At 65.9% G+C, this 55,679-nt stretch carries 52 protein-coding genes and 1 riboswitch (1 of these 53 only partly in view); of the genes, 24 read left to right on the plus strand and 28 right to left on the minus strand.

What is annotated here, in order from left to right:
* Positions 1-694 carry the end of an ATP-dependent DNA helicase gene (locus ACSQ3Q_RS14715; RefSeq protein WP_436135102.1) on the plus strand. The gene continues 1,733 nt to the left of window position 1, outside the view, so only the last 694 of its 2,427 coding nucleotides appear in the window; the start codon falls outside the window, past its left edge; its stop codon occupies positions 692-694.
* 187 nt (positions 695-881) lie between these two features.
* Here ACSQ3Q_RS14715 and mnmH read toward each other — a convergent pair whose 3' ends face one another.
* Positions 882-1,988: a tRNA 2-selenouridine(34) synthase MnmH gene (mnmH, locus tag ACSQ3Q_RS14720; RefSeq protein WP_436135103.1), complete on the minus strand. Its 1,107-nt coding sequence runs from the start codon at positions 1,986-1,988 to the stop codon at positions 882-884.
* A 27-nt stretch (positions 1,989-2,015) separates the two neighbouring features.
* Entirely contained in the window at positions 2,016-3,053 is a 1,038-nt protein-coding gene (gene selD, locus ACSQ3Q_RS14725; RefSeq protein WP_436135104.1) for a selenide, water dikinase SelD, read from the minus strand.
* 425 nt (positions 3,054-3,478) lie between these two features.
* Here selD and ACSQ3Q_RS14730 point away from each other — a divergent pair, with 425 nt between their 5' ends.
* Positions 3,479-4,000, plus strand: a complete 522-nt coding sequence (locus ACSQ3Q_RS14730) for a hypothetical protein (protein WP_436135105.1) — start codon at positions 3,479-3,481, stop codon at positions 3,998-4,000.
* A 179-nt stretch (positions 4,001-4,179) separates the two neighbouring features.
* Here ACSQ3Q_RS14730 and ACSQ3Q_RS14735 read toward each other — a convergent pair whose 3' ends face one another.
* The 8 genes from ACSQ3Q_RS14735 to ACSQ3Q_RS14770 all read right to left on the minus strand — a co-directional run bounded on the left by ACSQ3Q_RS14735 (position 4,180) and on the right by ACSQ3Q_RS14770 (position 11,997).
* Positions 4,180-5,376 (minus strand): amylo-alpha-1,6-glucosidase, encoded by a 1,197-nt coding sequence (locus ACSQ3Q_RS14735; RefSeq protein ID WP_436135106.1) that lies wholly within the window; start codon positions 5,374-5,376, stop codon positions 4,180-4,182.
* Positions 5,377-5,584: 208 nt separating this feature from the next.
* Positions 5,585-6,505, minus strand: coding sequence for a CysB family HTH-type transcriptional regulator (locus ACSQ3Q_RS14740; RefSeq protein ID WP_436135107.1), 921 nt, complete (start codon positions 6,503-6,505; stop codon positions 5,585-5,587).
* Between the two features lie 89 nt (positions 6,506-6,594).
* A complete protein-coding gene (locus tag ACSQ3Q_RS14745) occupies positions 6,595-6,810 on the minus strand; it encodes a TOBE domain-containing protein (RefSeq protein ID WP_436135108.1) in 216 nt (71 codons plus the stop codon).
* Between the two features lie 87 nt (positions 6,811-6,897).
* A complete protein-coding gene (locus tag ACSQ3Q_RS14750) occupies positions 6,898-8,274 on the minus strand; it encodes a sulfatase family protein (RefSeq protein WP_436135109.1) in 1,377 nt (458 codons plus the stop codon).
* Positions 8,271-9,374 carry an ABC transporter substrate-binding protein gene (locus tag ACSQ3Q_RS14755; RefSeq protein ID WP_436135110.1) on the minus strand — a complete coding sequence of 368 codons (1,104 nt, stop codon included), beginning with the start codon at positions 9,372-9,374 and terminating at the stop codon, positions 8,271-8,273. Before ACSQ3Q_RS14755 ends, ACSQ3Q_RS14750 begins: the two co-directional genes overlap by 4 nt.
* A 45-nt stretch (positions 9,375-9,419) precedes the next feature.
* Positions 9,420-10,253 (minus strand): ABC transporter ATP-binding protein, encoded by an 834-nt coding sequence (locus tag ACSQ3Q_RS14760; RefSeq protein ID WP_436135111.1) that lies wholly within the window; start codon positions 10,251-10,253, stop codon positions 9,420-9,422.
* A gap of 24 nt (positions 10,254-10,277) precedes the next feature.
* On the minus strand, positions 10,278-11,099 hold the full coding sequence (locus tag ACSQ3Q_RS14765; protein ID WP_436135112.1) for an ABC transporter permease: 822 nt from the start codon (positions 11,097-11,099) through the stop codon (positions 10,278-10,280).
* A gap of 19 nt (positions 11,100-11,118) precedes the next feature.
* A complete protein-coding gene (locus ACSQ3Q_RS14770) occupies positions 11,119-11,997 on the minus strand; it encodes an ABC transporter permease (RefSeq protein WP_436135113.1) in 879 nt (292 codons plus the stop codon).
* Positions 11,998-12,247: 250 nt separating this feature from the next.
* Between ACSQ3Q_RS14770 and ACSQ3Q_RS14775 the strand changes: the two genes are divergently transcribed.
* Together ACSQ3Q_RS14775 and ACSQ3Q_RS14780 are read left to right on the plus strand one after the other, a co-directional pair.
* A complete protein-coding gene (locus tag ACSQ3Q_RS14775) occupies positions 12,248-13,009 on the plus strand; it encodes a nitroreductase (RefSeq protein ID WP_436135114.1) in 762 nt (253 codons plus the stop codon).
* Positions 13,010-13,032: 23 nt separating this feature from the next.
* Positions 13,033-14,721, plus strand: a complete 1,689-nt coding sequence (locus ACSQ3Q_RS14780; protein WP_436135115.1) for an AMP-binding protein — start codon at positions 13,033-13,035, stop codon at positions 14,719-14,721.
* Between the two features lie 4 nt (positions 14,722-14,725).
* Here the strand turns inward: ACSQ3Q_RS14780 and ACSQ3Q_RS14785 are convergent, their stop codons facing one another.
* From ACSQ3Q_RS14785 to ACSQ3Q_RS14795, 3 genes are all read right to left on the minus strand, one after another.
* Positions 14,726-15,412 carry a Crp/Fnr family transcriptional regulator gene (locus tag ACSQ3Q_RS14785; protein ID WP_436135116.1) on the minus strand — a complete coding sequence of 229 codons (687 nt, stop codon included), beginning with the start codon at positions 15,410-15,412 and terminating at the stop codon, positions 14,726-14,728.
* A 322-nt stretch (positions 15,413-15,734) separates the two neighbouring features.
* Positions 15,735-18,158, minus strand: coding sequence for a PAS domain S-box protein (locus ACSQ3Q_RS14790; protein ID WP_436135117.1), 2,424 nt, complete (start codon positions 18,156-18,158; stop codon positions 15,735-15,737).
* A 315-nt stretch (positions 18,159-18,473) separates the two neighbouring features.
* A complete protein-coding gene (locus tag ACSQ3Q_RS14795; protein ID WP_436135118.1) occupies positions 18,474-19,574 on the minus strand; it encodes an ABC transporter substrate-binding protein in 1,101 nt (366 codons plus the stop codon).
* A gap of 277 nt (positions 19,575-19,851) precedes the next feature.
* Between ACSQ3Q_RS14795 and ACSQ3Q_RS14800 the strand changes: the two genes are divergently transcribed.
* The 3 genes from ACSQ3Q_RS14800 (at position 19,852) to ACSQ3Q_RS14810 (ending at position 24,153) form a co-directional block, all read left to right on the plus strand.
* A complete protein-coding gene (locus ACSQ3Q_RS14800) occupies positions 19,852-20,709 on the plus strand; it encodes a TauD/TfdA dioxygenase family protein (protein WP_436135119.1) in 858 nt (285 codons plus the stop codon).
* A gap of 153 nt (positions 20,710-20,862) precedes the next feature.
* Entirely contained in the window at positions 20,863-22,227 is a 1,365-nt protein-coding gene (locus tag ACSQ3Q_RS14805; protein WP_436135120.1) for an LLM class flavin-dependent oxidoreductase, read from the plus strand.
* A gap of 315 nt (positions 22,228-22,542) precedes the next feature.
* Positions 22,543-24,153, plus strand: a complete 1,611-nt coding sequence (locus tag ACSQ3Q_RS14810) for a methyl-accepting chemotaxis protein (protein WP_436135121.1) — start codon at positions 22,543-22,545, stop codon at positions 24,151-24,153.
* Between the two features lie 79 nt (positions 24,154-24,232).
* On the opposite strand, the gene ACSQ3Q_RS14815 is transcribed toward ACSQ3Q_RS14810, so the two are convergent.
* The 13 genes from ACSQ3Q_RS14815 to ACSQ3Q_RS14875 form a co-directional block, all read right to left on the minus strand.
* A complete protein-coding gene (locus ACSQ3Q_RS14815) occupies positions 24,233-25,207 on the minus strand; it encodes a universal stress protein (protein ID WP_436135122.1) in 975 nt (324 codons plus the stop codon).
* Positions 25,208-25,331: 124 nt separating this feature from the next.
* Complete coding sequence (locus ACSQ3Q_RS14820; RefSeq protein ID WP_436135123.1) at positions 25,332-25,742, minus strand: GreA/GreB family elongation factor; 411 nt, start codon at positions 25,740-25,742, stop codon at positions 25,332-25,334.
* Between the two features lie 405 nt (positions 25,743-26,147).
* Positions 26,148-26,792 (minus strand): YkgJ family cysteine cluster protein, encoded by a 645-nt coding sequence (locus ACSQ3Q_RS14825; RefSeq protein WP_436135124.1) that lies wholly within the window; start codon positions 26,790-26,792, stop codon positions 26,148-26,150.
* Between the two features lie 161 nt (positions 26,793-26,953).
* On the minus strand, positions 26,954-27,169 hold the full coding sequence (locus ACSQ3Q_RS14830) for a TOBE domain-containing protein (protein ID WP_010461298.1): 216 nt from the start codon (positions 27,167-27,169) through the stop codon (positions 26,954-26,956).
* Between the two features lie 146 nt (positions 27,170-27,315).
* Positions 27,316-28,125 (minus strand): ATP-binding cassette domain-containing protein, encoded by an 810-nt coding sequence (locus ACSQ3Q_RS14835; protein WP_436135125.1) that lies wholly within the window; start codon positions 28,123-28,125, stop codon positions 27,316-27,318.
* A gap of 270 nt (positions 28,126-28,395) precedes the next feature.
* Positions 28,396-29,271 carry an aliphatic sulfonate ABC transporter permease SsuC gene (gene ssuC / locus ACSQ3Q_RS14840; RefSeq protein ID WP_436135126.1) on the minus strand — a complete coding sequence of 292 codons (876 nt, stop codon included), beginning with the start codon at positions 29,269-29,271 and terminating at the stop codon, positions 28,396-28,398.
* Positions 29,268-29,660, minus strand: a complete 393-nt coding sequence (locus ACSQ3Q_RS14845) for a VOC family protein (protein WP_436135127.1) — start codon at positions 29,658-29,660, stop codon at positions 29,268-29,270. Before ACSQ3Q_RS14845 ends, ssuC begins: the two co-directional genes overlap by 4 nt.
* A 23-nt stretch (positions 29,661-29,683) precedes the next feature.
* On the minus strand, positions 29,684-30,847 hold the full coding sequence (gene ssuD / locus ACSQ3Q_RS14850; protein WP_436135128.1) for an FMNH2-dependent alkanesulfonate monooxygenase: 1,164 nt from the start codon (positions 30,845-30,847) through the stop codon (positions 29,684-29,686).
* A gap of 25 nt (positions 30,848-30,872) precedes the next feature.
* Positions 30,873-31,097 (minus strand): hypothetical protein, encoded by a 225-nt coding sequence (locus tag ACSQ3Q_RS14855; RefSeq protein WP_436135129.1) that lies wholly within the window; start codon positions 31,095-31,097, stop codon positions 30,873-30,875.
* A gap of 167 nt (positions 31,098-31,264) precedes the next feature.
* Entirely contained in the window at positions 31,265-32,227 is a 963-nt protein-coding gene (locus tag ACSQ3Q_RS14860; RefSeq protein WP_436135130.1) for a sulfonate ABC transporter substrate-binding protein, read from the minus strand.
* 49 nt (positions 32,228-32,276) lie between these two features.
* On the minus strand, positions 32,277-33,227 hold the full coding sequence (locus ACSQ3Q_RS14865) for a sulfonate ABC transporter substrate-binding protein (RefSeq protein ID WP_436137005.1): 951 nt from the start codon (positions 33,225-33,227) through the stop codon (positions 32,277-32,279).
* A gap of 239 nt (positions 33,228-33,466) precedes the next feature.
* Positions 33,467-34,057, minus strand: coding sequence for an NADPH-dependent FMN reductase (ssuE, locus tag ACSQ3Q_RS14870; RefSeq protein WP_436135131.1), 591 nt, complete (start codon positions 34,055-34,057; stop codon positions 33,467-33,469).
* A 275-nt stretch (positions 34,058-34,332) separates the two neighbouring features.
* Positions 34,333-35,355: a sulfate ABC transporter substrate-binding protein gene (locus ACSQ3Q_RS14875; RefSeq protein ID WP_436135132.1), complete on the minus strand. Its 1,023-nt coding sequence runs from the start codon at positions 35,353-35,355 to the stop codon at positions 34,333-34,335.
* A 159-nt stretch (positions 35,356-35,514) separates the two neighbouring features.
* Between ACSQ3Q_RS14875 and ACSQ3Q_RS14880 the strand changes: the two genes are divergently transcribed.
* The 13 genes from ACSQ3Q_RS14880 to ACSQ3Q_RS14940 all read left to right on the plus strand — a co-directional run bounded on the left by ACSQ3Q_RS14880 (position 35,515) and on the right by ACSQ3Q_RS14940 (position 48,935).
* The gene (locus ACSQ3Q_RS14880) at positions 35,515-35,787 is read left to right on the plus strand and encodes an oxidative damage protection protein (protein WP_436135133.1); all 273 of its coding nucleotides are present in this window, start codon (positions 35,515-35,517) and stop codon (positions 35,785-35,787) included.
* 42 nt (positions 35,788-35,829) lie between these two features.
* Positions 35,830-37,764, plus strand: a complete 1,935-nt coding sequence (mnmC, locus tag ACSQ3Q_RS14885; protein WP_436135134.1) for an FAD-dependent 5-carboxymethylaminomethyl-2-thiouridine(34) oxidoreductase MnmC — start codon at positions 35,830-35,832, stop codon at positions 37,762-37,764.
* Positions 37,765-37,907: 143 nt separating this feature from the next.
* The gene (locus ACSQ3Q_RS14890) at positions 37,908-38,711 is read left to right on the plus strand and encodes a sulfite exporter TauE/SafE family protein (protein WP_436135135.1); all 804 of its coding nucleotides are present in this window, start codon (positions 37,908-37,910) and stop codon (positions 38,709-38,711) included.
* Between the two features lie 10 nt (positions 38,712-38,721).
* Positions 38,722-40,509: a nitrite/sulfite reductase gene (locus tag ACSQ3Q_RS14895; RefSeq protein ID WP_436135136.1), complete on the plus strand. Its 1,788-nt coding sequence runs from the start codon at positions 38,722-38,724 to the stop codon at positions 40,507-40,509.
* Positions 40,510-40,537: 28 nt separating this feature from the next.
* Entirely contained in the window at positions 40,538-40,927 is a 390-nt protein-coding gene (locus tag ACSQ3Q_RS14900; protein WP_436135137.1) for a DUF934 domain-containing protein, read from the plus strand.
* A 44-nt stretch (positions 40,928-40,971) separates the two neighbouring features.
* A complete protein-coding gene (locus tag ACSQ3Q_RS14905) occupies positions 40,972-41,595 on the plus strand; it encodes a phosphoadenosine phosphosulfate reductase domain-containing protein (protein WP_436135138.1) in 624 nt (207 codons plus the stop codon).
* A gap of 30 nt (positions 41,596-41,625) precedes the next feature.
* Entirely contained in the window at positions 41,626-42,591 is a 966-nt protein-coding gene (cysD, locus tag ACSQ3Q_RS14910; RefSeq protein ID WP_436135139.1) for a sulfate adenylyltransferase subunit CysD, read from the plus strand.
* Positions 42,591-44,045: a GTP-binding protein gene (locus ACSQ3Q_RS14915; protein ID WP_436135140.1), complete on the plus strand. Its 1,455-nt coding sequence runs from the start codon at positions 42,591-42,593 to the stop codon at positions 44,043-44,045. The genes cysD and ACSQ3Q_RS14915 overlap by 1 nt, the downstream gene beginning before the upstream one ends.
* 173 nt (positions 44,046-44,218) lie before the next feature.
* Positions 44,219-44,548 carry a ferredoxin FdxA gene (gene fdxA / locus ACSQ3Q_RS14920; protein ID WP_056744243.1) on the plus strand — a complete coding sequence of 110 codons (330 nt, stop codon included), beginning with the start codon at positions 44,219-44,221 and terminating at the stop codon, positions 44,546-44,548.
* Between the two features lie 124 nt (positions 44,549-44,672).
* A complete protein-coding gene (locus ACSQ3Q_RS14925) occupies positions 44,673-45,728 on the plus strand; it encodes an NAD(P)/FAD-dependent oxidoreductase (protein WP_436135141.1) in 1,056 nt (351 codons plus the stop codon).
* Positions 45,729-46,092: 364 nt separating this feature from the next.
* A complete protein-coding gene (locus ACSQ3Q_RS14930; protein ID WP_436135142.1) occupies positions 46,093-46,452 on the plus strand; it encodes a nuclear transport factor 2 family protein in 360 nt (119 codons plus the stop codon).
* Positions 46,453-46,467: 15 nt separating this feature from the next.
* Positions 46,468-47,352 (plus strand): helix-turn-helix domain-containing protein, encoded by an 885-nt coding sequence (locus tag ACSQ3Q_RS14935; RefSeq protein ID WP_436135143.1) that lies wholly within the window; start codon positions 46,468-46,470, stop codon positions 47,350-47,352.
* 41 nt (positions 47,353-47,393) lie between these two features.
* A riboswitch (TPP riboswitch) is annotated at positions 47,394-47,498 on the plus strand.
* A gap of 156 nt (positions 47,499-47,654) precedes the next feature.
* Positions 47,655-48,935 (plus strand): purine-cytosine permease family protein, encoded by a 1,281-nt coding sequence (locus tag ACSQ3Q_RS14940; RefSeq protein ID WP_436135144.1) that lies wholly within the window; start codon positions 47,655-47,657, stop codon positions 48,933-48,935.
* 121 nt (positions 48,936-49,056) lie between these two features.
* On the opposite strand, the gene thiD is transcribed toward ACSQ3Q_RS14940, so the two are convergent.
* A complete protein-coding gene (thiD, locus tag ACSQ3Q_RS14945; RefSeq protein WP_436135145.1) occupies positions 49,057-49,911 on the minus strand; it encodes a bifunctional hydroxymethylpyrimidine kinase/phosphomethylpyrimidine kinase in 855 nt (284 codons plus the stop codon).
* A 305-nt stretch (positions 49,912-50,216) separates the two neighbouring features.
* Between thiD and ACSQ3Q_RS14950 the strand changes: the two genes are divergently transcribed.
* From ACSQ3Q_RS14950 to thiE, 4 genes are all read left to right on the plus strand, one after another.
* Positions 50,217-51,359: an FAD-dependent oxidoreductase gene (locus ACSQ3Q_RS14950; RefSeq protein ID WP_436135146.1), complete on the plus strand. Its 1,143-nt coding sequence runs from the start codon at positions 50,217-50,219 to the stop codon at positions 51,357-51,359.
* 2 nt (positions 51,360-51,361) lie between these two features.
* Positions 51,362-51,559: a sulfur carrier protein ThiS gene (gene thiS, locus ACSQ3Q_RS14955; protein WP_436137006.1), complete on the plus strand. Its 198-nt coding sequence runs from the start codon at positions 51,362-51,364 to the stop codon at positions 51,557-51,559.
* Between the two features lie 82 nt (positions 51,560-51,641).
* Positions 51,642-52,454, plus strand: coding sequence for a thiazole synthase (locus tag ACSQ3Q_RS14960; protein WP_436135147.1), 813 nt, complete (start codon positions 51,642-51,644; stop codon positions 52,452-52,454).
* Positions 52,447-53,346 (plus strand): thiamine phosphate synthase, encoded by a 900-nt coding sequence (gene thiE, locus ACSQ3Q_RS14965; RefSeq protein WP_436137007.1) that lies wholly within the window; start codon positions 52,447-52,449, stop codon positions 53,344-53,346. Before ACSQ3Q_RS14960 ends, thiE begins: the two co-directional genes overlap by 8 nt.
* 216 nt (positions 53,347-53,562) lie before the next feature.
* On the opposite strand, the gene ACSQ3Q_RS14970 is transcribed toward thiE, so the two are convergent.
* On the minus strand, positions 53,563-55,560 hold the full coding sequence (locus ACSQ3Q_RS14970; protein ID WP_436135148.1) for a hypothetical protein: 1,998 nt from the start codon (positions 55,558-55,560) through the stop codon (positions 53,563-53,565).
* Positions 55,561-55,679 lie beyond the last annotated feature (119 nt).

The following is a 55,679-nucleotide window of genomic DNA, read 5'->3' on the forward strand; positions in this document are numbered from 1 at the left end:
CTACTACGCCGACCTGCTGGGCCTGCCCGATCAGCATGTGTGGGTGGATGTGGAGTCGCCGTTCGAGAGTGCGCAGCTCCACGTGCAGGTGGCGCGCCACATCTCCACCCGGTATGCAGACCGCCACGCATCGCTGGTGCCGATTGCCGAGCTGATGGCGCAGCAGTTCAACGCGCGGCCGGGCAACTACCTGGCGTTTTTCAGCAGCTACGAATATCTGCAGCAAGTGGCCGATGTGTTTGCAAAGCGGCACCCGCACCTGCCGCACTGGCGCCAGTCGCGCCGCATGCTCGAGGCAGAGCAGCGGCAGTTTCTGGAGCGCTTTACCGACACCAGTGAAGGCATTGGTTTTGCCGTGCTGGGCGGCGCGTTTGCCGAGGGCATCGACCTGCCGGGCCGCCGGCTGATTGGGGCATTCTTGGCCACGCTGGGCCTGCCGCAGGTCAATCCCGTCAACGAGCAAATCCGCCAGCGCATGCAGGCACTGTTTGGCGAAGGCTACGACTACACGTACCTCTACCCCGGGCTGCAAAAGGTGGTGCAGGCCGCAGGCCGCGTGATCCGCACGCCCAGCGATGAGGGCGTGGTGCATTTGATGGACGACCGGTTTGCGCGGGACGAGGTGCGCAGGCTGCTGCCGCGCTGGTGGGCGGATGAGCGGGGCGGGCTTGCTGCGCGCACCAAGAACGGTTGAGGGCTGCGGTCGCGCTGCAAACCGCTGCTGGTGGGAACTCCACGGCCCTACCGGCCGCTGCCCTGGTCAAGCGTCTTTCCCACGCTTTTCCGCTTTACGGGCGAACGGTTCAACGCATGCGGACCCAGGCTCAATGCCGCGACCCAAAGCACCGTGAATCATCCACCAACCAGCCACTCAACACCCATCAACCACCGCTTGCGTGCTCGCGCAGATACGCCATGACGTCGGACCGGTCGCCTTCGAAGACGATGCGATCTGACCGGTTGTTGCGCTGAAAAGCGTACATGGGATCGTAGTAATGCCGCAGCAGCGCAGCGATCCAGTCCCGGTGCAGTGCGACATCACCCGTGCTGCTCTGCTGCGCCAGCGCGCGCAGCATCACCGCGCGCAATGCCTGGTGCAGGCTGCCACCCAGGCGTTTGGCCAATTTGTCCAGGCTCTCCAGCAAGCGCGCAGCAAACGGCTCCATGCCCGCATCCCGCCCCTGCGCAGCCACCCAGGCGGCGCATTGCTGCACCACATAGTCGCCCAGTATTCGCTCGACACGGCGCTCAAAGTCGTCCGTCAGGCAGACGATGGGGGCCTGCTCCAGCCGCAGACGAAGCGGTAGCGGAACAGCACATTTGCCCACGTGGCGGCCTTCGTCCTCTACCACCAGGGTGTCGCACCCGGCGGCGCGTTTCTTGAGGAGGTCGACGGCCAAGCGGTTCTCAAAATCGATCTGCGCGGGCTGACCCGTCACGCGGCTGCCAAAGCTGGAGCCGCGGTGGTTGGCGTGGCCCTCCAGGTCCAGCCCATGGGCCAGTTGCGCAATCACTTCGGTTTTGCCAGTGCCGGTCAGGCCGCTGAGCACATAGAAACCGCACTGCGTGGCCACGGCCTGCGTGGTGTCGAGCAGAAAGCTGCGCAGGGCCTTGTAACCACCGATGACGCGGGGGTAGGCAATGCCGGCCTCGGCCTGCAGCCACTGCTGAACGATCTGCGAGCGCAGGCCGCCGCGAAAGCAGTACAGCACGCCGTGCTGCGGGTGCTGCTTGGCAAAGGCGGCCCAGGCCGCGATGCGCTCTTGCTTGACGCGCCCCGACACCAGTTGGTGCCCCAGCGCGATGGCCGCCTGCTGGCCCTGCTGCTTGTAGCAGGTGCCCACCTTTTGCCGCTCGTTGTCGTCCATGAGCGGCAGGTTGACCGTGCCCGGAAAGGCGCCCTGCGCAAACTCCACCGGCGCGCGCACGTCCATCATGGGCACATCGTTCAAGAAGATGTGCGCGAAGTCGACGACGTTGTCACGCATGGCGTCCTTGCAGTGGGTCAAAGGGGGTCAAAGCACTTCGACGGCAAACCGCTGCCGTGCCGTCATGTGCCCGATGGGCTCAAGCGCCAGCCCCAGCCCGGCCGCCAGCGCCAGAAACTCTGCGTCGCCCCCGGGCGCTACCGCCACCAGCAGGCCGCCGCTGGTTTGCGGGTCGCACAGCAACAGCTTGTGTTCCTCATGCGCCAGCGGGGCGATCTTGTCGCCGTAGCTGTCAAAGTTGCGCAACGTGCCGCCCGGCGCGCAGCCCTCAGCCAGGTAGTGGGCCACGCTGGCCAGGCGCGGCACGGCGGCGTAGTCGATCTGTGCGGTCAGGCCGCTGCCGTCGGCCATCTCCACCAGGTGCCCCAGCAGCCCAAACCCGGTCACGTCGGTCATGGCGGCCACGCCCGGCAGCTTGCCAAAGCGGCTGCCCGGCGTGTTCAGAGTGCACATCCAGTCGCGGGCCACGCCCACGTCCTCGGGCCGCAGCTTGGATTTCTTCTCGGCCGTGGTGTAGATGCCGATACCCAGGGGTTTGGTGAGGTACAGGCGGCAACCTGCGGTGGCCGTGTCGTTGCGCTTCAAGTGGCGCTTGTCCACCACGCCCGTCACCGCCAAGCCAAAGATGGGCTCGGGCGCGTCGATCGAATGCCCGCCCGCCAGCGGTATGCCCGCCGCGTCGCAGGCCGCGCGCCCGCCGCGCACCACGTCGCGCGCTACCTCGGGCGGCAGCACGTTGACGGGCCAGCCCAGAATGGCAATCGCCATCAGCGGGTCGGCGCCCATGGCGTAGATGTCACTGATGGCGTTGGTCGCAGCGATGCGCCCAAAGTCATAAGGGTCGTCGACGATGGGCATGAAGAAGTCGGTGGTGGAGACCACGCCGCGCTCGCCATCCAGCGCATACACGGCCGCGTCGTCGCGGGAGGTGTTGCCCACCCACAAGCGCGGGTCCAGCGTTTGCGAGCCGCTGCCCGCAAGGATCACATCCAGCACCTTGGGGCTGATCTTGCAGCCGCAGCCGGCGCCGTGGCTGTACTGGGTAAGGCGGATGGGGTCGCTCATGAAAACTCTCGGGGAATGGCCAAGCGGGCCAATATAGCAAGGCAGCACCCGGTGGCCGGTACCCGGAGCCCCCGGCCTTGCCCGGGCAACAACGGCATCGCGCGCGACCCGCGCTGCCCACCGTCCGGGTGGCGGATTGGCGGCCCGCCAGGTGAATTGGCGGCGCAATGGCAGCCACACGGTGGTGCACAAAGTTGACCGCGATCAAGGCCCCAGAGTGGGATCGGCACACAATGGCCTGCCACCCCAGAACTCCTGCAACGAGCCAGTGCCATCGCGCCGTGCAAGGCCTAGGGCGTTTGCAGCCCCTTCTCTGAGCACTCGATAGCCCCATGAATGCGGAGCTTGCCCATGTAACGACTTCGACCACACTCTCTGCACCTGCCCGCTGCCGTGCCGCCTGCACCAACCCGCTCTGCTCGCCAATGACTCTGCCCTTCTCCCTGCGCCCTCTGACGGCCACCCTGCTCCTGCTGCCCTTGATGGGCTGTGGAAAATCCGACACCAGTGGTCCGGCGCAGGCGAGCTTCGATGCCATGGTGGCGACCTGCACCCAGTTTCTGGCGGCGCGCGAACCCCACGTGCGCCCTGGCGGCGCCGGCGAATGGGTGGTGACCGGCTACGGACCGGCGCAGGTGCAGCACGAGGTCCAACACACCGACTCGAGCGTGACGCCCTACGTGGGCAAGCTCGTCATCAAGGACAACGAGGCCCAGGCCCACGCTGGTACCGAGGCGGGCGCGCAAGCCATCACCCTCACCCCCGCGCACCTGCTGTCCAACCGCACGCACACCTTTGTCTACAGCCACGACGGCACCCAGTGGCGCTGGCAGAACGGCCAGCGGCTGACCAAGATGCCAGGGCACAACGACAGCACCGTGGCGCTGACGCTGGCGGATGTGTCGGCCACGGGTCCGAAGGGATTTGCGGGTTGTCTCCCGCAGTGAGGCTGTTCTTAGCCTTTGCCTGATCGCGGTAAATTGCTATTCAATTGATAGCTACAAGCGCTTATCAATCAAGCGCTAGCAGCCTATTTGACTCATATTCTGGTGCATCGCAGCGTGTCAAAGCGCTTGCGCAGCGCCCGGCGTTGGCCCGTGAGCGCGCGCCGGGCTGCGCCCTGCCCTCACCACGCCGTCCACTGCCCCTGCAGCGCGCGGCGCGCCAGCAAGAAGGTGGCGGCGTTCCAGCTTTGGCCGGCCATGCCATTGGGCTCCAGCGTGCGGCCGTGGAACCACTCGGTGAAGCGCCAGTCGTCGAGCGCGTTGGCCTGGGCCAGCTTCACCAGTTCGGCCCAGCCTTTTTCGCGCTGCCCCAGCTTGGCCAGCGCCATCACCCAGAAGCCGCCGACAAACGGCCACACGCCGCCGTTGTGGTACTGGTACATCAGGTTCTGCCGGTGCCGGCCCATGTACAAGCGCCACTGGTCGTGCTCCTCCGACAGCGGGTGCAGCACCACGCGCAGCGGGTACGGGTCGCTCACGTGCGCGGCCGAGATCACGTTGACGATGTTGTGCGCCATGCCTTCATCGGCCAGGCCGCACTGGATGGCGAGCAGGTTGCCGAACACATCGCCTTCGTGCCCCGCCACCGCCAGGTTCACAAAGCTCAGGTACAGGTTCGATTCGCTGTGGCCGCGGCGCGCGTAGTGCTGCAGCAGGCGCGCGCGGTGGTATTCGTGCAGGTCGCTCTGAAAGGGGTTGAACAGGTGGTTGAAGTGGTGGTGTGTCTCTTGCACATGGGTGAGCGCAAAGCGGCGCTTCACGTCAAACCACAGCGCGTTGGTGTACAGCACATAGCCCGAGCGCGGCATGATGTCGGCCCAGTCGCTGGCCTCGTTTTGCTGCAGCAGCCGAAAGTGCTGATGCTCTTGCGCCAGCAGCCAGGTCAGCCCGCGCTGCACACCATCGGCCCAGCGGTCAGGGCCCACCTTGCCGTGCCGGCGCACATGGTCCACGGCAATCAGCCACCACAGCGTGGCGTCGATGCAGCCCAGGTACCAGAAGTCGGCGTCCTGCCCTTCGGGGTCCACGTATTTGGGGATCTGCCCGTTGGGCGCCTGCTGCGCGGCCAGCGCATCGAGGCTCGCCACGGCCCCTTCTTCGAGCGCGGGCACGCCGCTGCCGCACATGGCCATCACGCAAATGGCCGCATCGCGCCCAAAGATGCGGGTGTAGCGCCGCGCCACCGCCGCCGGTGTGCGGCTGGCGGCCAGGATGCCGTGGGGGGTGAGGTTGCTTTCCAGCAGCGCCAGCGAGGCTTCGCAACAGGTATCGACCAAGGTGAGCGCAGAGGCATCCAGGGCATGTTTTTTCTTCGGCATGCGGCTAGCCTAGCCTCTGATGCGGGCAATGGCTATAGGACCGGTGCCACAAAAAGCGCACAAAATGAAACGGCCCTGCCGGATTGCAGGGCTCTGCAAGGGGCTGCGCGGTTTGCGCGGGCCACGGGGTCGCGTGCTCACGGCCCACGCACACAACGTCGCGCAGAAAGCACCTCCGTGGCCCCCTGCGCCCCGCCGCGACACCCAGCTACCGCATTGCCTTTTCCACGGCATCCCGCGTCAGCGTCGGCACAAAACTTTCGATGAAGTGGTAGGCATAGCCCCGCAGCCATGCGCCGCGGCGCAGGCCCAGGCGTGTGAGGTTGACCTCGAACAGGTGCCCCGCGTCGATCAGACGCAGGTGCCGGTCGCGCTCTTCATCCACCGCGATCGAAGCGACGATGCCCACGCCCATGCCCAGCTCCACATAGGTCTTGATCACGTCGGCGTCCATGGCGGTCAGCACGATGTCGGGCGCAATGCCTTCGCGCGCAAAGGCCTCGTCGATGTGGGCGCGGCCGGTGTAGCCCAGCTCGTACGTGATGATGGGGTGCTGCGCCAGCTGCTCCAGCGTCACCGGTCCTTTCACATCGAGCAGCGGATGGCCCGGCGGCACGACGATGCTGTGCGTCCAGCGGTAGCACGGCAGCGTGACCAGCGTGTCGTACCCCGCCAGCGCCTCGGTGGCCACGCCGATATCGGCCTCGCCCGACAGCAGCATCTCTGCCACCTGGCGCGGTGAGCCCTGGTGCAGGTGCAGCGACACCTGCGGAAACAGCGCGCGAAAGTCGCGCACCACCTGGGGCAGCGCGTAGCGCGCCTGCGAATGGGTGGCAGCCACCGACAGGCGGCCGTGGGAGCTGTCGCTGAAATCCTGCCCCGCGCGCTTGAGGTTGTCGGCCTCGAGCAGCAGGCGCTCGACCGTGGGCAGCAGCGCCTCGCCGGGCGGTGTGAGGCCCGTCAGGCGCTTGCCGGCGCGCACGAAAATCTCCACCCCCAGTTCTTCCTCCAGCTCGCGGATCTGGCGGCTCACGCCGGGCTGCGAGGTGTGCAGCATGTTCGCCACCTCGGTCAGATTGAAGCCGCGCCGCACGGCTTCGCGCACGGAGCGCAGTTGCTGGAAATTCATGGTGTCCTGACAGCAATTGCTACTATTTTTATAGCCACCAGCGCTTTATGAATAAGCGCTGGAGCCCTGTTTTATTCAAAAAATGCGGTTCAGAGCTTGGCAATCGACACTTCGGTCGACTTGACCAGCGCCACCACGTCGGAGCCGACGACCAGGCCCAGGTCGTCCACCGAGCGGGTGGTGATGACCGAGGTGACGATGCCCCACGGGGTTTCGACATCGACCTCCGAGACGACGGAGCCGCGAATGATCTCGCGCACTTTGCCCTTGAACTGGTTGCGTACGTTGATGGCTTGGATGGACATGGTGAAGTTCTCCTGAGTAAAAAAAGCGGTGGATAAAGGGACGAAAAAGGAGCGAATGAAAGGTCAACGCAAGGACCAACCGCCGGCCTACATGCCGCGCTGGCGCAGGTCCGGCGCATAGCGGTCGGCCTGGATGTCGGGCGACAGGCCGTGCGTGACCACGTCGTCGGTGATGGGCAGGAACTGCGCATCCCACTCGGCCCAGGCCTGGCGCAGGCGCTCGAACAGCTCGGGGTGCTTGTCGCGCAGGTTGGCGCGCTCCAGCGTGTCGTCCTCCACGTCAAAGAGGAACTCGTTGCCATTGATCTGGAGGTACTTGAAGCGCCCCTCGCGCACCGCGCGCTGGCGCTGCGACTTGTACCGCCAGAACAGGCTGCGCGAATGCACGGGCGCACGGCCTTCCAGCACGGGCAGGATGTCTTCGCCATCGGGCGGGTAGTCGGCATGGGGCGCCACGCCCGCGGCTGCGAGCAGCGTGGGCAGCCAGTCCATGGTGGCGGTGACCTGGTCGCTGACCTGCGGAGCAATCCGCGCGGGCCAGCGCAGCAGCGTGGGCACGCGGATGCCGCCTTCGAGCAGCTCGGTCTTCTGGCCGGTGAACGGCCAGGTCTTGGAAAAACGCTCGCCGCCGTTGTCGCTGGTGAACACCACGATGGTGTTGTCCGCCAGGCCCTGCTCCTGCAGCGCGTGCAGCACCTGGCCCACGGCGCCATCGAGCGACCGGACCATCTTGCCGTAGGTGTGCAGGTTGCCGCCGTCGTAGTGAAAGAGGTCCTTGAGGCCCAGCGAGACCTCTTCGTCCTCGGGCCCCACCCAGGGCCAGTGTGGCGCGGTGAAGTGCAGCGACAAAAAGAATGGCTTGCTGCCGGCGCTGCGCCCGCGCAGCCAGCCCGATGCCTCGTCGGCCAGCAGTTGCGTGTAGTAGCCCACACGCTCCACCGGCACCTCGCCTTCGTACAGATCGCGCGGGACGGCTTCGCCCACGCCGGGCTTGTGCGTGAAGTAGTCGATGGCGCCGCCGTAGTTGCCAAAGAAGCGGTCGTAGCCGCTCTTGAGCGGGCCGAACGTGGGCAGGCTGCCCAGATGCCACTTGCCAATGAGGGCCGTGTCATAGCCCGCATCGCGCAGCAGCGACGGCAGTGTGGGGTGCTCGGGCGGCAGGCCGTACACATGGGCCTTGCGCACCAGGGGCTCCTCCAGCCCGCCGCGCAGGCGGTACTGGTAACGCCCGGTGATGAGCGCAAAACGCGTGGCGGAGCACACCGCCGAATTGGCATAGGCCTGCGTGAAGCGCACGCCCTCGCCCGCCAGCGCATCGAGGTGCGGTGTTGCAAAGTCGGTCTGGCCGTACACGCCCAGGTCGGCCCAGCCCAGGTCGTCGGCCAGGATGAAGACGACGTTGGGCGGTGCGGCGGCGGCGCCAGGGTTGCTGGCGCCCGCCGTGGTGGTCGCGGCCGTGCTCATGCTGCGCCCCTGGCTTTGCCGGTGGCATCGGTCTCGCGCCACTGCTTTTCCAGCTTCAGGTCCTTGACCGCCTGCTGCACAAAGCCGGGCTCGAACCAGGCCTTCACATCAAAACCCTGGCGCAGCAGGCCGAGCTTGAGGCCGTCGCTCAGCACGCCTTCGTAGCCGGCTACAAAGCCGTCGTCGATCAGCGGCGAGTAGCGGGTGCCCAGCACATCGCCCGCCAGCTCTTCACGGAAAGCCAGCTCGGGGTTGCCGCTGTTTTCGGCATACAGCTTGACGATGGCCTCTCGGTGCGTCTCTTGCGAAGCCCAGTGCGCGGCGCGCACCACCTGGCGCACAAAGCGCTGCACGAGCTGCGGCTGCTGGGTGGTGAACTCCTCGGTGGCCAGGATGCCCGAGTTGATGGTGTAGGCCGGGCCCCGGCCCTTGGTGCTGAGCGCAATGCTGACGCCCTGCTCCTTGAGCAAGAACAGATCCGAGCCCCCAAACGTGGCGTCGATCTGCCCCGACACCACGGCCGACTTGGATGTAGGCCAGTCCATGTTGATGAGCTTCACGTCCTTTTCGGTCAGGCCGGCGCTGGCCAACAGGTTGTCAAACGTGCGCTGGTAGGCCGTGCCCTTGAGCACGGTGACCTTCTTGCCCTTGAGGTCGGCCACGGTCTTGATGCTGGCACCCGGCGCGGTGGCCAGGTAGCTGTTGCTGCCCCGGCCCGTGGCGGCGACAAAACGCGTGGGCAAACCGCGTGCGCGGCCGATGACCGCAGCCAGGTCACCGAGGGAAACGATATCCAGCTGCTTGGCCGACAGTGCCTCGTGCACCGCCGGGCCCGCGCCGCGGAAGAAGTTCCACTCGACCTTGATGCCGTCCTTGGCGAACTCTTCCTCCAGCCACTTGTTGGCCTGCACGATGGCAAACACGCTGCCACCGGGTGACGGCTTGCCCGCGGTGCCCAGGTCGGGCGAGCCGATGCGGATGACCTTTGCAGGGCTTTGTGCGCGCAGCAGCATGGGGGCGGCCAGCGTGGCGGCGCCGGTGGCGAGCACGGCGCGGCGTGACAGGTGAAGCGCGGGATGGGAGGTCGGTGCGGAAGTCATGGAGAAAGGCTCGTCAAAAAATCGAATGGAGAAATCGGGGAAACGTCAGATCGCAAACTGCCACTGCGCCGCCGGTGCCAGCTGCTCGCCACGCTTGAGTGGGGGCTCTGCCAGGTCAGCCGCGGCGTGGCCCGCAAACTCGCGCAGCACGCTGTCCTTGACGGCAGTGAACGCAAAGGCCGTGCGCTCGCGCGGGTGCGGCACATCGACCGGCACGATGCGGCGGATGCGCCCCGGGCGCGGCTCCATCACCACCACACGGTCGCCCAGATACACGGCCTCTTCCACGTCGTGCGTGACCAAAATCATGGTGATGCCCTCTTGCTGCCAGATGCGGTGCAGCTCCTGCTGCAGGTGGGCGCGGGTCATCGCATCGAGCGCACCAAAGGGTTCGTCCAGCAGCAGGATATCGGGGCGGTTGACCAGCGCACGCGCAATCGCCACGCGCTGCGACATGCCACCCGAGAGCTGGTGCGGGTAGGCCTTTTCAAACCCCTGCAGGCCCACCAGCTCGATGTGTTCGCGCACGGTGGCGCGCTGCTGGCCTTCGGTCAGGTCCGAATTGAGCAGGCCCAGCGCCACGTTCTTTTCGACCGTGAGCCAGGGGAACAGGCGGTGCTCTTGAAACACGATGCCGCGGCTCAGGCTGGTGCCCACGATGCGCTGACCATTGAGCAGAATCTCGCCTTGGTAGTCGGCCTCCAGGCCAATCACCAGTCGCAGCAGAGTGGACTTGCCGCAGCCGCTCGAGCCCACAATGCTCACGAACTCGCCGGGCTCGATGGTGAGGTCGATGTTCTGCAGCACGGGCAAGGGTTCGCCCTTGACCTCGTACTGCTTGTTCAGGCCGCGAATGGCCAGGGTGCCGGCGTGTGCCATGGTGAGTCTCTTTCAATCAGGGGTTCAGTACTGGGCGACGGTACGATCGCGCCACGACAGCAGGCGCTTCTCCAGCGCGGCCAGCAGCCAGTTCAGCGCAAAGCCCACCAGCCCGATGACCACCACGCCAAACAGCACAAGGTCCATCCAGAAGTGCTCGCGCCCGTCGATGAGCGTGTTGCCGATTCCCTTGCCCGAGGCCAGCAAATATTCGGCCCCCAGCGTGGCCAGCCAGGTGTAGATGAGCGACAGCTGGATGCCCGTGAACAGCGAGGGCGCTGCGGCGGGCGCAATCACGCGGGCCAGGGTCTGGCCCACGCTGAACTCGTACACCCTGGCAACCTCCAGATATTCGCGCGGCACGCTGCGCAGGCCTTCAAAGGTGTTGAGCACCACGGGGAAGAAAGCGGCCATGGCAACAAAGGCGATCTTGGCGGCGTCGCCGAGGCCGAACCACATCGACAGCATCGGGATCCACGCAAACAGCGAAATCTGCTTGAGCGTGTGAAACGTGGGCCCCACCAGCCGCTCTGCCCAACGCGACCAGCCCAGCAGCGCGCCCACCACCAGCCCGATGCTGGAGCCGATCACAAACCCCCAGGCCATGCGCCACAGGCTGGCCGACAGCGCCACCCACAGATCCCCACTGGCCACTTGCGCCACGCCGCGCTGCCACACCGCCAGCGGCGACACCAGCAGCGGCGAGGTGGACCAGCCCGACTGCACGGCCCACCACCACACGGCCACGATGGCTGCGGGCAGCACCCAGCCGCGCAGGCGCTGGGGCACGCGTTGAAAAACGTTGATGAATGACGATGACGATGACGATGACGACGAAGAAGACATGAGTGCGACCCTCTCGTGTTTACAGGCCCGGCTTGCGCCAGCGCAGCAGCCATGCCTCGGTAGAAGCAAGCAGCTTGTCGAGCACAAAACCCACAATGCCCACGGCCAGCACGGCCGCCAGCACCACATCGAGCTGGAACAGCTGGCGCCCGTACACGATCAGAAAACCGATGCCTTCAGAGGACGCCAGCAGCTCGACCACCACCAGCGCCAGCCAGGCGTGCGTGAGGCCGTAGCGCACGCCGTTCCAGATGGGCGCGGTGGCGGCAGGGAACACCACCTTGCGCAGCATTTGCCAGCGGGTGAAGCCGTACACGCGCGCCACTTCGACATAGCGGTTGGGCACGCTTTGGATGCCCTGGCAGGTATTGATGGCCACGGGCACCAGCGCCGCCTTGGCAATCAGCAAGAACTTGAGGCCTTCGTCGATGCCCACCAGCAGGATGAGCAGCGGCAGCCAGCCGATCACCGGCACCTGGCTGAAGGCCTTGAACAAGGGGAAGACGTAGTCGCGAAAGGTGGGGAACAGGCCCATGGCGCCACCCAGCAGCAGGCCCAGCGCCAGCCCGATGCCAAAGCCCGCGAAGACGCGGACCATGCTGATGCGCAGGTTGTCCCACAGCTCGCCGCTGACCAGCATTTCGGAGAACACTTTGAAAACCGCAGCGGGCGGCGGCAGCACCTGTTCTGGTACCCAGCCCTGGGTGGCGGACAACTGCCACAGCGCCAGGACCGCGAGTGGAAAAGGCCAGGCCCACAGCCAACGCCAGCTCCAATGCGCACCACCGGTGGCCGCCGCGGTACGGGGGCGGGCTGCAGGCACAGCACCGTGGGCGTTGGCACCACGGCGCTCATCCACCGCGGCTGCGGTAGCGGAATTCAACGCGGGGACGGACATCTTCTATTCCTTTCTGGCCAGCGGACATCGGTGAACCCAACCATCGCTAACAACGAAAAGGAATGTAGAAGAAGTTTCTTATAAACATAAATGGTTAATACTCATATGCAATGACACAGATGTTTGCGGCATGAGCACGGGCCTGGACGTTATGAGGTGGTGAGAAAGGTGACTGTGCGGATGCCTTCTGCCATGCGCAAATGTCTTTGCATCGACAGTCAAAACCGGCCTCTCTGCATAGCATGGGCCCATGACCAGCTCGCCCACTCACGCATCGCCCCACTCGCATCCTTTTCGGCGTGACGGCACCGTAGACCTTCCCGCCAACGCTCTGCAGCAGGCTGTGGACTGGGCCATCGTCTCCAGGCGCAGCATCCGCGCGTTTCTGCCCACACCGGTGGCGCTTGAGGAGGTGCATGCCATCCTGGACGTGGCCCGCCACGCAGCATCCGGCATGAACACCCAGCCCTGGCGCGTGCATGTGCTCCGCAATGCGGCCAAGCAGCGGCTCAGCGATGCCATCGCCGCCGTCGCCAACGACCCGGAAGCATCGGCGGGGCTGTCAGAGCCCTACCACTACTACCCCACAGACTGGGTGCCACCGTATGTGGACCGACGCCGCAAGGTGGGCTGGGACCTGTATGGACTGCTGGGGATCGGCAAGGGCGACAAGTCGCGCATGCATGCACAGCACGGCCGCAACTACCACTTCTTTGATGCACCGGTGGGGCTGATCTTTACGGTGAGCCGGGTCATGCAGGCTGGCAGCCTGATGGACTACGGCATGTTTTTGCAAAGCGTGATGGTGGCCGCCCGCGCGCGCGGGCTTGATACCTGCCCGCAGGTGGCATTCACCAAATTCCACGAGGTCATCCATGCCGAGCTGGGCATCCGCGACACCGAGATGGTGGTCTGCGGCATGAGCCTGGGACATGCCGACCCCGCCTGTATCGAGAACACGCTGGTGACGGAGCGCGAGAGCGTCGAGTACTTCACCACTTTCCACCCCTGACCGCGCCGCGACACAGACCCCCCATGGACCACGACCTCCACCACAACCCCTACGAGCAGGGCCTTGCGCGCACACCTGCCAACCACCTGCCGCTCACGCCGCTGGGTTTTTTGGACCGCAGTGCGCAGGTGCACCCTGAAGGTATCGCCGTGGTGCATGCCGGCAGCACGCAGACCTGGGCGCAGACGCGCGAGCGTGCCTACCGATTGGCCAGCGCCCTGGTTCGGCGCGGCGTGCGGCGCGGCGACACCGTCGCCATCCTCGCGCCCAACACGCCCGCCATGCTGGAGGCGCACCTGGGCATCCCCTTGTGCGGCGCGGTGATCAACGCCATCAACTGCCGGCTCGATGCAGAGGGCATTGCCTTCATCCTGCGCCACGGCGAGGCGCGCGTGCTGCTGGTGGACAGCGAGTTTGCAGCACTAGCAGCGCAGGCGGCCGCAGGCTGCGCCGAGCCACCGTTGGTGGTCGCCATCCACGATGCGGGCATGCCTGTGCAGCCGGCCTTTGGCGCGATCGACTACGAGACCCTGCTGGCCGAAGGCGACCCCGCCTTCGAAGGCCTGTGGCCCGAGGACGAATGGGACCCGATTGCGCTGAACTACACGTCGGGCACCACCGGCGACCCCAAGGGCGTGGTGCCCAGCCACCGCGGGGTCTACCTCATGAGCCTGCTGCAGACGACGGATTGGGCGATGCCGCGCAATCCCGTCTACCTGTGGACGCTGCCGATGTTCCATGCCAACGGCTGGTGCTTCACCTGGGCCGTCACGGCAGCCGCGGGCACACACGTGTGCCTGCGCAAGGTCACGGCCAAGGCGATCTTCGAGGCCATTGCCGAGCACGGTGTGGACCATTTCTGCGCCGCGCCCACGGTTCTGGCCATGCTGGCGAATGCGCCGGCGCACGAGCGCATCGAGCTGCCGCGCAAGGTGCGTGTGCTCACGGCGGGCTCGCCGCCGCCCGCTGCCATCCTGCAGGCGATTGCGGCGATGGGCTTTGACGTGGACCATGTGTACGGCATCACCGAGGTTTCGGGCACACCCGTGAGCTGCGTGCGCCAGCCCGGCTGGGCCGCCTTGCCCGAAGCCGGGCGCGCCCAGCTGCAGGCCCGCCAGGGCGTGCGCGCCGCTGCGCTGGAGCACCTGCGCGTGCTGCACCCGGAGACGCTGCAACCCGTGCCAGCCGACGGCGTGACCGCTGGCGAAATCATGATCCGGGGCAACACGGTGATGAAGGGCTACCTCAAGAACCCAACTGCCACGGCCAAGGCCTTCGAGGGGGGCTGGTTCCACACCGGCGACATCGCGGTATTGCACCCCGACGGGTACGTGCAGATCACCGACCGATCCAAGGACGTGATCATCTCGGGCGGCGAAAACATCTCGTCGGTGGAGGTGGAAGACGTGCTGCACCGCCACCCCGCCGTGCTGCTGGCCGCGGTGGTGGCGCAGCCCGACGAGCGCTGGGGCGAGGTGCCTTGCGCCTTCGTGGAGCTCAAGCCCGATGCGGTGGGCAGCGTGAGCGCCGAGGAGCTGATCGATTTTTGCCGCAGCCACCTGGCCCGCTTCAAATGCCCGCGCCAGATCATCTTTGACGCACTGCCCCGCACGGCCACGGGCAAGATCCAGAAGTTCCGCCTGCGCGAGATCGCGGGCAGCCGCGAGGCAATCACCAGGCTGGCGCAGGTTCAGGCAGAGCCCGCAGGCTGAGCGTTCATCCTTCTCGTGCGATGGCCTGCAGCACCTGCAGGTCAATCACCTCGATGGAACCGTAGCCCAGGCGGATCGCGCTCCGGTCCTGCAGCTCCTGCAGCGCCCGGTTGGCCACCTGGCGCGACACGCCCGACAGGCGCCCCAGCTCCTCCTGCGACAGCGTGATGCGCCGAGCGGTGTTGGGGAACAGCGCATCGTTGAACAACCCCGACAGGCTGTGCGCCACCTGCGCCGTGGTGTCGCCGAGCCGGTCGGTCTGCACCAGCGCCACGTAATGGGCCAGGCGCGCATTGAGCTGCCCGATCAGCCACAGCGCAAACGGGTGGCTTTCGTGCAGCAGCCGCAAGAACTCGCTGCGCGGCAGCAGGGCCACCACGCTGTCAGTCAGCGCTGTCACGGCGTACGGCCGGGGCTCGTCCTTGAGCACCGATCCCTCGCCGAACCATGCACCCGATGGGACCCCCGCAAACGTGCTGGTGCGGCCTTCGGCTGTGATGTTGTCCAGCTTGAGCATGCCCTCCATCACGCCGGCCCAGTGCGCCGTGGGCGTGCCGCGCGCAAACACCGCGCTGCCGGCAGCGTAGCTGCGCACTGCAATCGCCTTGCGCACGCGCGCAGACTCCTCGGCGGTCAGGCTGGAGGTCCAGGATGAACTGGAGAGAAACGAATCGAGGGAGTCGGAAGTCATTGTTATTTTGTAGCTCAAGCTTCGCGCAAATTGTCAGGGAGATTGCGCGGTGCGCCAATGCGCTCATACCCGTGCACGGGCCCAAAAAAGCACAACCTTGTGCGGGCATGGATAGCGGCTCGGGAAGTGGATGACCAACGCCCTGATCCTCGAAAGTGGAATTCAGCCCACCGGTGCTGTCGTGGGCAGGATTTGCGCTGGGGATCCCTAAGAGCGAATCACAAAACTCAGCGAGCGGTTGTGGCTAGGGGGTGCGTCGCAGGCAGTACGGGTAGTACAACCAGGGCGCAGCAACGACGCCAGAGGAGTTTTGTTAGCTGCTCTAAACGCGCTGTCCCCGCCCGCGCGCTTTCGCCTGGTAAAGCAAGACATCGGCGCGCTCGATGAGGTTGTTCCACGGTTCGTCCGTCGCGTAAGACACCCCCACACTGGCGCCGATCTGCACTTCTCGGCCACCAATATCGAAGGGTTCCGCAGCCGCTGCCACGACCTTGTCGGCGACCAGGTTGGCGGCTTCCTGCCCCGGCATATTGAGCAGCACGATCACAAACTCGTCGCCTCCCACCCGAGCGACAAGGTCATCGGGACGCACCAGCCGGCCAAAACGCGCGGCCACCGCCTTGAGCAGCATGTCCCCGACGGGGTGCCCGTAGGTGTCGTTCACCGGCTTGAATCGGTCCAGGTCCACGAACAACACCGCCACGCCCGCCGTGGGCGATCGGGCAATGCGCTGCAGGCGGCTTTCCAGGCCGTGGCGATTCAAAAGGTCGGTGAGGGGATCGCGTTCACTCAAGCCGATGAGGCGCAACTCCCTTTGCTTGTGCACGGTCACGTCATCGAGCACCGCGACAAACCCGTCGGGGTCCCCTCGTTCCGACTTTCTGGGGATCAGCGTGATCACCATGTTGCGCTGGCGGCCGCCGATCGGAAGGTCCAGTTCAAAAGAAGTGGGTTCGCCGGCAAGTGCCTTCCGCACAAAATCCATGCTGGCGGCCTGCCCCTTGGCTCGCATGAGGTCTTCGATTTTCTGCCCGGCGATGTCGACCCGGGACAGGCCCATGAGGCGTTCGAACGCGGAGTTCACGAACTCGTAGCGCCCCTCCCGGTCAACGACGGCAATGATGTCCGGGATGGCCTCAGCAATTGAGCTCAGCGTGCGCTGCTGGCGAAAGAGATCCGCACGGGCCCGCGTCTGGGCGGTGATGTCCCGCATCATGGCGGTGTAGCGGATCGGCTTTCCGTTGGCATCCCGGTGGGCCAGAACAGTGTGGTTGACGGCAATGACACCGGCTTGAACCACCACCGCGCTCTCGCCCATCCACACGCCCGTCTGGTGCACGGCGGGCATGACCTCCGACGCGTACCGCTGCGTGGTCTCCGGGGTGTTGAAATCGGTGAAGTGGTGTTGCGTCACGTCGTACGACGGGTCATACCCCAGGGCCCGGCGCGCAGCCGGGTTCATGTAGGTCACACGCCCGTCGCTGCCGGCCTGCACGACGAGGTCGGGCGTCACTTCCACGATCTGCGTCAACACGCGCAATGACTCGTCCGCCAGCTTGCGGGCGCTGATGTCCTGCAGCGCACCGACGACCCGGACCGGCGCGCCGGCGGCATTGAACTCGGTTTCGCCGATGGCCCGCACCCACACCCTCTCGCCACCGGGCGTGCGAAGCGGGGCTTCAATTTCCCACGTCTCGCCGGTCTGGATGCCGCGCTCAAAGGCAGCGATCAACCGTTCCTGCGCGCCATCTTCATAGAACTCGATCACCGAAGGCAACGTGGGCTCAAAGTCGTCCCCCACGCCGTGGATGCGCCGGACCATGGGCGTCCAGTGGACAACGTCCGTGAGCAAGTCCACAGTCCACGCCCCCACCAGCGCCAGCTCACCTGTGCGCTGCAGCAGGTCTTGATGGGAGCGCAGTTCGCGCTCCACAGCCTGGCGCGCGGAAATGTCGCGAATGAATGCGGTCGCACCAATGCCGTCCGGCATCTTCAACGGCGCAATCGAAAGCTCGATGGGAAAAGCGTGGCCGTTCTTGTGCAAGGCTTCCACCTCAAAACGCCGGCGGAGCACGGGGCCGTCGCCGGTGCGCTGCAAGCGGGCCATGCCGTACAGGTGCGCGCTGCGCATTTCAAGGGGGATGATGAGCTCGTGCATCGGCCGACCGACCGCCTCTGCATAGGTCCACCCCAGGGTCACTTCGGCCTGGTGATTCCATTCGGTGATCAGCCCGTGGGCGTCGATGCTCAAAAACGCGTCCTGCGCACTGATCAGCATGCTCTCGAACGGTCCGACGCCTGGGCTCGGCACCTGTGGCCCCACCGAAGCGCCTGGGCCCGAGGCGGGGCTGGAATCCCAATCGGCGCCCAGTGGCTTTTGCGCATCCCAACGCGGGCGCTGCTTTAAATGCAGGGCCTGGGTGGAGTGCACCAAGCTTTGGTCGTCCAGGGTTCCGACCGCCACCTTGATGGTGTCGGGCTGGTCGTCGTCCAGACAAAACAGCTGGCTGCCACACTGCGGACAGAACTGGCGCACCGCGCGGTCAGGAGCCCGCCACGTCTGCAGCGGCCCATAGGTTCTTAGCGTGGCACGGCTTCCCGTCACCCAGGCCATGTCTGCGCCACCCGACGAGCGGCGGCAGGTTTCGCAGTAGCACACGGCGGCGTCAAGCTCTACAGCGTGCACAACATACTCGGCGCGGCCACAAGCGCATTTGCCTCTCAAACTCACGGAAGCAGTATTCATCCTAAGCCTTGCGTTCGATGCAGTGCGGCCCCGGCGTCGGGTGCCCCACCTGCTCTGTGGCCAGATTGGCAAGGGCACCGCGGCAAACGCCGAGGGCCGGGCCAGCCTGTTGCACGCAGTGTGCGGCCAGCCCCTGAGCTTGCAGTCGAACCACTTTAAACGCCAGCCTTCACAGGCGCAACCAACAGGCCATCCACAGCCCGGAACGCCCGGAGATCAGGCGAAAAAAAGCGCCTGCCACGGCGTGCAGGCGCTTTGAAGCAAACGGTGGCCGGCGCCGGTTGGATGCCCGGCCGTCCGCCGAAGCGCAAGAAGCTAGAGTCCAGCCAACTCGCCATTGGCTCCATAGACCGGCCAGTACCCTTCCAGCTTGAGATCCTTGAGGGCAGCGTCCAGGTAGCGGCGGTCAAACCAGCTGTCGATCTCGGGCTTCTTGCGGATGAGCTTGAGCTTGTAGGCCTCGTCCGCAGCGTCCTTGTAGCGCGCCACCAAAAACGGATCGAGCAGCGGCGACAGGCGCACGCGCAGCGGCTGGCCGATAAAGTCCTCGCGCCAGACCTTTTCGGGGTACTCGGCCTTGCCCCACAGCGCAAACAGCTCAGCGCGGCGGTCTTCTTGCGAATACTTGTGGGCGTAGCGCACCACAGTCTTGACCACCCGTTCCACTGCCTGGGGGTTGCGTGCGGCAAAGTCGTCGGCCACCAGCAGCGCCGTTTGGCGCGTGTATTTGTAAGAGTCTGCCGAGGCCGACCAGACCACCTTGGCCAGGCCCTGGTCGCGCAGCCTGAACAAGCCCACGTAGCCAAACGCCGCATCAATGTCCTTGTTGATCAATGCGGCATCCGCACTGGGAAAGTCCAGGTTGATGAGCTTCACGTCGCGCTCGCTCAGGCCCTTGTCCGCCAGCGCACGCACGGCGGCCAGGTGCAGGTTGGTGCCCTTGAAGATCGCCACCTTGCGGCCCTTGAGGTCTTCGAGCCGCTTGATGTTGGAGTCGGGCGGCACGGCCAGGTACAACCCGCCGCGCACGCCGCTGCCCAGGATGATCTTGGTCTTGACATCGCCCGCGCGGTGCACGATGGAAGGCAGGTCGCCCTGCCAGGCAAAGTCGAGCTGCTTGTTGACGAGTGCTTCGTTCACCGCAGGGCCGGCACCCTTGAAGAAGGTCCATTGCACCTTCACGCCGTCTTTCTTGAATTCTTCTTCGAGCGCGCCGTCGGTGTAGGTGAGGGCGGCCGAGGTGCCACCGTGGCGGATCGGGTCGCTGCCCACGCCACCCGTGGCAATGCCGATGCGGATGACCTTGAGCGGCTCTTGCGCCTGCGCAGCGGCCACGCCGCCGGCCAGGGTCCATACGGCGGCTGCGGCCCAGAGCACGGCAGCCCAGGGGGTTTTTCGAATGGTGTGCAGTGTCATGTTGTTCCCGCCCTTTGATGCTTTGGTTGCCGGCCACTGTAGGCAGTGCATGCCCCTTCGCGAACGATCAAAAACAGATATCCAACTCCTTCGATGACTCGGTCATAAGCATCTGCAGCCTCTGCACAGCCAGGCCCAAGGCGTCTTCCGTGCCCGAGCCATTTCCGACTATGCATATGCAAACAGCTTCGTTGCCGCGGCCGGTGCGCAGTGCCCCAATGGCACGGAGTTCGATTTCTTTAGCTCTTTTTCGCCCCACCGTTTCAGAAAGCCCGCCATGTCCAAGCTCCACGATCTGCCCCCGTCCTATACGCGCTTTGCCGCAGAGCCCTTCACGCCCACCATCGGCGCCGTGATCCACGACCTGGACCTGCGCCAGCCGCTGGACGAAGCCACGCAGGCTGAACTGCGGCAGGCCCTGGCTGCGCACGAGGTACTGTTCTTTCGCAACCAGCAGCTCACGCCGGCGCAACACGTTGCCTTCACGCGCACCTTTGGCAACGTCGCCGAGGTGAAGGCGTTCTTCCCGCGGCTGGCGGACCACCCCGAGGTCGAGATCGTGGAGAGCACCGCAGAACGCCCCAAGGCATCTAGCAGCTGGCATGCCGACATCACCTGGCGCGAGGAACCTCCGCTGGGCACGAGCCTGTATGCGCAGGTGATCCCGGCGAGCGGAGGCGACACGCTGTGGGCCAGCCTCACGGCCGCTTACGCCAGCCTGCCGCCGGCCTTCCAGGCGTACCTGGAAACATTGACGGCGGTGCACACCTGGGAGATCAGCGGCTGGACCGAATACCTGCTCAACAAGGACGCGAGCGGCGAGCAGCTGCGCGAAGCGCGCGCCAAATACCCGCCAGTGGAGCACCCGGTGGTGCGCGTGCACCCGGTCACGGGCAAGAAGGTTCTGTACGTCAATTCGACCTTCACGAGCCACATCAAGGGGCTGTCGCGCGTGGAAAGCGACACCCTGCTGACGCAGCTGTACGCCCTGCCCCAGGTTCCCGAGTTCCAGGCGCGCCTGCGCTGGCAAGAAGGCACGCTGGCGGTGTGGGACAACCGGTCCACGCAGCACTACGCGGTGGGCGATTTCTTTCCGCAGCACCGCAAGCTGCACCGCATCACTATCACCGGTTAACCCCAAGCAATAGCCCCCTGAGTCGCCTGCGGCGCCTTCCCCCGGAGGGGCCGCACCCGGTGGCCCGGCGAAGCCGGTTCCACAAGTGCCCTCGCCCTGGCCGTGTCGGTTTCGCAGGCTGCAAGCCCATCAAACATATTTTTCGGAACACCTATGACCCAACCCGACACTCCACGCAAACTGCGCCTGGGCGCCTTCATCATGGCCACTGGCCACCACGTGGCCGCATGGCGCCACCCCGGTTCGCAGGTCGATTCGGGGGTCAACATCGACCACTACATCGAGGTCGCGCAAACCGCGGAGCGCGGCCTGTTCGACCAGGTGTTCGTGGCCGACAGCCCGGGCGTGTGGCACAAGGGCGACCGCGAATCCTTCAGCCGCCAGGGCCGGATTTCGCACTTCGAGCCCGTCACGCTGTGGGCCGCGCTGTCGGCCGTGACCAAACACATCGGCTTTGTCGCGACGGCCTCCACCACCTACGAAGACCCCTATCTGCTGGCGCGCAAGTTTGCGTCGCTCGACCACATCAGCAAGGGCCGCGCGGCCTGGAACGTGGTGACCACCAGCGCTGAAAACGTGCACGGCAACTTCGGCCTCGACACCCACCCCGACCCCGCCGTGCGCTATGAGCGCGCCCACGAGTTCGTGGATGTCGTCAAAGGCCTGTGGGACAGCTTCGACGACGACGCGCTGGTGCGCGACCAGGCCTCGGGCATCTACTTCGACCCCGACAAACTGCACGCGCTCAACCATGTGGGCAAGCACCTCAAGGTGCAGGGGCCGCTGAACATCGAGCGCTCGGCCCAGGGCCACCCCGTGATCGTGCAGGCAGGCTCGTCCGAAGACGGCAAGGAACTGGCCGCCGCCACGGCCGAAGCCATCTTCACCGCCTGGACCAGCCTGGCCGAAGCCCAGGCCTTCTACAGTGATGTGAAGGGCCGCATGGCCAAGTTTGGCCGACAGCCCGAAGAACTGCTGGTGCTGCCCGGCATCTCCCCCGTGATCGGGCGCACCGAGGAAGAAGCACAGGCCAAGTGGGCCGAGCTGCAAGCGCTGATCCACCCCAGCGTGGGCCTGGCTACGCTCGCGCCGTTCTGGCCCGGCGACGACCTGTCGAAGTGGGACCTGGACGCGCCGCCCCCGTACATCCCCGAGCCGCCCAAGGGCATCAACAGCCGCGCCCACGTGGTGCTGCAGTTGGCCCGCCGCGACAAACTTACTGTGCGCCAGCTGTACGAATACCTGGCCGGCGCGCGTGGCCACTGGGTGGTGGTGGGTACGCCCGAAACCATTGCCGACCGCATGCAGGAATGGTTTGAAAACGGCGCAGCCGACGGCTTCAACGTGATGCCCCCCGTGCTGCCCCAGTCGCTCAACGAGTTCGTGGAGCTGGTGGTGCCGGAGCTGCAGCGGCGCGGGTTGTTCCGCACCGCCTATGAAGGCACTACGCTGCGCGAGAACCTGGGTTTGGCGCGCCCCGCCAGCCGGTACGCGACGCAGCTCGCCAAGGCGGCTTGACGACGCGGTTCAGAACCTACGTCCCCTTCAAAGCCCGCCCCGCGCGGGCTTTTTTTGGGGGGTGCGAAGCTTCAGCGTAGCTGGGGGCAGTGCCACTGCCGTGGTCAACCAGCGGCTCCAAGCGCCCTTCTCAGGCCGCCGTCGCTGGTCCGGCCGCAGGTGCAGGGATGCCGAAATGGCAATCGCACCCATCCAAAAAACGCACCCCGATTTACCCTAAATCGCTCTGGTTTGACTCCCGTTTCGGCCAGATTCCATACTCCCCGCGCGGTATTCTGAACATTCAGATACACAAACGACAAGAGGGTTGGGTGCATGAGGAATTTCAAAATATCCACACGGTTGCTGCTGCTGGTGAGCGTGCTCTCCGCACTGCTCGTGGTCGTAGGAGCCATCGGCCTGGTGGGCATTGCCAGGTCCAACGCGTCCATGGAGGCGATGTACCAAAACCGCATGCAGGCCCAGCGGGCTGTGGCTGACTTTCGCTACCTGACCACGCGCAACCGGCAACTGGTCTCCAACGCGCTGCTGTCGCCGGCGCCAGAGAAGGTGGCCAAGGCCATTGAAGAGGCCGAAGCCAACCTTGGCAAGAGCGAAAAAGCTTGGGAGGCTCTGCTGGCCACCGCCATGAGCCCCGAGCGGCAGAAGTACATCACGGCCATTGGCGAGCAGCGCCAGAAGATCATGAAGGAAGGCCTTGGCCCTGCGCTGGCCGCGCTGAAGGATTCAGATGTGGCCACGGCGCGGGTACTGGTGGTGCGCAAATTCGACGACCTGTACGACCCCATCGGTCACGACATGGGCGCGCTGCTGGCCTTGACGCAAAAGGAAGCACAGGGCGAATATAACGACGCAGTGCAGCGGTTTGACACCATCCGCTCCATCGTCATCGGCTCCATCACGGTGGACGTGCTGTTCGCAGCCCTCTTTGGCCTGGCCCTGGTGCGCGGGATCACCCGGCCGCTGCAGCGGGCCGGCCAGGTGGCAGATGCCGTCGCCCACGGCGACCTGAGCCAGCCCATCGACACCCGCGGCAAAGACGAGGTGGCGGCGGTGATGCAGGCGCTCGCGGCCATGCAGGCCAGCTTGTCGACCGTGGTGGCCAGCGTGCGCCAGACTTCGGACAGCGTGGCCAACGCCAGCACCGAGATCGCCCAGGGCAACCAGGACCTGAGCAGCCGCACCGAACACCAGGCCAGTGCGCTGCAGCAAACCGCCGCCTCTACCGAACAACTGAGCAGCACCGTGCGGCAAAACGCAGACCACGCCGTTCAGGCCAACCGGCTGGCCCTGAATGCCAGCACGGTGGCGGCCGAAGGCGGCGCCATGGTGGCTGAAGTGGTGGAGACCATGAAGGGCATCAACGAAAGCTCTCAAAAAATCGCCGACATCATTGGTGTGATCGACGGCATTGCCTTCCAGACGAACATCCTGGCGTTGAACGCAGCGGTGGAAGCCGCCCGCGCGGGCGAGCAAGGCCGGGGCTTTGCCGTGGTGGCCAGCGAGGTGCGCAACCTGGCCGGACGCTCAGCCGACGCGGCCAAGGAAATCAAGTTGTTGATCTCCACCAGCGTGGAGCGTGTGGCGCGGGGCACTGCCCAGGTGGACAAAGCCGGCGCCACCATGACCGAGGTGGTCAATGCCATCCGCAGCGTCACGGGCATCGTGGGCGAGATCACCGCAGCCAGCGGCGAGCAAAGCACCGGTGTCACCCAGATTGGCGAAGCAGTGAGCCAGATCGACCAGGCCACCCAGCAAAACGCGGCGCTGGTGGAAGAGATGGCCGCAGCTGCCAGCAACATGCGCACCCAGGCGCAGGATCTGGTGAACGCGGTCGCGGTGTTTACGCTGCCCGGCCATGGGGGTGGCCACGGCGGTGGTGATGTTCGCAGGCCCGCGCCGGCTTTGAGGCTGGGGGCCGCTTAACGGTAGCGGCAGCCCCAAAGCGCCCCACCAGCAGCCCGTTGCCGCCCTGCCAACTGGCGCGTGTGGACCCAAGCGCCGGTCATGGAATATGGAACAAGTGCAGCGGTTCCCTTAGCGCGGCGGGGTTGGGATGGCTCGGCGTGCGGGGCGCGCCAGCCTTCACGCGGCGCACTGGCAAATCGGTTGCAAGCCGCCCTACGGCAGCGCCACGGGACGCGGGTTGAAATCCGTGCGGCACCACCAGCACGTCCGTGCGTGCTTCGCGCAGGATGCGCTGGGCAACGCTCTCGAACATCAGGTCTGAGAACGCGGAAGCCGGGTGCTTGCCCACCGCGATCAGGTCCGCTGCCGCGTTCTGCTGCGCCACCAGCACCTGCCGCGCAGGATCGCCCCGCCCCAACGAAGATGAGAGCCGGTTGCGCCGTGCGTCGTACGAATCGGTGAGTGTGACCATCCTGTCTTGCGCGTGGCGCCGGCACTGCTCGCGGTAGGTCTGGATGGCGCGTTCGGACACTTCGGCATACCGCAGCTTGCCCTCGTTGGCCGTGCTGATGGCGTGAAACAACTCGACCGGCGCAGAGGGATGCAAAGCCAAGGCCAGCTCCACCAGGGGATGTGATGCCTGCGAGAAATCCACCGCCACCATCAAACTTTGGTAAGGCTGGTCTGCGGGATGGCACACGACGATTACGGGGCGCTGGCCTGCGCGCAGCATCTTGATGGCCGGATGTGCGCCAAACCAGGCGCGCAGCCCACGCACCGGTGCCGTGCCCCACACCACCAGGTCAGCACCCGCCGCCTCGCGGGCGACATCGACCGCGGTGAAGTCCATGCGCGTGTCCGCGCTGACCGTGATGTTGTGCCGCTGCCTCACTTGCAGCGCATGGTGCGACAGCCGAACCGCTGCGTCTGGTGGAGGCAGCTCAGCTTGGTGTGCCAGGTAAACGAGTGACAACGTGGCACGGTGCTCAGCGCACAGCAGCGCTGCCCGCGCGATGGCGTGGCTCCCTTGCACAGAAAAATCGGTGAAGGCGAGGATGGAGCGAGGGGTCATGATTCAACTTCCTTCTGTTTTGAATAGCGCGCACCTGTGCAGCAGCGCCAAAGCGAGATGGCGCCAAACAGGTGACGGTGAAGGTGGGCGCAGCCCGCGGCCGGCCGCAGACTTACGGCAAAAACTACGTGAGGTAGTCGCCCGTAGCCTCGGGCTGGAACTGAATGCTCTCGACGACTGCCGCGCACTCTTCGCCATGCGGCGTAAGCCACTTCGCGACATCCCCCACCTTCAGGCCCAGCAGGCTGACACCCACCGGCGAGAGCACCGAGATAAAGCCCGCTGCCGGCTCCGCATCCTGCGGGTAACAAATGGTGAGCACCTGGCGCCGGTGGGTGTGCACGTCCACCAGTTCCACGCGGGAGTACATCGTGACCACGTCAGACCGCACGGCGCGGGAGCTGGTCACCTCGGCGTTCGCAAGCAGGTCCGCAAGGACGGGCGGCTGCCGCTGGCCCGCAAGCCTGGTGAGACGGGAAAAATCAAGTTCGGTGAGCGTGCGCTCGCCATGAACGACAACGACAGCTTCATGCATGAAAGCACTCCATCAATGCGGCTGTCGCCCCGTGAAAACAGGACGGCCGCTACCGCGCGAGGCTGGTGCCCGGCGGTGGATGGTTGCGCTGAAAGAGGATGAGGAGAGAGGGTGCCGCCGGGCTTAGGAATGTGCTGGCGTCAGCTGACGGCGCGCATTTTTCTTTGCCACCGCTCGCGCGACAGCCGCTGCGTGGAGCAGCGCGGCCAAGGCGGCAATAGTGCAAAGAAGGAGCGTCGTCATGGGCCTGAGTGTAGGCCGCGTGGGCTGTTCTGGGCTCAATGGCCCCAGGGTTCTTGCCAGATAGCGGGGGCAGATTGCTCATTTTTTGATAGCTGGTAGCGCACATATATCAAGCGCTGGGGGCCTATTTGGCTCGATGATTACTAACCCCAGATCGAGCCATCAACTGTCCGCGCTTTCAAAGCGGCGGCTCTCAGCCACGATTGCCTTTGCGATATTGGCTGGGTTGGGGTCGCCGCTTTTGGAGAGAAACACAGAATGGACTTTGATGGCAAGCACCGCAATGGATGTCGGGTCAGTAGGCGCTCGGCCGCCTGGAAAAGCCCCTGCATGTTTCTCAATAAATGCTGCAGCGTCTCTCAAGGCCTTGTGGCGCTGCAGAGCTTCTGCTGACGAGAAAGTGAACTGCCAGGTTTGAACCTTGTCGTTGATACGTTCATTCCATTTACCGTTCATCGAGAGGCCGGTGGCCGCCAGGACACGGCAGTCAAACGTGCGGCAGGTGGACGGGCGGCTTGAATACACCGAGCAGTTTCCCGACTTCAGCATGGGGCAAGTTCCCGAATCAAGATAGCCCATGACCGCATGGCCTGGGGCCATCCCCGGGGCAGGGATCAAAAACTGCTTTGGGATCGCTGAGTGAGCGGGTTGGTCAGAGGGGAGCAGATGGACAAATCGTCCGGCACTGCAACAGCCGCGGCACTCGCCGCAAGGAACATCCATTCCCGCCCCTGTCTTGAATGAGGCAAGAATGCTTTGAAGCCAGGTATCAAAATCACCTGCGTCAGTTTTGTTGGCATACGTCATGTGGGGGCGAGAGAATTTTGGCTTGTGCGCGGGACGTAAATGTATCGCGCTCAAAAACTACAACCCCCTCTCAACACAAACTCCCGTTTTTATAGCTACCAGCGCTTACCCGCCAAGCGCTGGAGCCCAGTTTGATTCAAATTTTCTGTGCGGTGGCCGCGTCACAGCTTGGCAATCGATACCTCCGTGGACTTGACCAGCGCGACCACGTCGGAGCCGACGACCAGCCCCAGGTCGTCCACCGAGCGGGTGGTAATAACCGAGGTGACGACGCCCCAGGGCGTTTCGACATCGACTTCGGAGACGACGTCGCCGCGAATGATCTCGCGCACTTTGCCCTTGAACTGGTTGCGTACGTTGATGGCTTGAATGGACATGGGGTTCTCCTTGAATGGTCCGTTGAAAAATGAGGTGAGTAAAAAACTAAGCCGACGTGGATGGCTCAAAGGGCTCGCACGGAAAGCGCTACGGCTTCGACAAGCTCAGCCCGAACGGTTGTGGTTGTTTGTGGTGTCGCGACACATCACACCGCCCAGCGCAATCCGTGCGCAGGCACTCCGGGCCATGGCGCCTCGTGCGCGGGCTCTCCGTCCGGCCGTTGCAGCACGCGGTCGAGGATGCGTTTTTCGATGGCGGCAAACGCCGCGTCTCCGTGCGACCGCGGGCGTGGCAGGTCGATGCGCTGGTCCAGCGCGATCTGGCCGTCCTCGATCAGGATCACGCGGTCGGCCAGGGCCACGGCCTCTTGCACATCGTGCGTGACCAGCAGCGCGGTGAAGCCGCTGCTGCGCCACAGGCCTTCAATGAGGCGGTGCATCTCGATGCGGGTCAGGGCATCCAGCGCGCCCAGCGGCTCGTCCAGCAGCAAGAGGCGCGGGTTGTGCACCAGTGCGCGCGCCAGGGCCACGCGCTGGCGCTGGCCGCCAGACAGGCGTGCGGGCCACTCGGTCAACCGGTCACCCAGGCCGACGCGGGCCAGCACTTCGGCCGCGGCACCGCGCCGTGCGGGCGGCAGGCCCAGGGCCACGTTGTCGGCCACGCGCTTCCAGGGCAAGAGGCGCGAATCCTGAAACATGATGCGGGTGTCTTCGCTCAGGCCGGCAACTTCCTGGCCATCGATGCGGATCGTGCCGCCTGAGACGGATTCGAGCCCCGCCACCAGGCGCAGCAGCGTGCTTTTGCCGCAGCCGCTGCGGCCCACGATGGCGACGAACTGGCCGGGCTCGATGACAAGCTCGGTCTTCTTGAGCACGTCGCGCGCGCCATAGCGCTTGTCGACGCCGCGGACTTCCAGGCGCACGCCTTGGGGTTGCGGAGATGAATTAGTGGTCAAAATGGCCTCCTGCGCTTGTCCATCAAGCGCTAGTAGCTATAAAAATGTGAGTGGTCGGCATACGACCTCCGCTGAGGACGCAGCCAATGCAAGGGACGCAGAGAAAGGGCCGCCCCGCAGCGAGTGCGTCGTCCCCCTTCCCGAATTGCGAAGCGCGTAGAGAGAAGGGGCTGAGGACTGCGGCTCCAAGCCTGCCTGCGCAGGTTTGGACAGTCCGAAGGGCTGCCGCGTCTGGCGGCTGCACCGAGCGGTCGCGGCTCAGGGGGATGCTCATGCCTGATACCCGGGATGCCAGCGCAGCCAGTAGCGCTCCAGGCCCTTGGCGAAGAGGTCGGCCAGCTTGCCCAGCAGCGCGTACAGCAGGATGCCCACGAGCACGATGTCGGTCTGCAAGAACTCCCGCGCATTCATCGTGAGGTAGCCGATGCCCGCCTGCGCAGAGATGGTCTCAGCGACGATCAGGATCACCCACATCAGGCCCAGCGAGAAACGCAAGCCCACCAGAATGCTGGAGAGCGCGCCAGGCAGGATGATCTGCTTGTACAGCTGCCAGCGGCCCAGGCCGTAGGTGCGGCCCATTTCGATCAACCCAGGATCCACATTGCGGATGCCGTGAAAGGTGTTGAGGTAGATCGGGAAGAACACCGACACGGCAATCAGGAACAGCTTGGCGGTCTCATCAATGCCAAACCAAAGGATCACGAGCGGGATCAGCGCCAGCGCCGGGATGTTGCGCACCATCTGAATAGTGGAGTCGAGCAGCGTCTCGAACAGCTTGACCGAGCCCGTGAGCAAGCCCAGCAGCAGGCCCAGGCCGCCGCCAATCGCCAGGCCTGCGAGCGCGCGGCCGGCGCTCACCTTGACGTGGGTCCAGAGTTCGCCCGATGCGGCCAGCGTCCACGCGGCCTTGATCACTTCGAGCGGCGCGGGCAACACGCGGGTGGACAGCCACCCTTGCGACGACGCGATCTGCCACAGCACGATGAGGCCCACGGGCACCGCCCAGGGCAGCAGGCGCTGCAGCACACCGGCGGCAAAACGGGCCAGGGGCGCGGGCAAGAATGGCCCGTCGAGAGGCAGGTCGACGGAGTCGGCCACAGGCGATACCTGCAGCTCTCGCACCGTCTGGGTCTGTGTCTGGGTCATGGGGTGCTCTCGCGTTCTGGTTCGTTGTCGTGTTCGTGGTCGGGCTCCAAAAACTCCAGCTGGTTGCCGGCCGGGTCCTTGACGTAAAAGCGCAGGTAGCCGGGCAGCGCGCGGTTCTCGACCAGCGCCAGCTCGGCCTGCAGCAGGCGGTGGCGCAGCGCCGGCAGGTCCTGCACTTCAAAGGCCAGGTGCGACACCGCAGGCGCTGGCTGCCAGTGCTCGGTGGGCACCAAGTCGATGCGCTGCGTGCCCGCGGCAAAGCGCAGCGTGTTGCCCGCTTGCAGGCGCACCTCGGGCAGGCCCAGCAGGCTGGCGTAAAAACGCCGGATGGGCGCCTCGGCACCGGCCGGGAAGGCCAGCTGCACGTGGTTGATGGACTGGATGCTCATGGCGGGGGGCTCCTGTCGGGGGTTCAGCTTTGCGAGGCGCGTGGCACAAAGTCGTTGGCCACGGTTTCGCCAAACGGGCCCAGCGGGTTGCCGCCGCCAAGCTTCTCGCGCACGCCCACGGGCAGCAGCGGGAACACCAGCTCGGCAAAGCGATAGGTCTCCTCCAGATGCGGGTAGCCCGAGAACACGAAGGTGTCCAGGCCCAATGCCGCGTATTCCTCGATGCGCGCAGCCACGGTCTCGGGGTCGCCTACCAGCGCCGTGCCCGCGCCGCCGCGCACCAGGCCCACGCCGGCCCACAGGTTGGGGCTGATTTCCAGGTCCTTGCGACTGCGCTTCACGCCCCCGGCATGCAGCTTGGCCATGCGGCGCTGGCCTTCGGAGTCCATGCGCGCAAAGACCGACTGCGCGCGCGCCACGGTTTCATCGTCCACATGGCTGATGAGTTCTTCGGCTGCGGCCCAGGCCTGCGCCTCGGTCTCGCGCACGATGACGTGCAGGCGGATACCGAACTTGACAGTGCGGCCGTGCTTTGATGCGCGGGCGCGCACGTCGGCCACCTTTTTGGCGACTTCGGCGGGAGGCTCGCCCCAGGTCAGGTAGGTTTCGACCTGCTCGGCCGCCAGGTCGTGCGCCGCGTCGGACGAGCCGCCGAAGTACACCGGCGGGTGCGGCTCCTGCAGTGGCGGGAAGAGCAGCTTGGCACCCTTGACCGACAGATGCTTGCCTTCGTAGTCGAAGCTTTCACCGCGGTGGCTGCGCGCCAGGATCTCGCGCCAGATGCGGATGAATTCGGCCGACTGTTCGTAGCGCGAGGCGTGGTCCAGAAAGACGCCATCGCCTTCCAGTTCCGTCTGGTCGCCGCCCGTCACCAGGTTGATAAGCAGGCGCCCGCCCGACAACCGGTCGAACGTGGCGGCCATGCGGGCGGCCAGGGCGGGCTGGTGCAGACCCGGGCGCACGGCCACGAGGAACTTGAGTTTCTTGGTGACGGCAATGAGGCTGGATGCCACAACCCACGGGTCTTCGCACGAACGGCCGGTGGGGATCAGCACGCCCTCGTAGCCCAGGCTGTCGGCCGCCACGGCGACTTGCTGCAGGTAGTCGTGGCTGAGCTGGCGCGCGCCCTTGGCCGTGCCAAGGTAGCGGCTGTCGCCGTGCGTGGGGATGAACCAGAAGATCTGCATGGTGGTGTTTCGTTGTCTTGGTGGGTCAGTAGGAAAAGGCCAGGCCATAGCCCGCCACGACGGCGCTGGCGCGCACGGGACAAGGCCACATGCCTGCGCCAACCCCGGTCCCTGCGCGCACACCCGCCTGCGGCCGGGCGCGCGTGCGCACCGGCCGCCGCGCGGGTGCCTTCAGGCGCCAGGCGTTGGCCGTGGTGCGCAACACGCGGCGTGCAGCGCCGCGAACGAAAGGGGCGGAATCAATGGGCATGTCGGGCTCCTTGAAATCGGTTTGCAGCGGTTGTTATCGCTCGCGTGCATAAAACTGGCGCGATCTAAGGCCAGTGCACCCGTGGAACTGGCTCTGCCAGGCCACCGGGTGCGTCCCCCTCCCAAAGGAGAGGGGGAAGGCGCGAAGCGACTCAGGGGGTGCACCCTCTACCAGGGTGAGCGCGCCACTTCGCGCACCTGGATGCGCTTGGGGATCAGCTTCAGGTCAAAGAAGGTGTCGGCGATCTTTTGCTGCTCGGCCAGGATTTCGGACGTGACCGGGCCGGTGCCGTACTCAGCACGTGAGGTGGACAAATCCAGCACGGGCTTGGGGATGCCAAACAACGGCGCCAGTTCGGCCGCGAGCAGGCTCCGGTTGACCTTGGCCCAGATGTCGATCTTGTTGATTTCTTCGATGGCGATGCGCAGCACGTCCGTGTTCTTGTCGGCATACGGCAGCGACGAGAAGTAGTACGCGCGGTTGCCCACGACGCCCGTGGCGTCGGCCAGCAGGCGCGCGTCCAGCGTTTTCTCGGCGGCGGCGGCAAACGGGTCCCAGATCACCCAGGCGTCGACAGAGCCCTTCTCGAAAGCGGCGCGCGCATCCGCCGGTGGCAGGAAGACCACGTTCACATCGGCGTACTGGAGGCCATGCTTTTCCAGCAGCTTGACCAGAAAGTAGTGCACGTTGCTGCCCTTGTTGAGGGCGATCTTCTTGCCTTTGAGGTCGGCCACTGTCTTGATGGGCGAGCCCTTGGGCAGCAGCACGCTCTCGGCCTTGGGGCGGGGCACGGTGGCGGCCACGTAGGCCAGCGGGGCGCCTGCGGCCTGGGCAAAGATCGGAGGCGCTTCGCCCACGTCGCCGAAGTCGATGGAGCCCACGTTCAGCGCTTCGAGCTGCACGGGGCCGGCGGTGAACTCGGTCCACTTGATGGAAACGCCCAGTGGTGCCAGGCGCTTTTCGAGCGTGCCGCGGCCCTTGAGCAGGCTCAGAAAGCCCTTTTGGTGGCCGATGCGGAATTCGCGCGGAGCGGCGGACTGCGCCAGCGCGCCGAAGCCCGGCAGTGCGATGGCAGAGGCCGCGCCCTGCAGGATCAAGCGGCGGCGGGGGGCAAAAATCGGGGAAGCCATGGGGCGTGTCTTTTCAAAAGGGTTAGGTGCTGCGAGAGACAAGGCGTTCTCAGGGCTGGTTGCCCGCAACGGCATCGCTGACCTTGATGGCCTTGGGAATCAGCTTCAGATCGAAGAACGTGTCGGCGATCTTTTGCTGCTCGGCGGCCACGGCCGGGCTGATGGCTTTGACGTTGAACTCATAGCGGCGCAGGCTCAGTTCGGCCACGTCCACGGGCAGACCCTGCAGCGGGGCGATGATTTCGGCCGCCTTGCGCAGGTTTGCCTTGATCCACTGGCCACGCTCGACGGAGTCTTCAAACACCGCGCGGATGATCTGGGGGTGTTTTTCAGTGAAGCCACGCTCGGCCAGGTAGAACTGGTAGTTGTTGACCACGCCCGTGCCGTCGGCTAGCACGCGGGCGCCGATCTGCTTTTCAGCCGCAGCGGTGAAGGGGTCCCAGATCACCCAGGCGTCCACGGCCTTGCTTTCGAAAGCGGCACGCGCATCGGCAGGCGCCAGGTACACGGGCTGGATGTCGGAGACCTTGAGGCCGTTTTTCTCGAGCAGGCGCACCAGAAGGTAGTGCACGTTGCTGCCCTTGTTCAGTGCAATCTTCTTGCCCTTGAGCTCGGCCACGGACTGGATCGTCGAGTCCTTGCGCACCACGATGGCTTCGGCCAACGGTGCGGCCGGGTCATGGCCGATGTAGTAGAACTTGGCGCCCGCGGCCTGGGCAAAGATGGGCGGGGCCTCGCCCACAAAACCGAAGTCCACCGCGCCCACGTTGAGGCCTTCGAGCAACTGAGGGCCCGCAGGGAACTCGACCCACTTCACGCCAAATCCGAGGGGTGCGAGCTTCTTCTCCAAGCTGCCCTCAGCCTTTTGCAGCACCAACAGGCTCGCGCCCTTCTGGAACCCGATGCGCAGCTCGCCCTTGGTCTGGGCATGCACGGGCTGGGCCAGCAAGAAAGCCGCAATCAGCACAAAGGCCGTGAAGACCAGGAAGCCGATGGCCATGTTGCGCAGGGCCGAAAGCCCGGCGGCCGGGGTGGTGCGTGTGTGGCCGTCGCCAGCGCCATCGCGTGTCAGTGTGCTCATGATGAAGTCCTGTGAAGAATGAGGTGGTGTGCGTGTGCCGGGCAGTGCTCCGCCCAACCTGCCCGCAACGCGGGTCGGCGCATGTCAACAAACTGGGGGAAGAAAAAGAGGAGCCAGCGCCGCCATCTGCCGCTGCAGTGCGGGATGGCGGCGTCCGGTCAGACGCTACATCGCACCTGCGAGAAATGCACCGGCGCAAAACGCGTGGCCTGGGCGGACGACGGGCGCAGGGTTTCGGTCACCAGCACATGGACCGCGTCGTCCAGCCGCGCGGAGATGTCCTCGTTGACGTGGTAGGCACCCTCGGGCGTCAGCGTGACCTGTGCATCGGTGGCGTAGATGCCCGGAAGGATGCTTTTGGCGCCGAGCGACTGCAGCACGGGGCGCAGCGCGTAGTCGAGCGCCAGCATGTGGTGCGGGCTGCCGCCGGTGGCCAGGGGCAGCACGATCTTGCCCTTGAGCGCCGTCTGCGGCAGCAGATCAAGGAACACCTTGAGCACGCCGCTGTAGGCCGCCTTGTAGACCGGCGTGGCCACCACCAGCACACTGGCCTGCGCCACCTGGTCCACCGCGCCCACCACTGTGGGATGGCCAAAGTCGGCCAGCAGCAGCGCCTGGGGCGACAGATCACGGATGTGGATGCGGTCCACCAGCGCGCCGCGCACGGACAGGCGCTGGGCCACGGCGTCCAGCAGAGCGGCGGAGCGGGAACGCTCCGAGGGGCTGCCGGCAATCAGCAAGGCGGACATAAGTTTCCTTTACTACATTTTTGATAGCTATCAGCGCTTGATGGTTAAGCGCTGGAGCCTGATTTCATATGAAAACCAACGGAACACACCCCTCCCCGGCCGTGCAGGCTGAGCCTGTTGAAGCCGTGGCGCTATCCCCAACCCGTTCAGGTTGAACTTGTCGAAGCCAGGCGGCCTCCGCGAGCAACCCCTTCGGCGAGCTCCGAGCGAACGGTTGGTTGATCGGTTATCAGAGACCGATGCAATGCCGCGCCCGCCGCCCAAGCGGGGCGGACTTATTTGCGGGTATAGATCTGGTCAAAGCTGGCGTTGTCGGCAAAGTGGTCCTTCGCCGCCTTGTCCCAGCCACCGAACGCGTCGTTGATGGTGAACAGGTTCAGCTTGGGGAACTGCTTGGCGTACTTGGCCTTGGCCTTGTCCGAGACAGCCGGGCGGTAGAAATGCTTGCCGGCAATGTCCTGGCCTTCTTCGGTGTACAGGTACTGCAGGTAGGCCTCGGCCACGGCGCGGGTGCCCTTCTTGTCCACGTTCTTGTCGACCACCGTCACAGCAGGCTCGGCAAGGATGGAGATCGAAGGCGCGATCACGTCGAACTTGGCGCCGAATTCCTTTTCGAGCAGGTAGGCCTCGTTCTCCCAGGCGATCAGCACGTCGCCCTGGTTGCGCTGGGCAAAGGTGATGGTGGAGCCCCGGGCGCCGGTGTCGAGCACGGGCACATTGCCGTACAGCTTGGCGACAAAGTCCTTGGCCTTGGCGTCGCTGCCCAGCTTGCGCTTGGCGAACTCCCAGGCAGCCAGGTAGTTCCAGCGGGCGCCGCCCGAGGTCTTGGGGTTGGGCGTGATCACGCTGATGCCGGGCTTGATCAGGTCGTCCCAGTCCTTGATGCCCTTGGGGTTGCCCTGGCGCACCACCAGCACGATGGTCGAGGTGTAGGGCGAGCTGTTGTGCGGCAGGCGCTTTTGCCAGTCCTTGGGGATCCAGCCGCCGTTGGTGTGCAGCGCGTCGGTGTCGCCAGCCAAGGCCAGCGTGGCCACGTCGGCATCCAGGCCGTCAATGATGGAGCGCGCCTGCTTGCCCGAGCCTCCGTGCGACTGCTTGATGGTCACGTCCTGGCCGGTCTTGGCTTTCCAGTGTTTGGCGAAAGCCTGGTTGAAATCGACATACAGCTCGCGGGTGGGGTCGTACGACACGTTGAGCAGGGTCACAGACTGTGCAAACGACGGCAATGCCGTGAGGGCCAAACTGCCAACGAGGGCGGCTGCAAAGGGAAACTTGATAAAGTCGCGGCGAAAGTTCATTGGGAGGCCTCTTTTTTGGAAATGCGAACGGTGTCAATCACCGATGAAACGCATTCTGAAAGGCCCTCTTCAAAACTGGAACTACTGAGATTTCAGTTCTTTATATCCAAATCATCTGAGCAACCCTGTTTTTGCTCACCCCCACACATAAGGAATCCCATGGCACGCACCATCCAATGCATCAAGCTCGGCAAGGAAGCCGAAGGCCTCGACTTTCCCCCCTATCCGGGCGAGCTGGGCAAGCGCATCTGGGAGAGCGTGAGCAAGGAAGCCTGGGCGGGCTGGCTCAAGCACCAGACGATGCTGGTCAATGAAAACCGCCTGAACCTGGCCGACGCCCGCGCGCGCCAATACCTGGCCCGGCAGATGGAGAACCATTTCTTTGGTGGCGGTGCCGATGCGGCAGCCGGCTACGTGCCACCCAGCGAATAACCGGCCCTCCCCGCGCCCACACGCACTCCTTCCGAAGCTTCCATGTCCGAGCCTGTCGACTGGCTGCCGGACGGCACGCCCTACAGCCAGCGCTTCGGCGACCGCTACCACAGCGAAAACGGTGGCCTGGACCAGGCGCGCCGCGTCTTTCTGCACGGCTGCGGGCTGCCCGAAGCGTGGGCGGGGCAGCAGCAATGGCGCATCCTGGAAACCGGGTTCGGCTTTGGGCTGAACTTTCTGGTGACCTGGGCGGCTTGGCGCGCCGACCCCGCGCGGCCCACGCTGCTGCACTTTGTATCGACCGAAGCCTGGCCCGTGAGCGCGGCGGACTTGCTGCGCGCCACCACCGCGCACCCCGAGCTGGCGCCGCTGGCCGAGGAACTCCATCGCCAATGGTGGGGCCTGCTGCCCGGGGTGCACCGCCTGCGCTTTGACGACGGACGGGTGCTGCTCACGCTGTGTGTGGGCGACACGCAAGCCATGCTGCGCCAGCAACAACCGCTGACCGTGGATTCGGTCTACCTCGACGGTTTCAGCCCGCAGCGCAACCCGGACATCTGGGGTTTGCACACCCTGAAAGCCGTGGCGCGCTGCTGCCGGCGCGGTACGCGGCTGGCCACCTGGACCATTGCGCGCGCCGTGCGCGACGCGCTCACCCAGTGCGGTTTTGAGGTCACGCGCGTCCCGGGCGTGCCTCCCAAGCGCGACAACCTGCACGCCGCCTACAACCCCCATTGGGAACCGCGCACCTCCGGGCGCACGGCGCCTGCACCCGCCCCGGTGGCGCCCGGCCGGTGCATCGTGATCGGCGGCGGCATCGCTGGGGCCGCCTCCGCAGCCAGCCTGGCGCGCCGCGGCTGGCAAGTGCTGGTTCTGGACCAGGCCGCCGAACCCGCCGCCGGGGCTTCGGGCCTGCCCGCGGGGGTGTTTGCGCCCCATGTGTCGCCTGACGACAGCGTGCTGTCGCGGCTGTCCCGCAGCGGTGTGCGCACCACCTTGCAGCAAGCCCGGTGGCTGCTGCGCGAGGGCGTCGACTGGTCGCCCTGCGGCGTGCTCGAACACCGCACGGACGGAACGCCCGGGCTGGCTGCTGACTGGCGCGACGGCCCCGGCATGGACTGGAGTGAGCCCGCCACGCCAGCATCGCTGGCCGCAGCCGGGCTGCCTTCCCAATCCAAAGCGTGCTGGCACATTCAGGGCGGCTGGGTGCGCCCGGCGCGCCTGGTGGCAGCACTTTTGGCGCAGCCCGGAATCCGCTGGCAGGGCCAATGCGCAGTGGCTCGGCTCCAGCGCTCAGACACCGCCGCCACGGGCATGGTCTGGCAGGCGCTGGATTCCCAAGGCCGCGTGCTGGCCGAAGCACCCACCGTGGTCATCGCCGCAGGGGCCGGCAGCGCCGCCCTGCTGGAACACCGCTGGCCGTTGCAGCCGGTGCGCGGGCAGGTGTCTTGGGGCCAACATGGCGCGGGCGCGGGCGCTGGCACGGGCCCGGCGGTGCCCTTCCCGGTCAACGGCAACGGCAACCTGGTGCCAGGCTTTCCGCTGGGGGACGATCCGGCCGGCCCCGCAGCGTGGGTGATGGGCTCGACCTTCGAGCGCGATGTGGACACCCTGCCACCATCGCCCGCTGACGTGCAGGCCGCACACGAGGCCAATTGGGCCAAGCTCCAGACACTGCTGCCGCGCGCCGCCGAAGAGATGCGCGCCGTGTTTGCGTCGGCAACAACGGCCGCCAAAGCGCCCGCCCCATTGAATACCTGGGCCGCCGTGCGCTGCACAGCGCCCGACCGCTTGCCCATCGTCGGGCCGGTCGATGCCGAGACTTTGCCCGGCTTGTGGGCCTGCACCGCCATGGGCGCCCGCGGGTTGACCCTGGCCCTGTTGTGCGGCGAACTGTTGGCCGCCCAGCTGCAGGGCGAGCCCCTGCCCATGGACACAAAACTGGCGCGAGCGCTGGGAACAACCCGCCTCTCGTGAATCTGTAACAGGGCAAACACACCACTCCCGCCACCGGCACCCCCGTGGAAACCCGCGCCAAGCTTTGCTTATATGCAAATGGGTATATTGGCAGGAGAAAACAATAGTTTGCATCCATAAGCCGGCGCCCTACATTCGCAGCCATGCATGATTTGGCGTTTGTCGTAGCGGGGTTTGCAGTCGGGTTCATCGTCGGCCTGACGGGTGTGGGCGGTGGCTCGCTCATGACGCCTGTGCTGATCTTCTTCTTTGGCGTGAAGCCGCACCTGGCCATTGGCACCGACCTGCTGTTTGCTGCCTTCACCAAGATGGGCGGCACGGTGAGCATGGCCCGCCAGCGCCTGGTGCCCTGGCGCGTCGTGGGCCAGCTGTGCGCTGGTAGCATCCCCGCCGCGCTGCTGTCGCTGTGGGCACTCAAGTCCCTGGGTCCCGCCAGCGCGGTGGCCCAGCGCATCATGACCACCACGCTCGGGTTTGCGCTGCTGCTCACGGCAGCAGCCACGTTGTACAAGGTTGTGGCCTTCTCGCGCCAACGCCAAGCCGCCGACCATGCCAAACGCCTGGCCAGCGCAGAGGAATCGACCCGCCCCCGCCATTGGAGCCTGCCCGTGCTGCTGGGCGCCGTCATCGGCACGCTCGTCACCTTCACCTCGGTGGGGGCGGGCGCCATTGGCGTCACGGTGCTGCTGCTCGTCTACCCCCTGCTGCCCCTGCCCCGTGTGATCGGCGCCGATATTGCCTACGCCGTGCCGCTGACACTGGTGGCGGGCCTGGGCCATGCCACGCTGGGCTCGGTGGACTGGCCACTGCTTGCACAATTGCTGGCTGGCTCGCTGCCGGGTATTTGGCTGGGCTCGCGCCTGGTGACCCGCACGCCCGAGCGTCTGATCCGCTCCGTGCTGTCCGTGCTGCTGGCCTGGGCTGGCGCCAAACTTATTCTGATCTGAGTTGCCCCACATGTACCAATACACCGCATTCGACAAGCAGTTCGTGCAACAGCGCGCACGCCAGTTCCGCGACCAGCTCAACCGCTGGCAAGACGGCAAGCTGACGGAAGACGACTTCCGCCCGCTGCGCCTGCAAAACGGCTGGTATGTGCAGCGCTACGCGCCCATGCTGCGCGTGGCCGTGCCCTACGGCGAGATCGCCAGCCGCCAGCTGCGCGCGCTGGCCACTATCGCCCGCGAGTACGACGAGCCCGAAGCCGCCGTCTTCAAGACCGCCATGGAAGGCCAGGGCCTGCTGGGCACCACGTTTCTGCCCAAGAACTGCGCGCACTTCACCACGCGCACCAATGTGCAGTTCAACTGGATTCCGCTGTCCAAGAGCGCGGACGTGATGGACCTGCTGGCCAGCGTAGACATGCACGGCATCCAGACCAGCGGCAACTGCATCCGCAACACCACCACCGACGCACTGGCCGGCGTGGCCGTGGATGAGATCGTGGACCCGCGCCCGTACGCGGAAATCATCCGCCAGTGGACGACGCTGCATCCCGAGTTCGCCTTCTTGCCGCGCAAGTTCAAGATCGCTATCAGTGGCAGCAAAGACGACCGCGCTGCCACCGGCTGGCACGACGTGGGCCTGCACCTCGTCAAGAACGATGCAGGTGAAATCGGCTTCAAGGTCCTCGTGGGCGGCGGCATGGGCCGCACGCCGGTGGTGGGCACGGTGATCCGCGAGTTCCTGCCATGGATGCAGATCATGAATTACATCGAGGCCATCGTGCGCGTGTACAACGAGCACGGCCGCCGCGATAACAAGTACAAGGCACGCATCAAGATCCTGGTCAAGTCCGAAGGCCAGAAATACATCGACGATGTGGAAGAAGAGTACCGCCAGATCGTGGAGATCGACGGCGGCCCCCACACCATTCCGCAGGCAGAGTTCGACCGCGTGGCCGCCTGCTTTGTGCCCCCCCAGCTGGACGACATTGCCGATGTGGCGCCTGCAGCCCTGCAGGCATCGCTGGACGCCCAGGCAGCAGAGCATGTGATGTTTGGCCGCTGGCTGCAGCGCAACGTGCACGCGCACCAGAACCCGCAGCTGCGCGCCGTGACGCTGTCGTTCAAGCGCCCCGGCCAGTCGCCGGGCGACGCAACCAGCGAACAGCTAATCGCCGTGGCCGACCTGGTGGACAAATACTCCGCTGGTGAAGCCCGCGTGACGCACGACCAGAACCTGGTGCTGCCCTGGGTGCATGCCAGCCGCCTGTTCGACCTGTGGCAAGAAGCCAAGGCCCTGGGCCTGGCCAGCGCCAATGTGCAGCTTCTCACCGACATGATCGCCTGCCCCGGCGGCGACTTCTGCGCGCTGGCCAACGCCCGCTCGCTGCCGATTGCCGAGGCCATCACCCAGCGCTACCAGGACCTGGACGAGCTCGACGACATCGGCGAGATCGACCTGCACATCAGCGGCTGCATCAACAGCTGCGGGCACCACCACAGCGGCCACATCGGCATTCTGGGCGTCGACAAGGACGGCAAGGAGTGGTACCAGGTCACCGTTGGTGGCTCGGACGGCTCGGACCTGTCGGGCGCCGCCGTGGCCGGCAAGGTGATCGGCCCGTCGTTCTCGGCCGCCGAAGTGCCCGATGTGATCGAAGCCGTGCTCACCACCTACCGCAGCCTGCGCGAAGGCGGCGAGACCTTCCAGAACACCGTGCGCCGCACCGGCCTTGACCCCTTCAAGGAAGCCGCCAAGACCGCCCGCCACCCCGCCAAGGAAGAGCTGGCCACGGCCTGATCGCCAGACGCCAAGCCCTACAAGACCCATGAAAATTCTTGCCTCCCAAGACCACCAGCCGCCCGCAGCAGGCGATGCCCGCACCGTGGCGCTGGCCAACGATGCGGATGCGCTGGCCCTGTCGCTTGACGGCGTCGAGCGTGTGGACCTGCACTTCCCCAACTTCACCGATGGCCGAGCGTTCAGCCAGGCCTTCTTGCTGCGCCGCCGCCGCGGGTTCCAGGGTGACATCCGCGCCACCGGTGATGTGCTCATCGACCAACTGGTGCAGATGCAGCGCACGGGCTTCTCGTCGGCCGTGCTGCGCGATGGCGTGGACCCGGCCGACGCCCAGCGCCAGTTCGACATGTTCCCTGGCTTCTATCAGGGCGACGCGGTGCACCCGCAACCACTCTTTGCCGACAAGGCTGCCGCCTGAGCCAGGCCCGCAGCGCTGGTACGCACACCCACGAGCACCCCACCATGAGCCAATTCGATCTCGCACGCGTCAATGCCGACCTGGGCCGCAATGCTGAAGGCCTCGTCGCCTGGGCACTGGGCCTGGGCCAGAGCCCCATCGTCACCACCAACTTCCGCCCGTTCGAAGCGGTGATCCTGCACATGGTGTCTGCGGTGAACCCCGATGTGCCGGTGGTCTGGATGGACAACGGCTACAACACCGAGGCAACGTACCAATTTGCCGATGAGGTGACCAAGCAGCTGGGCCTGAACCTCAAGATCTACCTGCCGCGCCGCTCGCGTGCGCACCGCGAAGCCGTGGAGGGCGCAACACCCGCGCTGGACGACCCGCGCCACGCGGCCTTCACCGAAGAAGTGAAGCTCGAACCCTTTGCCCGCGCCCTGCGCGAGACCGCGCCCAAGGTCTGGTTCACCGCGCTGCGCGCCACCGACACCGCCGTGCGCGCGCAGATGGACCCCGTGAGCATCAACCCCGACGGCCTGATCAAGGTGGCGCCGCTGCTGCACTGGTCGTCCAAAGAGCTGCACGAGTACTGCGTCAAACACGGCCTGCCCAACAACTTCGACTACGTGGACCCGACCAAGGGCGAAGACAACCGCGAGTGCGGCTTGCACATCGCGCACTGAGCCCCCGCTCCGCCCACCCCGCATCCGACCATGAACGCCCGCGCCGATTCCGCGCAGTTGCAGCAGAACAAAGACATGAGCTACCACCTGAACAATTCGCACCTCGACGCGCTGGAAGAAGAAACCATCTTCATCCTGCGCGAAGTTGCCGCCGCCTTCGAGCGCCCCACCCTGCTTTTCTCGGGCGGCAAGGACTCGCTGGTGATGCTCAAGTGCGCCGAGAAAGCCTTTGGCACCAAGGCCAGCGGTGGCGGCATTCCGTACCCGCTGCTCATGATCGACACGGGCCACAACTTCCCCGAGGTGACGGACTTCCGCGACTTCCGCGCCAAGGAGCTGGGCGCCGAACTCATCGTGCGCAGCGTGGAGGATTCGATGGCCCGTGGCACCGTGCGACTGGCTCACCCGGGCGAAAGCCGCAACGTGCACCAGTCGGTCACGCTGCTAGAAGCGATCGAGGAATTCCGCTTCGACGCACTCATCGGCGGCGCGCGCCGCGATGAAGAAAAGGCCCGCGCCAAGGAGCGCATTTTCTCGCACCGCGACAGCTTCGGCCAATGGCAGCCCAAGGCCCAGCGGCCCGAGCTGTGGACCCTGTTCAACACCCGCCTGCAGCCCAATGAGCACTTCCGCGTGTTCCCGATCAGCAATTGGACCGAGCTTGATGTGTGGCAGTACATCGACCGCGAAAACATCGCGCTGCCCACCATCTACTACACCCACAAGCGCCAAGTGGTGGACCGCCGCGGCATGTTGATGCCCGTGACCGAATTGACCCCACCGCGCGAAGGCGACGTGGTCGAGACGCGCGACGTGCGTTTTCGCACCGTGGGCGACATCACCTGCACCGCGCCGGTGGAGAGCACCGCCGCCACCGCGGCCGACATCGTGATCGAGACCCTGGCCGCCGACGTGAGCGAACGCGGGGCCACGCGCATGGACGACAAGACCAGCGACGCCTCGATGGAAAAGCGCAAGAAGGACGGGTATTTCTGATGACTACTATGAATTCGATAGCTACTAACGCTTATGTATCAAGCGCTGGCGGCCAAAACTCTTCTGGAGTTTCAGCGCAGGCTAATTTCGCTGCAAGCGAAGTTAAGGACTCGCAAGAGTCCGGCCGTAGCAAAAATGACCACATTTCTGCCCTGAAGTTCATCACCTGCGGCTCGGTGGACGATGGCAAGAGCACGCTGATCGGCCGCCTGCTGGTGGACAGCAAGGCCGTGCTGCAAGACCACCTGGCCGGCGTGCAGCGCCAGGGCGAGACCGACCTGGCACTGCTGACCGACGGCCTCTCGGCCGAGCGCGAGCAGGGCATCACCATCGACGTGGCCTACCGCTACTTCGCCACCGAGTCGCGCAAATTCATCATCGGCGACGCCCCCGGCCACGAGCAGTACACCCGCAACATGGTCACGGCCGCCAGCAGCGCCGATGCGGCCGTGGTGCTGGTCGATGCCACCAAGCTCGACTGGAAAAACGCCGACTTGGCCCTGCTGCCGCAGACCCGCCGCCACAGCCTCCTGGCCCACCTGCTGCGCGTGCATTCGCTGGTGTTCGCCGTCAACAAGCTCGACGCGGTGGAAGACCCAGCCCTCGCGTGGAAACACATCCAGGGCGCACTGGCCGCGTTTGCCCAGGCGGCCGGCATCGCCGTGCGCGCGACAGTCCCCGTGTCGGCCCTCAAGGGCTGGAACCTGGTGGATGCCCACGCCGGCTGGTGCGGCTACGAAGGCCCCACGCTGCTGCAGGTGCTGGAAGAGCTGCCCAACACGCCGGCTGACACCGGGCTGCCGCTCGCCTTCCCCGTGCAGTGGGTCGAGAAATCCTCGTCCTCGTCGTCGGACACATCCCAAGGTCGCCGCGTGTTCTGGGGCCGTGTGGCTTCTGGCAACGTAGCGCCCGGCACCACGGTGCAGATCTTCCCCAGTGGCCAGCTCGCCACCGTGGCCCAGGTGCTGGACCATGCCCGCCGGCCGAAGGACGTGCCTGCGGGCACCAGCGCCGGCATCATCCTGGATCGCGAAGTGGACGTCTCGCGCGGCGACTGGATCCTGGCAGCGCCTACGGCCGCAGCCGCCCCTGCTGCCGACGACGACTTTGGCGACACCCCCGCCGCCGCACCCGCCTGGCCTGCCAGCCGCGAGCTGCGCACCACCGTGGCCTGGATGGACGACGAGCCCCTGGTCGCCGGCCGCGTGTACTGGGCGCTGCACGGCCACCGCTGGGTCAAGGCCAAGGTGAAAGCCGTGGTGCACAAGCTCAACATCAACACGCTGGCCGAAGAAGCCGCCACCCAGCTCGACCCCAATGCCATCGGCCATGTTGACTTGCTGCTGCAAGAGGCGATTCCGGCCGCGGCCTTCGGCAAAGCCCGGGTGCTGGGCTCGCTGATCCTGGTGGACACCGCCAGCCACAAAACGGCGGGCGCCGTACTGGTGAACTGAAGCGTTTGGGGGCAGACTGCAAAGCCCGCCCGGGCACGCGTCATTCGGCCCCGCTCCTGATCCAAATCAGCCCCTGCCCACCCAGACACCCCTCCCAAGAGAGGGGCCCTGTAACCAAGGTCGGTGAAAGCTCTTAAAATTGAGGGTTTTCACCGACCCACACAACACCTGTCATGACCCACGTCGTCTCCGAAAACTGCATCAAGTGCAAGTACACCGATTGTGTGGACGTGTGCCCTGTGGACTGCTTCCGCGAAGGCCCGAACATGCTCGTCATCGATCCCGATGAGTGCATCGACTGCGCCGTGTGCATCCCCGAGTGCCCGGCCAACGCCATCTTTGCCGAAGAAGACCTGCCCGCAGACCAGATCGCCTTCATCAAGCTCAACGCCGACCTGTCCTTTGCCGACGGCTGGAAGAGCATCACCAAGCGCAAGCCCGCGCTGCCAGACGCCGACGAGTGGAACGGCAAGCCGGGCAAGGTCAACGAACTAGTCAAGTGACCCCTCTGAGTCGCTTCGCGCCATCCCCCAAGGGGGACGCCACCAGTGGCCTGGCAAAGCCAGTTCCACGGTGGCACAGGTCTTTGGCAGCGCCAGTTTCGGGCGCTGCGCGCGTGGCTTGAGCATGATTCAAGAAACCGATGCCGTCGTCATCGGCGCGGGTCCCGTGGGCCTGTTCCAGGTTTTCCAGCTGGGCCTGCAAGGCATTACCGCCCACCTGATCGACGCCCTGCCCCATGCGGGCGGCCAGTGCGTCGAGCTGTACGGCGACAAACCCATCTACGACATCCCGGGCATCCCGGTGTGCACCGGGAGCGAGCTGGCAGGTTTGCTGCTTCAGCAGATTGCGCCGTTCAAGAACCACTGGCACCTGAACACGCTGGTATCCGCACTCACCGTGCACGCCGATGGGCGCCTGCTGGTCGAAACCTCGCAAGGTGCGCAGCTGCTGGCCCGCAGCGTGTTCATTGCCGCCGGCGTAGGCGCCTTTGTGCCGCGTGCGCTCAAGGTGGACGGCATCGAGCGCTTTGTGGGCACACAGGTCCACTACCAGAACCTGCCCTCCACGGCCAACGTGGCCGGGCGCCATGTGGTGGTGCACGGCGGCGACGAGCCCGCGGTGGCCCGCGCCGTGGAACTGGCCGAACAAGGCCAGGCCGCCCGCGTCAGCCTGCTGCACCGCCGCGATGTGTTCCAGGCCCCGGATGCCCTGCTGCAGCGCCTGCAGCAACTGCGCGATGCGGGCCGCATCCACGTCGAGGCCGCGCAGATCACCGGTATCGAAACCGCTGGTGACCAGCTGACCGCCCTGCAGCTGGTGGACGCCGATGGCAGCAGCCGCGCCCTGGCGCTGGACCTGCTGGTTGCCGTGCTGGGCATCTCGCCCCGCCTCGGGCCCATTGCCGACTGGGGCCTGGCGATGGACCGCAAGCAACTGGTGGTGGACACCGAAGCGTTTCGCACCAGCGTGCCCGGCATCTACGCCGTGGGCGACATCAACACCTACCCCGGCAAGCGCAAACTGATCCTGTGCGGCTTTCATGAAGCGACGCTGGCAGCCTTTGGCGCGGCCGAGGCGCTCAAGGGCGACAAGGTGGCGCTGCAGTACACGACCACCAGTCCACGGCTGCACCAATTGCTCGGTGTGTCCCCGGTGACGTTGCCCCCAGCAGGCGCGTAAAGCTAGGGATGGCCTGCATAACCCTCGCGAGGCGGTGATAGTGCGGAACGGGATGGGCTACAAGGCGTCTTTTTGCAGCCAATAGCCCGGCTATTGGCAAGAAAAGCAACGCAGTAGACCGCCCGAGACCGCGCTATCACAGACCGCAGGGAGTTATGCAGGCCATCCCTAGGTCACGCTGGGTGGCCGGCCTGGCACGGTGCGGCCAACGCTCATCCCCGGCTCCCAGCAAGGCCCTTCTCCCTGCCACATGCTTTGCACTGCACGCCTCACTGTGCGCTCCAGATAAAAGCACAAAATGTCCAATTGGCACGCACGTGCCCGGCACGATGGCGTCTCCCTTCAACACCCATCGGAGCACACCATGAGCCAACAACCCCTTCAATCCATCTGGGACACCTACACCGCGTCGTGGAAGGCCGATTCGGCCGCGGAGCGGACGGCACTCTTCACGGAGTCCCTCGACCCCGCCTGCACCTACAACGACCCGCTGGCCACGGCCCAGGGCTGGGACCAGTTGACCGCCTACATGGACGACTTTCATCGCCAGGTGCCCGGCGGCCATTTTGTGACCCACTACTTTGCGAGCCACAACCAGCAGAGCATCGCCAAATGGAACATGGTCGACGGCACCGGCCAGGTGATCGGCGAAGGCGTCAGCTACGGCCGGTACAACGACCGCAACCGGCTGGTGGCCATGACCGGCTTTTTTGAAACCCCTTGATCGGACAACACCACCGTGCTTTATCTCAGGCAAATACAGGAGGGCATCGATTTCATCGAGGCCCATCTGGAATCGGATATCGAGCTTGTCGATGTGGCACGGGCCGCGGGCATGAGCCAGTGGCACTTCCAGCGGATCTTCAAGGCGCTGACCAGTGAGACCCTGAAGACCTACATCCGGTCGCGGCGCTTCGCCCGGGCGCTGGAGCAGCTGACCAGCACGCGGCTTCCGGTGCTGGACATCGCGCTAGCAGCAGGCTACGAGACGCAAGAGAGCTTCACCCGCGCCTTCAAGGACTGCTTTCGGCTCACGCCATCGCAGTACCGCAAGATGGGCAACCGATCGCTGTTCGTACGCAAGATCCGCATCGACGAAAGCTATCTCGCTCACATCCACAGCAACCTGTCGCTGGCGCCGGTCATCCAGCAGCGGCCCGCCATGCAAATGGTCGGCATGCCTACCGACTACTACGGCATCGATTCGGAGAAGAACAACCTCGGCCAGAAGCTGCCGCCGCTGTGGGGCCAGTTTCTGCCACGGCTGGGCGAGATTCAAAACGTGGTGCCCGGCATTTGTTATGGCGTGGTGGCACCCGCGGGGCCACACACCGAACAGCTGCGCTACCTGGCCTGCACCGAGGTGCGCGGCCCGGGCGCGCTGCCCGACGGCATGGTGGCGATGGAGCTGCCCGCAGCGACCTATGCACGCTTCACCCACCGGGGTGCTGCGCAAAATGTCGATGCCACGGTCAATTACATCTATTCGAGCTGGCTGCTGTCCTCCGGGCAATCGCACACCCTGGGGCCGGATCTGGAGATCTACGACTCGCAGTACCACCCGACGGCGGACACCTCGGTCATGCACTACGCGGTCCCCATCGCCGCCGCCACAGGCCGCTGAACACGCCCCACTACAATGCCCACCGCGCTCCTTTCGCGGAGCGCCATCGCTAGGGGTGTCGTCACCGGGCCGCCGGAATCGACTGAGAGAGTCCCTTTGAACCTGATTGAGATCATCCTCGCGCAGGGAAGCATGTCTGTTTGGGCCGGACCTTGAGTGATCTTGGGCTGCGCCTTCAGGCCGCCGCCCTGCTCTGTTAGGACTTACGCAAATCGGGATGCGACATCAGCCCGCCTGGGGCTGAGCCGCTGGCCTGAGCCCTGTTTTGCGTAGGTCATGTCTGTACTGCACGGAGCCTGCCCATGTCCTCATCCCCCGCTGCGCCCGCCGCCAACGAAGCGCTGGCCCCCGTATCCCCCGACCGCCGTGTCTTTCAGTGGCACGACCATGCCTCGCTCTGGTTCAGCCTGGGCGTGGGTTTGCTGGTCATGCAGGTGGGCGCGTACCTGATGCCTGCGCTGGGCACTCAGGAGGCGCTGATTGCCATCGTCTGCGGCTCCATCGTGGGCGCAGGCCTGCTGGGCTGGGTGGCCAAGATCGGTTGCGACAGCGGCCTGGCCAGTGCGGGCCTGATGCACGCGGTGTATGGCCGCACCTTCGCCAGCCTGCCGATCATCCTGAACATCGTGCAGCTGGTGGGCTGGGGCACGTTCGAGCTGGTGGTGATGCGCGACGCCACCGTGGCCATCGGCCAGCAGTCCGGCCACTTGGCCGGTGCGCACTGGCCCGTGCTGGCCACGCTGGTGTGGGGCGGCGTGGTGATGCTGCTCATCAGCGGCTCGATGGTGCAGCTGGTGCGCAAGGTGATCGCACGCGTGGCGCTGCCGCTGGTGGTGCTGTCGCTGCTGTGGCTGTCGTGGCAGTTCTTGTCGCTGGCGCAGACACAAGGTTTTGAAGCACTGTGGACGCGCAAGGGCGAAGGCGGCATGGGCGTTTTGCCCGCGCTGGACCTGGTGATCGCCATGCCCATCTCTTGGCTGCCGCTGGTGGCCGACTACGCGCGCCACGGCAAGAACGGCGGTTCCGCATTGCGCGGCACCTGGCTAGGCTATGCGCTGGCCAACATGTGGTGCTACACGCTGGGCGTGCTAGTGGCCCTGACCTTGCCCAGCAAGGACCTGGTGCAGGCGCTGCTGCTGGCCCAGGGCGGGCTGATTGCGCTGTCACTCATCCTGATTGACGAAGTGGACAACGCCTATGGCGATGCGTACTCGGGCGCGGTGTCGGCCCACAGCCTGCTGCCCCGCTGGGGCGTGCGCAAATGGGGCCTGGCCATGGCCGCCGTGTGCACCGCGCTTGCGCTGGTGTTGCCCATCCACAGCCTGGAGCCGTTTTTGCTGCTGCTCAGCTCGGTGTTTGTGCCCCTCTTTGGCGTGATCCTGGGTCGGTTGGCGTTTGGAGCCAATGCGCCCGCATTGCTGGCCGCGGCGCGCCGGGTCAATGCGGTCCCCGTGGCGATCTGGGTACTGGGCATTGCGGTGTACCACCTTGCACCCAAGGTGGTGCCCGGGGCGGGTTCGGCCTTGCCTGCACTGGCGTTCAGCCTGGTGCTGGCCTGGGCCACGCGCCCGCGCCGCGCCTGACGCCCCGCGGCGGCGGCCCAGGCCGCTGCAGCCTTGTGCGAGGCTTGCAGGCGTTTACTATTATTTTTATAGCAACAAGCGCTTGACACACAAGCGCTAGCGGCCTAAAACACTCAAAAAATCAACCCTGCACCACCACCTGGGCGACCGGGGCATAGCCGTGGTTCAGCGGGCCGTGCCCTTGGCCGGTGTGCACGTCGGCCCCCGCGGCGATGGCACCCAGGATGTAGTTGCGGGCGCGCTCCACCGCCTGCTGAAGCGGCAAGCCCAGCGCCAGGTGAGCGGCAATCGCGGACGACAGCGTGCAGCCCGTGCCATGGCCGTTGTGCGTGGCGATGCGCGGGGATTCGAGCCGCTGCAGCCCACCGCCGCGTGTGGCCAGCACATCCACCACCCAATGCCCTGGCAGGTGCCCCCCCTTGAGCAGCGCCGCGCGCGCGCCCAACGCGCACAGCGCCTGCGCGGCTTCGCCCAGCGTTTCCACGCCCTTGATGCTGCGGCCCAGCAGCCAGCCGGCTTCGTCCAGGTTGGGCGTGATCACCTCGGCCAGCGGAAACAGCTCTTGCACCAGCACGGCCACGGTCTCCTGTGCGATCAGCCGGTCGCCGCTGGTGGCCACCATCACCGGGTCCAGCACCACGTGCGGCAGCTGGTAGGTGCGGATGGCGTCGGCCACCACGCGCACCACCTCGGGCGAATGCAGCATGCCAATCTTGACGGCATCCACGCCGATGTCCTGCACCACGGCGTCGATCTGGGCCTTGAGCATCTCGGGCGGAATGCCGTGGATGCCGGTGACTCCACAGGTGTTTTGCGCCGTGATGGCCGTGATGGCCGTCATGCCGTAGCAGCCCAGGGCGCTGAAGGTCTTGAGGTCGGCCTGGATGCCTGCCCCGCCGCCGCTGTCCGAGCCCGCAATGGAAAGCACGCGTGCGTAGCGCCGCACCGCGGCGGGCGCCTGAGTCGAAGATGTCATGGCAAAAATTATGGCCTATGCGCCAGGTCAAAAGGGCGCGGCGGGGTGATGTGCTGTAATTGATTTTTCGGACGAAACAGGGGTGTCCCGCCGGATCGGTCATGGATCAATGACCGGCAAGGGGGACTGAGAAATACCCTGGGGCCCCGCATCGCCAACGGCATGTACCCGCCCCGCTACCCGATCCAGGTCATGCTGGCGTGGGGAGTTTCCACCAGCGGCACAGCCCGTTTTGTCCCTTGCACCCTGGCCCGCACCTTCCGTGCGCCTTGACTGCAGCACACGGACAACACACCGAATCGCCTATGCCGCTCTCACCCTCCTCATTTGCCATCCTCGGCGCGGGCCTCATGGGCCGCCTGCTGGCGGTGGAGCTGGCCCGCTTGGGGCACCGGATCGACATCTACGACGCGGGCAGTCCGGCGGCCGAAGGCTCTGCGGCCACCGTGGCGGCGGCCATGCTGGCACCCTTGGCCGAGTCCGCCATCACCGAGCCCGGTGTGGTGCGCATGGGCCACCACGCCCTCACCCGCTGGCCCGAGCTGCTGGCACGGCTGGCCGAACCTGTGTTCTTTCAGCAGGCCGGCACCCTCATCGTCTGGCACCGGCAGGATGCCGCCGAGGCTCAGCGCCTGACCCGCCAGCTGGAGACCAACCAATTGGCCGTGCCTGAGTTGCCCAGTCTGCAAAAGCTCGATGCATCCGCCTTGGCCCAGGCCGAGCCCACGTTGGCGCATCGGTTTGCACAAGGCCTGTACCTGCCCGGCGAAGGCCAGCTGGACAACCGCCAGCTGCTGGCTGCCTTGGTGGTGGAGATGCAGCGCCTGGCGGTGTGCGCACATTGGCACGCACCGCGCTCCACCGAAGACTTCGCCCCCGGCCAGCCGGGCCAGCCCGACTGGGTGCTCGATTGCCGCGGGCTGGGCGCCAAGCCGCAGTGGGGCGCGCTGCGCGGCGTGCGCGGCGAGGTGGCGCGCATCTACGCCCCGGATGTGACGCTGCAGCGCCCCACGCGGCTTGTGCACCCCCGCTACCCCATCTACATCGCGCCCAAACAGGACCACCTGTTCGTGATCGGCGCGACCGAGATTGAATCGGACGACCGCTCACCCGCCAGCGTGCGCTCCACCCTGGAACTGCTCTCGGCCGCCTATGCCGTGCACCCGGGCTTTGCCGAAGGCCGCATCCTGGAGCTGGCCACGCAGTGCCGCCCCACCCTGCCCAACAACCTGCCCGCCATCCGCCAGCCCCGCCCGGGGGTGCTGGAGATCAACGGCCTGTACCGCCACGGCTTCATGATCGCGCCCGCGATGCTGGATGTGACGCTCGAAGTGCTGAACGCGGGACAATCGCAGCTTTCGCAACGTTTTGACCTTGCGCTGGAGCTGGAGCCCACACCCCCGGACCCGGCCAGCGCCGCAGCCGCAGCAGCCCGCGCCTTCGCATGAACATCTCGATCTCCATCAATCAAGTCCCGCACGACCTGCCCGAGGGCGCCACCGTGGCCGACGCCGTGGCCGCCATCGCCGCCCGCCCGCCCTTTGCGGTGGCCGTGAACACCACCTTTGTGCCCAACACCCGCTACGCCGCGCACGCGCTGCAGGCTGGGGACCGCGTGGAAATCATCTCGCCCGTGACGGGTGGATGATTGAACCGATAAATATTGAGACAAATAGGCCCTCAGCGCTTATCCATCAAGCGCCAGCAGCTATAAAAATCATAGTAACAACATGACCACCCTGACGCCCCAAGACCCCCTGGTGCTCTACGGCCAGCACTTCGCCAGCCGGCTGCTGCTGGGCACCTCCCGCTACCCCTCGCCCGCCGTGCTGGAGGCAGCGGTGCAGCGCGCACAGCCGGCGATGGTCACGGCCTCGCTGCGCCGCCAGGGCAGCAACCCGGCCGAGAGCGGCAGCAGCTTCTGGGAGCTGCTGCGCAAGCTGAACGTGCCGGTGCTGCCCAACACCGCGGGCTGCCACAGCGCGCAAGAAGCCATCACCACCGCGCAGATGGCACGCGAGGTATTCAACACGCCGTGGATCAAGCTCGAGCTGATCGGCGACGACTACACCCTGCAGCCCGACACGCTCAACCTCGTGGGCGTGGCAGAGCACCTCATCAAGGAAGGTTTTCAGGTGCTGCCCTACTGCACCGAGGACCTGGTGGTCTGCCAGCGCCTGGTGGACGTGGGCTGCCAGGCCGTGATGCCCTGGGCCGCGCCCATCGGCACGGGCCGGGGCCCTGTTAACCCCTATGCACTGCAAACGCTGCGCGAGCGCCTGAACGTGCCGCTGCTGGTGGATGCCGGTCTGGGCCTGCCATCACACGCCTGCCAGGTGATGGAATGGGGCTACGACGGCGTGCTGCTGAACACCGCCGTCGCGCTGGCGCAAGACCCGGTGGCCATGGCCGGTGCGTTCGCTGACGCGGTCAACGCCGGCCGCACCGCACACCGGGCGGGAGCCATGTCGGCCCAAGACGCAGCGCAGCCCAGCACGCCGGTGATGGGCACCCCTTTTTGGCACCATGCACAACATGCTTGATACCGCCACCCTCGCGCAGGACATCATTGCGCACCATGCCGCCACGTTTGCGGGTTTCGGGCCCGAACCGGTGCCTGCGCCCACCCGGCAAGACCCCGTCTACCTGGCAGCACTGCAAGCCTGCAGCGCGCTGGGCTTTATCGCCCACGATGCCGAATGTGTGGCCAAAGCCTGGCAGGCCCGCGCAGCGCGCACGGGCAGCGCCCAGCCCGGGCTGTGGCCCGACGCGCCGGAGGACTTTGGCCTGCAACCGTTGCCCCGTGCGCAGGCATTCGCCACTTGCCCTCAGCACCTGGGCCTGTACGCGGTGTTGCCCGACGCCGCATGGGTCGGCCGCATGGCCCGGGCCGGCGTGCCCACGGTCCAGCTGCGGTTCAAGTCCATCGACGCCGCAGCCATTGACCGCGAAGTGCGCGCCGCCGTACAGGCCGTGCAGGGCACCAACGCACTGCTGTTCATCAATGACCACTGGCAGGTTGCCATTGCGGCGGGTGCTTATGGCATCCACCTGGGCCAGGAAGATCTGGACGCACTGAGCGACGCGGATCTGCACACACTGCGCGCATCCGGGCTGCGCTTGGGCGTGAGCACCCATGGCTACGCTGAAATGGTGCGCGCGGACGCCGTGGGCCCCAGCTACATCGCCATGGGAGCCGTGTTCCCGACCACGCTCAAGAAGATGGCCACTGCCCCGCAGGGTGTTGGGCGGCTTGGGGGGTATGCGCGGCTTCTGCGCCACTACCCGCAGGTGGCGATTGGAGGGATTGGTGCGGAACAGTTTGACGACGTGCTGGCCACGGGCGTGGGCTCCATCGCGGTGGTGCGGGCTCTGGTGAATGCTGAAGACCCAGAAGCGGCTGCAGCCCAGTTGATGGAGCGGATGGGGCGCTGAATTTGTGGGTACATGGCCATTGCTTGCATGAGGCCGTGAGCCGGCAAGGCATGGTGGGGTGCTGGTCAGCGGCGCTAAATACGCGGTGGATCGCACTGCCGCCAGGGGCGGAGCCCTCCGCCCGCCATGGCCAGCCGATGCCTTGAACACCCTGGGTGCCCTGTTGCCCTGTTGCCCTGGCGCATGAATGCGTTCAGGCGTTCATGCGTTGAGGCGTCACTTGCTGCCGGATTTCTTCTGCTCCAGCTCCAGCCGCAATTCCATCAGGTCGTTGTCCATGCCAAAACCGACGGCCTGCCCTGCTGCAGGCGGCGCGGTGACCGGCACGGGAGGCAGATCGCTGAGCGTGAGGTGCGGCGGCTCGGACAGATCCAGGTCGAGCGGAGCGCCGCGCGTGTCGGGCTCTGTCCGCGGCCATGAGGCGGTTGCAGGCGCAGGCTGTGGCGCAGGGGTGGCGCTTTTGCGCGGGACTTCGCCAAAGTCGAACTCCAGGCTGGCCGCCAACGAGTCCATGGGCGACGCATCCCTGGTGGCCGACGCGCGCGCTGGCTCCTCGACGACTTCCGTTTCTACACGCGGTGGCGCCAGCGGCGTGGTGCGCTTGCGGGGCGCCGGCTCGCCACGGGCACTCGCTGGCGTGGTCTGCGCAATCGCCAGCAGGAGCAGCAGGTCGTCGTAGGCCGCGAGGTCAAAGGCTTCGACCGGCTCAGCCCCCGCGCGGCGGAAGAGCATCTTCTCAAGCAGCAGCAGCACCGACGGGGATGTCCACTCGGCCTCGATCTCGGCCAACGCGTCGGTGTAGTGGTACAGCATGCGGCCGGTGCGATGAAAGCTCGCAAACTCCGGCACCTGCGCGTTGAAGGATTGCATGAACTGCGCGCGCAGCTGCGTGAACTCGTCCACACGGCTGAGGGTGTGGTACAGCCGCAAAAGCTCGAGGTAGGCCAGTGGCGAAATGTCCCCGCGTTCGGCGATGTGTTTTTTCAGCACTTCGATGGCCTGCTGGTGCTCCCCGACCGAAATGAAGAATTCGGCCTGCTGCTGGATATCGAAAAGCTCTTCGGGGCTGACGATGTGCAAGGCGGGTTCGCGCGCTGGGGCGGCTGCCGCTGCGGGCACTGGGGCGGCGGCAAGCGGAACCGATGCGCTTGGCACAGGCGAGGTGTCGACAAATGCGGGCACCAACGGCGCGGCACCCGACACGCTGGCAAGCGCCGGCCGGCCAGAGGTCCGCGGAGCCAGCGGCGCGGGCGCCGAATGGGGCGAGGTGTCGGGCGGGGCCCAGGTGTCGCCAGGATGGGGAGACAGGCCCATCGCCGCGTCGTGCGCTGCAGCCAGGTCCCGGCCGCCCATCGCAGCCACAGAGTCGCGCCATGCCCGCACGGCTTTCTCGGAGGCGCTGCGCAGGCGCGTCCAGGTCCACGCAACCAGCAGCAGCGCGGCCAGCAACAAGCCGCCCAGCACATAGACCACCGTCGCGGGGAATCTCTCGCTCAAGGCCACTTCCAGTTGCTGCTGCACCTGGGCGGCACTGGCCCGGTCGCGGCTGGCCTGGGCGCGCAAGGCGGCCATGTCCGCCTCCAGGGCCTTGAGCCGATCGCTGTCCTGGACGTCCTCAGGCTGTGCATTCAAGGATTTCCATACGGCCGCTGCCTGCGCGCGCTGCGCCGAGGGCTGATCCGACGGCGTCACCAGCAGCTCTGGCGAAGTCCGCAGCGCCACGGGGCGATCCATCCAGAGATCGAGCGGCTCGACCACCAGGCGTGGGCGGTTGCCCGCAATAGACGGCGCAGCTGCTGCCTTGGCCGGCGGAGTGACTGCAGGGGGCCGTGCCGCACTGCGGGCCGGAGGCTGGACAGGCGGGCGGGCGGCCGCCCGGGGAGCTGTGGGGCCGGGAGCGGCAGGAGCCGTGGAGACCATAGGCCGGCTGTCGGGCGCGGCAGGCACCGCCGCAGGCACCGGGGGCGCGCTGGCCACCGCGCGTGCGCCTGCACCAGCTGGTGCGCCTCGTGGGCTCTCAACTCCACCGGCAGACGGCAGCCGCGATACATCCACCGGCGACGTGGACCGCGCCACCGTGGTGGGAAGTTCTGAAAGAAAAGTGTAGGTCCGCGAGACCTTGCCGGCGCATCCGGCGGCGAGTGTCACCGTGAGCACCGGTTCGTCTACCGCCACCGTGGCCTGCACCCGCACGGCCGGAGGTCGCCCACGCATGTCGGGCAATGGTGTGACGCGCACCCTCGCATCACCAATCGGGGTATCACCGGCCATCAGCTGGGCGGTGACACAAGATGACGCTACATCAGACCCCGGGTCCGGCTGAACATCAAAGG

The organism is Acidovorax sp. LjRoot129 (assembly GCF_964253765.1).
In the GTDB taxonomy this organism is placed as follows: Bacteria; Pseudomonadota; Gammaproteobacteria; order Burkholderiales; family Burkholderiaceae_C; genus Acidovorax.

Bases quoted from the DNA above. Each gene is read 5' to 3' on its own strand.
- mnmH (WP_436135103.1), bottom strand. From the start codon at position 1,988: ATGCGTGACAACGTCGTCGACTTCGCGCACATCTTCTTGAACGATGTG.
- selD (WP_436135104.1), bottom strand. From the start codon at position 3,053: ATGAGCGACCCCATCCGCCTTACCCAGTACAGCCACGGCGCCGGCTGC.
- ACSQ3Q_RS14730 (WP_436135105.1), top strand. From the start codon at position 3,479: ATGACTCTGCCCTTCTCCCTGCGCCCTCTGACGGCCACCCTGCTCCTG.
- ACSQ3Q_RS14735 (WP_436135106.1), bottom strand. From the start codon at position 5,376: ATGCCGAAGAAAAAACATGCCCTGGATGCCTCTGCGCTCACCTTGGTC.
- ACSQ3Q_RS14740 (WP_436135107.1), bottom strand. From the start codon at position 6,505: ATGAATTTCCAGCAACTGCGCTCCGTGCGCGAAGCCGTGCGGCGCGGC.
- ACSQ3Q_RS14745 (WP_436135108.1), bottom strand. From the start codon at position 6,810: ATGTCCATCCAAGCCATCAACGTACGCAACCAGTTCAAGGGCAAAGTG.
- ACSQ3Q_RS14750 (WP_436135109.1), bottom strand. From the start codon at position 8,274: ATGAGCACGGCCGCGACCACCACGGCGGGCGCCAGCAACCCTGGCGCC.
- ACSQ3Q_RS14755 (WP_436135110.1), bottom strand. From the start codon at position 9,374: ATGACTTCCGCACCGACCTCCCATCCCGCGCTTCACCTGTCACGCCGC.
- ACSQ3Q_RS14760 (WP_436135111.1), bottom strand. From the start codon at position 10,253: ATGGCACACGCCGGCACCCTGGCCATTCGCGGCCTGAACAAGCAGTAC.
- ACSQ3Q_RS14765 (WP_436135112.1), bottom strand. From the start codon at position 11,099: ATGTCTTCTTCGTCGTCATCGTCATCGTCATCGTCATTCATCAACGTT.
- ACSQ3Q_RS14770 (WP_436135113.1), bottom strand. From the start codon at position 11,997: ATGTCCGTCCCCGCGTTGAATTCCGCTACCGCAGCCGCGGTGGATGAG.
- ACSQ3Q_RS14775 (WP_436135114.1), top strand. From the start codon at position 12,248: ATGACCAGCTCGCCCACTCACGCATCGCCCCACTCGCATCCTTTTCGG.
- ACSQ3Q_RS14780 (WP_436135115.1), top strand. From the start codon at position 13,033: ATGGACCACGACCTCCACCACAACCCCTACGAGCAGGGCCTTGCGCGC.
- ACSQ3Q_RS14785 (WP_436135116.1), bottom strand. From the start codon at position 15,412: ATGACTTCCGACTCCCTCGATTCGTTTCTCTCCAGTTCATCCTGGACC.
- ACSQ3Q_RS14790 (WP_436135117.1), bottom strand. From the start codon at position 18,158: ATGAATACTGCTTCCGTGAGTTTGAGAGGCAAATGCGCTTGTGGCCGC.
- ACSQ3Q_RS14795 (WP_436135118.1), bottom strand. From the start codon at position 19,574: ATGACACTGCACACCATTCGAAAAACCCCCTGGGCTGCCGTGCTCTGG.
- ACSQ3Q_RS14800 (WP_436135119.1), top strand. From the start codon at position 19,852: ATGTCCAAGCTCCACGATCTGCCCCCGTCCTATACGCGCTTTGCCGCA.
- ACSQ3Q_RS14805 (WP_436135120.1), top strand. From the start codon at position 20,863: ATGACCCAACCCGACACTCCACGCAAACTGCGCCTGGGCGCCTTCATC.
- ACSQ3Q_RS14810 (WP_436135121.1), top strand. From the start codon at position 22,543: ATGAGGAATTTCAAAATATCCACACGGTTGCTGCTGCTGGTGAGCGTG.
- ACSQ3Q_RS14815 (WP_436135122.1), bottom strand. From the start codon at position 25,207: ATGACCCCTCGCTCCATCCTCGCCTTCACCGATTTTTCTGTGCAAGGG.
- ACSQ3Q_RS14820 (WP_436135123.1), bottom strand. From the start codon at position 25,742: ATGCATGAAGCTGTCGTTGTCGTTCATGGCGAGCGCACGCTCACCGAA.
- ACSQ3Q_RS14825 (WP_436135124.1), bottom strand. From the start codon at position 26,792: ATGACGTATGCCAACAAAACTGACGCAGGTGATTTTGATACCTGGCTT.
- ACSQ3Q_RS14830 (WP_010461298.1), bottom strand. From the start codon at position 27,169: ATGTCCATTCAAGCCATCAACGTACGCAACCAGTTCAAGGGCAAAGTG.
- ssuC (WP_436135126.1), bottom strand. From the start codon at position 29,271: ATGACCCAGACACAGACCCAGACGGTGCGAGAGCTGCAGGTATCGCCT.
- ACSQ3Q_RS14845 (WP_436135127.1), bottom strand. From the start codon at position 29,660: ATGAGCATCCAGTCCATCAACCACGTGCAGCTGGCCTTCCCGGCCGGT.
- ssuD (WP_436135128.1), bottom strand. From the start codon at position 30,847: ATGCAGATCTTCTGGTTCATCCCCACGCACGGCGACAGCCGCTACCTT.
- ACSQ3Q_RS14855 (WP_436135129.1), bottom strand. From the start codon at position 31,097: ATGCCCATTGATTCCGCCCCTTTCGTTCGCGGCGCTGCACGCCGCGTG.
- ACSQ3Q_RS14860 (WP_436135130.1), bottom strand. From the start codon at position 32,227: ATGGCTTCCCCGATTTTTGCCCCCCGCCGCCGCTTGATCCTGCAGGGC.
- ACSQ3Q_RS14865 (WP_436137005.1), bottom strand. From the start codon at position 33,227: ATGGCCATCGGCTTCCTGGTCTTCACGGCCTTTGTGCTGATTGCGGCT.
- ssuE (WP_436135131.1), bottom strand. From the start codon at position 34,057: ATGTCCGCCTTGCTGATTGCCGGCAGCCCCTCGGAGCGTTCCCGCTCC.
- ACSQ3Q_RS14875 (WP_436135132.1), bottom strand. From the start codon at position 35,355: ATGAACTTTCGCCGCGACTTTATCAAGTTTCCCTTTGCAGCCGCCCTC.
- ACSQ3Q_RS14880 (WP_436135133.1), top strand. From the start codon at position 35,515: ATGGCACGCACCATCCAATGCATCAAGCTCGGCAAGGAAGCCGAAGGC.
- mnmC (WP_436135134.1), top strand. From the start codon at position 35,830: ATGTCCGAGCCTGTCGACTGGCTGCCGGACGGCACGCCCTACAGCCAG.
- ACSQ3Q_RS14890 (WP_436135135.1), top strand. From the start codon at position 37,908: ATGCATGATTTGGCGTTTGTCGTAGCGGGGTTTGCAGTCGGGTTCATC.
- ACSQ3Q_RS14895 (WP_436135136.1), top strand. From the start codon at position 38,722: ATGTACCAATACACCGCATTCGACAAGCAGTTCGTGCAACAGCGCGCA.
- ACSQ3Q_RS14900 (WP_436135137.1), top strand. From the start codon at position 40,538: ATGAAAATTCTTGCCTCCCAAGACCACCAGCCGCCCGCAGCAGGCGAT.
- ACSQ3Q_RS14905 (WP_436135138.1), top strand. From the start codon at position 40,972: ATGAGCCAATTCGATCTCGCACGCGTCAATGCCGACCTGGGCCGCAAT.
- cysD (WP_436135139.1), top strand. From the start codon at position 41,626: ATGAACGCCCGCGCCGATTCCGCGCAGTTGCAGCAGAACAAAGACATG.
- ACSQ3Q_RS14915 (WP_436135140.1), top strand. From the start codon at position 42,591: ATGACTACTATGAATTCGATAGCTACTAACGCTTATGTATCAAGCGCT.
- fdxA (WP_056744243.1), top strand. From the start codon at position 44,219: ATGACCCACGTCGTCTCCGAAAACTGCATCAAGTGCAAGTACACCGAT.
- ACSQ3Q_RS14925 (WP_436135141.1), top strand. From the start codon at position 44,673: ATGATTCAAGAAACCGATGCCGTCGTCATCGGCGCGGGTCCCGTGGGC.
- ACSQ3Q_RS14930 (WP_436135142.1), top strand. From the start codon at position 46,093: ATGAGCCAACAACCCCTTCAATCCATCTGGGACACCTACACCGCGTCG.
- ACSQ3Q_RS14940 (WP_436135144.1), top strand. From the start codon at position 47,655: ATGTCCTCATCCCCCGCTGCGCCCGCCGCCAACGAAGCGCTGGCCCCC.
- thiD (WP_436135145.1), bottom strand. From the start codon at position 49,911: ATGACATCTTCGACTCAGGCGCCCGCCGCGGTGCGGCGCTACGCACGC.
- ACSQ3Q_RS14950 (WP_436135146.1), top strand. From the start codon at position 50,217: ATGCCGCTCTCACCCTCCTCATTTGCCATCCTCGGCGCGGGCCTCATG.
- ACSQ3Q_RS14960 (WP_436135147.1), top strand. From the start codon at position 51,642: ATGACCACCCTGACGCCCCAAGACCCCCTGGTGCTCTACGGCCAGCAC.
- thiE (WP_436137007.1), top strand. From the start codon at position 52,447: ATGCTTGATACCGCCACCCTCGCGCAGGACATCATTGCGCACCATGCC.
- ACSQ3Q_RS14970 (WP_436135148.1), bottom strand. From the start codon at position 55,560: ATGCGTGGGCGACCTCCGGCCGTGCGGGTGCAGGCCACGGTGGCGGTA.